The sequence below is a fragment of the Bradyrhizobium sp. T-1 genome (assembly GCF_053592855.1).
Genome location: NZ_CM132115.1, coordinates 4,613,082 through 4,665,883, shown reverse-complemented (window position 1 = coordinate 4,665,883; position 52,802 = coordinate 4,613,082). Strand labels below are relative to the sequence as shown.

62 protein-coding genes and 1 pseudogene (2 of these 63 cut by a window edge) are annotated in these 52,802 nt (G+C 63.9%); 38 read left to right on the top strand and 25 right to left on the bottom strand.

The features are described from left to right. A protein-coding gene (locus tag ACWAT4_RS22695; RefSeq protein WP_449728111.1) for an FIST N-terminal domain-containing protein crosses the window boundary here: on the top strand, positions 1-1,051 show its 3' portion. It extends 965 nt beyond the left edge of the window; 1,051 of the gene's 2,016 nt are visible here — the last part of the coding sequence; its start codon lies off the left edge, out of view; the stop codon is at positions 1,049-1,051. A 124-nt stretch (positions 1,052-1,175) separates the two neighbouring features. Next, complete coding sequence (locus tag ACWAT4_RS22690) at positions 1,176-1,379, top strand: hypothetical protein (protein ID WP_212299553.1); 204 nt, start codon at positions 1,176-1,178, stop codon at positions 1,377-1,379. 31 nt (positions 1,380-1,410) lie between these two features. Here ACWAT4_RS22690 and ACWAT4_RS22685 read toward each other — a convergent pair whose 3' ends face one another. Genes ACWAT4_RS22685 through ACWAT4_RS22675 form a run of 3 tightly spaced genes read right to left on the bottom strand, consistent with a single transcriptional unit; the run spans position 1,411 to position 3,995 of the window. Beyond that, the gene (locus ACWAT4_RS22685; RefSeq protein ID WP_212299554.1) at positions 1,411-2,523 is read right to left on the bottom strand and encodes an HD-GYP domain-containing protein; all 1,113 of its coding nucleotides are present in this window, start codon (positions 2,521-2,523) and stop codon (positions 1,411-1,413) included. Positions 2,524-2,580: 57 nt separating this feature from the next. Then, on the bottom strand, positions 2,581-2,892 hold the full coding sequence (locus ACWAT4_RS22680) for a PilZ domain-containing protein (protein ID WP_212299555.1): 312 nt from the start codon (positions 2,890-2,892) through the stop codon (positions 2,581-2,583). Then, on the bottom strand, positions 2,889-3,995 hold the full coding sequence (locus ACWAT4_RS22675) for a DUF2336 domain-containing protein (RefSeq protein WP_449728110.1): 1,107 nt from the start codon (positions 3,993-3,995) through the stop codon (positions 2,889-2,891). The genes ACWAT4_RS22680 and ACWAT4_RS22675 overlap by 4 nt, the downstream gene beginning before the upstream one ends. 300 nt (positions 3,996-4,295) lie before the next feature. Between ACWAT4_RS22675 and ACWAT4_RS22670 the strand changes: the two genes are divergently transcribed. The 3 genes from ACWAT4_RS22670 to ACWAT4_RS22660 all read left to right on the top strand — a co-directional run bounded on the left by ACWAT4_RS22670 (position 4,296) and on the right by ACWAT4_RS22660 (position 9,312). Continuing rightward, positions 4,296-5,243: an AraC family transcriptional regulator gene (locus tag ACWAT4_RS22670; protein ID WP_449728109.1), complete on the top strand. Its 948-nt coding sequence runs from the start codon at positions 4,296-4,298 to the stop codon at positions 5,241-5,243. A gap of 51 nt (positions 5,244-5,294) precedes the next feature. After that, a complete protein-coding gene (locus ACWAT4_RS22665) occupies positions 5,295-5,885 on the top strand; it encodes an NADPH-dependent FMN reductase (RefSeq protein WP_212428424.1) in 591 nt (196 codons plus the stop codon). 214 nt (positions 5,886-6,099) lie between these two features. Then, positions 6,100-9,312: an autotransporter outer membrane beta-barrel domain-containing protein gene (locus tag ACWAT4_RS22660; RefSeq protein ID WP_449728108.1), complete on the top strand. Its 3,213-nt coding sequence runs from the start codon at positions 6,100-6,102 to the stop codon at positions 9,310-9,312. A gap of 15 nt (positions 9,313-9,327) precedes the next feature. Here ACWAT4_RS22660 and ACWAT4_RS22655 read toward each other — a convergent pair whose 3' ends face one another. After that, positions 9,328-11,409, bottom strand: coding sequence for a methyl-accepting chemotaxis protein (locus tag ACWAT4_RS22655; protein ID WP_449728107.1), 2,082 nt, complete (start codon positions 11,407-11,409; stop codon positions 9,328-9,330). A gap of 108 nt (positions 11,410-11,517) precedes the next feature. Beyond that, positions 11,518-11,958: a DUF1810 domain-containing protein gene (locus tag ACWAT4_RS22650; protein WP_212428427.1), complete on the bottom strand. Its 441-nt coding sequence runs from the start codon at positions 11,956-11,958 to the stop codon at positions 11,518-11,520. A gap of 189 nt (positions 11,959-12,147) precedes the next feature. On the opposite strand from ACWAT4_RS22650, the gene ACWAT4_RS22645 reads away from it, so the two are divergent. The 3 genes from ACWAT4_RS22645 to ACWAT4_RS22635 all read left to right on the top strand — a co-directional run bounded on the left by ACWAT4_RS22645 (position 12,148) and on the right by ACWAT4_RS22635 (position 14,014). Further along, positions 12,148-13,101: a DUF2778 domain-containing protein gene (locus ACWAT4_RS22645; protein WP_249148806.1), complete on the top strand. Its 954-nt coding sequence runs from the start codon at positions 12,148-12,150 to the stop codon at positions 13,099-13,101. Between the two features lie 66 nt (positions 13,102-13,167). Continuing rightward, positions 13,168-13,425 (top strand): hypothetical protein, encoded by a 258-nt coding sequence (locus tag ACWAT4_RS22640; RefSeq protein ID WP_212299563.1) that lies wholly within the window; start codon positions 13,168-13,170, stop codon positions 13,423-13,425. A 91-nt stretch (positions 13,426-13,516) separates the two neighbouring features. Continuing rightward, positions 13,517-14,014, top strand: a complete 498-nt coding sequence (locus ACWAT4_RS22635) for an SMI1/KNR4 family protein (RefSeq protein ID WP_212428428.1) — start codon at positions 13,517-13,519, stop codon at positions 14,012-14,014. A 135-nt stretch (positions 14,015-14,149) separates the two neighbouring features. Here the strand turns inward: ACWAT4_RS22635 and ACWAT4_RS22630 are convergent, their stop codons facing one another. Beyond that, positions 14,150-16,000, bottom strand: coding sequence for a tannase/feruloyl esterase family alpha/beta hydrolase (locus ACWAT4_RS22630; RefSeq protein ID WP_212299565.1), 1,851 nt, complete (start codon positions 15,998-16,000; stop codon positions 14,150-14,152). Between the two features lie 465 nt (positions 16,001-16,465). Between ACWAT4_RS22630 and ACWAT4_RS22625 the strand changes: the two genes are divergently transcribed. From ACWAT4_RS22625 to ACWAT4_RS22600, 6 genes are all read left to right on the top strand, one after another. Then, the gene (locus ACWAT4_RS22625) at positions 16,466-17,023 is read left to right on the top strand and encodes a MarR family winged helix-turn-helix transcriptional regulator (RefSeq protein ID WP_449728106.1); all 558 of its coding nucleotides are present in this window, start codon (positions 16,466-16,468) and stop codon (positions 17,021-17,023) included. 165 nt (positions 17,024-17,188) lie between these two features. Then, positions 17,189-18,280: a TRAP transporter substrate-binding protein gene (locus tag ACWAT4_RS22620; RefSeq protein WP_449728105.1), complete on the top strand. Its 1,092-nt coding sequence runs from the start codon at positions 17,189-17,191 to the stop codon at positions 18,278-18,280. A gap of 242 nt (positions 18,281-18,522) precedes the next feature. After that, on the top strand, positions 18,523-19,221 hold the full coding sequence (gene minC, locus ACWAT4_RS22615) for a septum site-determining protein MinC (protein WP_212299568.1): 699 nt from the start codon (positions 18,523-18,525) through the stop codon (positions 19,219-19,221). A gap of 19 nt (positions 19,222-19,240) precedes the next feature. Further along, the gene (gene minD / locus ACWAT4_RS22610) at positions 19,241-20,056 is read left to right on the top strand and encodes a septum site-determining protein MinD (protein WP_200516394.1); all 816 of its coding nucleotides are present in this window, start codon (positions 19,241-19,243) and stop codon (positions 20,054-20,056) included. Beyond that, positions 20,053-20,334, top strand: a complete 282-nt coding sequence (gene minE / locus ACWAT4_RS22605; RefSeq protein ID WP_097660833.1) for a cell division topological specificity factor MinE — start codon at positions 20,053-20,055, stop codon at positions 20,332-20,334. Before minD ends, minE begins: the two co-directional genes overlap by 4 nt. A gap of 172 nt (positions 20,335-20,506) precedes the next feature. Beyond that, positions 20,507-20,692: a hypothetical protein gene (locus ACWAT4_RS22600; RefSeq protein WP_212299569.1), complete on the top strand. Its 186-nt coding sequence runs from the start codon at positions 20,507-20,509 to the stop codon at positions 20,690-20,692. Positions 20,693-20,773: 81 nt separating this feature from the next. Here ACWAT4_RS22600 and ACWAT4_RS22595 read toward each other — a convergent pair whose 3' ends face one another. Next, positions 20,774-21,022 carry a hypothetical protein gene (locus ACWAT4_RS22595; protein ID WP_212299570.1) on the bottom strand — a complete coding sequence of 83 codons (249 nt, stop codon included), beginning with the start codon at positions 21,020-21,022 and terminating at the stop codon, positions 20,774-20,776. A 102-nt stretch (positions 21,023-21,124) separates the two neighbouring features. Next, positions 21,125-21,517 carry a hypothetical protein gene (locus tag ACWAT4_RS22590; protein ID WP_212299571.1) on the bottom strand — a complete coding sequence of 131 codons (393 nt, stop codon included), beginning with the start codon at positions 21,515-21,517 and terminating at the stop codon, positions 21,125-21,127. 127 nt (positions 21,518-21,644) lie between these two features. Between ACWAT4_RS22590 and ACWAT4_RS22585 the strand changes: the two are divergent. Beyond that, positions 21,645-22,121, top strand: a pseudogene (locus ACWAT4_RS22585) (SDR family NAD(P)-dependent oxidoreductase); the annotation flags it as partial. Between the two features lie 92 nt (positions 22,122-22,213). Next, positions 22,214-22,429, top strand: a complete 216-nt coding sequence (locus ACWAT4_RS22580) for an SDR family oxidoreductase (RefSeq protein ID WP_349630140.1) — start codon at positions 22,214-22,216, stop codon at positions 22,427-22,429. Here ACWAT4_RS22580 and ACWAT4_RS22575 read toward each other — a convergent pair whose 3' ends face one another. Both ACWAT4_RS22575 and ACWAT4_RS22570 read right to left on the bottom strand, forming a co-directional pair. Further along, positions 22,430-22,660 (bottom strand): DUF6894 family protein, encoded by a 231-nt coding sequence (locus tag ACWAT4_RS22575; protein ID WP_027530842.1) that lies wholly within the window; start codon positions 22,658-22,660, stop codon positions 22,430-22,432. A 382-nt stretch (positions 22,661-23,042) separates the two neighbouring features. After that, the gene (locus ACWAT4_RS22570) at positions 23,043-24,080 is read right to left on the bottom strand and encodes a hypothetical protein (RefSeq protein ID WP_449728104.1); all 1,038 of its coding nucleotides are present in this window, start codon (positions 24,078-24,080) and stop codon (positions 23,043-23,045) included. Positions 24,081-24,420: 340 nt separating this feature from the next. On the opposite strand from ACWAT4_RS22570, the gene ACWAT4_RS22565 reads away from it, so the two are divergent. Together ACWAT4_RS22565 and ACWAT4_RS22560 are read left to right on the top strand one after the other, a co-directional pair. Continuing rightward, the gene (locus ACWAT4_RS22565) at positions 24,421-25,017 is read left to right on the top strand and encodes a L,D-transpeptidase (RefSeq protein ID WP_449728103.1); all 597 of its coding nucleotides are present in this window, start codon (positions 24,421-24,423) and stop codon (positions 25,015-25,017) included. 156 nt (positions 25,018-25,173) lie between these two features. Further along, a complete protein-coding gene (locus ACWAT4_RS22560) occupies positions 25,174-25,392 on the top strand; it encodes a hypothetical protein (protein ID WP_212299574.1) in 219 nt (72 codons plus the stop codon). Here ACWAT4_RS22560 and ACWAT4_RS22555 read toward each other — a convergent pair. Beyond that, positions 25,389-25,823 carry a COG4315 family predicted lipoprotein gene (locus ACWAT4_RS22555; RefSeq protein ID WP_449728102.1) on the bottom strand — a complete coding sequence of 145 codons (435 nt, stop codon included), beginning with the start codon at positions 25,821-25,823 and terminating at the stop codon, positions 25,389-25,391. The two genes, ACWAT4_RS22560 and ACWAT4_RS22555, sit on opposite strands and share 4 nt — an antisense overlap. A gap of 119 nt (positions 25,824-25,942) precedes the next feature. After that, positions 25,943-26,407: a MarR family winged helix-turn-helix transcriptional regulator gene (locus ACWAT4_RS22550; protein WP_449728101.1), complete on the bottom strand. Its 465-nt coding sequence runs from the start codon at positions 26,405-26,407 to the stop codon at positions 25,943-25,945. Between the two features lie 104 nt (positions 26,408-26,511). Here ACWAT4_RS22550 and ACWAT4_RS22545 point away from each other — a divergent pair, with 104 nt between their 5' ends. From ACWAT4_RS22545 to ACWAT4_RS22525, 5 genes are all read left to right on the top strand, one after another. After that, positions 26,512-28,452 carry an FAD-binding monooxygenase gene (locus ACWAT4_RS22545; protein WP_212428440.1) on the top strand — a complete coding sequence of 647 codons (1,941 nt, stop codon included), beginning with the start codon at positions 26,512-26,514 and terminating at the stop codon, positions 28,450-28,452. 122 nt (positions 28,453-28,574) lie between these two features. Then, a complete protein-coding gene (locus ACWAT4_RS22540; protein WP_449728100.1) occupies positions 28,575-29,549 on the top strand; it encodes an SH3 domain-containing protein in 975 nt (324 codons plus the stop codon). Between the two features lie 222 nt (positions 29,550-29,771). Beyond that, positions 29,772-29,999 (top strand): hypothetical protein, encoded by a 228-nt coding sequence (locus ACWAT4_RS22535; protein WP_246755538.1) that lies wholly within the window; start codon positions 29,772-29,774, stop codon positions 29,997-29,999. A 218-nt stretch (positions 30,000-30,217) separates the two neighbouring features. After that, entirely contained in the window at positions 30,218-30,424 is a 207-nt protein-coding gene (locus ACWAT4_RS22530) for a hypothetical protein (RefSeq protein WP_212299580.1), read from the top strand. Positions 30,425-30,449: 25 nt separating this feature from the next. After that, positions 30,450-30,827: a hypothetical protein gene (locus tag ACWAT4_RS22525; RefSeq protein ID WP_349629557.1), complete on the top strand. Its 378-nt coding sequence runs from the start codon at positions 30,450-30,452 to the stop codon at positions 30,825-30,827. Between the two features lie 12 nt (positions 30,828-30,839). On the opposite strand, the gene ACWAT4_RS22520 is transcribed toward ACWAT4_RS22525, so the two are convergent. The 3 genes from ACWAT4_RS22520 to ACWAT4_RS22510 all read right to left on the bottom strand — a co-directional run bounded on the left by ACWAT4_RS22520 (position 30,840) and on the right by ACWAT4_RS22510 (position 32,595). Then, a complete protein-coding gene (locus tag ACWAT4_RS22520) occupies positions 30,840-31,409 on the bottom strand; it encodes a TetR/AcrR family transcriptional regulator (RefSeq protein ID WP_449728099.1) in 570 nt (189 codons plus the stop codon). Beyond that, positions 31,409-31,753 carry a DMT family transporter gene (locus ACWAT4_RS22515; RefSeq protein ID WP_449728098.1) on the bottom strand — a complete coding sequence of 115 codons (345 nt, stop codon included), beginning with the start codon at positions 31,751-31,753 and terminating at the stop codon, positions 31,409-31,411. Before ACWAT4_RS22515 ends, ACWAT4_RS22520 begins: the two co-directional genes overlap by 1 nt. A 176-nt stretch (positions 31,754-31,929) precedes the next feature. After that, positions 31,930-32,595 carry an O-methyltransferase gene (locus ACWAT4_RS22510; protein ID WP_449728097.1) on the bottom strand — a complete coding sequence of 222 codons (666 nt, stop codon included), beginning with the start codon at positions 32,593-32,595 and terminating at the stop codon, positions 31,930-31,932. A gap of 98 nt (positions 32,596-32,693) precedes the next feature. Between ACWAT4_RS22510 and ACWAT4_RS22505 the strand changes: the two genes are divergently transcribed. The 3 genes from ACWAT4_RS22505 (at position 32,694) to pdxY (ending at position 34,951) form a co-directional block, all read left to right on the top strand. Continuing rightward, a complete protein-coding gene (locus ACWAT4_RS22505) occupies positions 32,694-33,338 on the top strand; it encodes a TetR family transcriptional regulator (protein WP_449728096.1) in 645 nt (214 codons plus the stop codon). A 110-nt stretch (positions 33,339-33,448) separates the two neighbouring features. Further along, the gene (locus ACWAT4_RS22500; RefSeq protein ID WP_449728095.1) at positions 33,449-34,090 is read left to right on the top strand and encodes an FMN-binding negative transcriptional regulator; all 642 of its coding nucleotides are present in this window, start codon (positions 33,449-33,451) and stop codon (positions 34,088-34,090) included. Positions 34,091-34,138: 48 nt separating this feature from the next. Then, positions 34,139-34,951, top strand: coding sequence for a pyridoxal kinase (gene pdxY, locus ACWAT4_RS22495; RefSeq protein WP_449728094.1), 813 nt, complete (start codon positions 34,139-34,141; stop codon positions 34,949-34,951). An 8-nt stretch (positions 34,952-34,959) separates the two neighbouring features. Here pdxY and ACWAT4_RS22490 read toward each other — a convergent pair whose 3' ends face one another. Further along, a complete protein-coding gene (locus tag ACWAT4_RS22490) occupies positions 34,960-36,303 on the bottom strand; it encodes a M15 family metallopeptidase domain-containing protein (RefSeq protein ID WP_449728093.1) in 1,344 nt (447 codons plus the stop codon). Positions 36,304-36,645: 342 nt separating this feature from the next. Between ACWAT4_RS22490 and ACWAT4_RS22485 the strand changes: the two genes are divergently transcribed. Beyond that, positions 36,646-36,894: a hypothetical protein gene (locus ACWAT4_RS22485; RefSeq protein WP_212299587.1), complete on the top strand. Its 249-nt coding sequence runs from the start codon at positions 36,646-36,648 to the stop codon at positions 36,892-36,894. A 49-nt stretch (positions 36,895-36,943) separates the two neighbouring features. On the opposite strand, the gene ACWAT4_RS22480 is transcribed toward ACWAT4_RS22485, so the two are convergent. Further along, entirely contained in the window at positions 36,944-37,174 is a 231-nt protein-coding gene (locus ACWAT4_RS22480; protein ID WP_449728092.1) for a hypothetical protein, read from the bottom strand. Here ACWAT4_RS22480 and ACWAT4_RS22475 point away from each other — a divergent pair. Beyond that, positions 37,173-37,319 (top strand): hypothetical protein, encoded by a 147-nt coding sequence (locus ACWAT4_RS22475; protein WP_212299588.1) that lies wholly within the window; start codon positions 37,173-37,175, stop codon positions 37,317-37,319. The two genes, ACWAT4_RS22480 and ACWAT4_RS22475, sit on opposite strands and share 2 nt — an antisense overlap. Positions 37,320-37,323: 4 nt before the next feature. Here the strand turns inward: ACWAT4_RS22475 and ACWAT4_RS22470 are convergent, their stop codons facing one another. Then, a complete protein-coding gene (locus ACWAT4_RS22470) occupies positions 37,324-37,905 on the bottom strand; it encodes a bifunctional transcriptional activator/DNA repair enzyme AdaA (RefSeq protein WP_249209746.1) in 582 nt (193 codons plus the stop codon). A 112-nt stretch (positions 37,906-38,017) separates the two neighbouring features. Between ACWAT4_RS22470 and ACWAT4_RS22465 the strand changes: the two genes are divergently transcribed. Further along, positions 38,018-38,479 carry a nuclear transport factor 2 family protein gene (locus ACWAT4_RS22465; RefSeq protein ID WP_212443626.1) on the top strand — a complete coding sequence of 154 codons (462 nt, stop codon included), beginning with the start codon at positions 38,018-38,020 and terminating at the stop codon, positions 38,477-38,479. Positions 38,480-38,682: 203 nt separating this feature from the next. Here the strand turns inward: ACWAT4_RS22465 and ACWAT4_RS22460 are convergent, their stop codons facing one another. Together ACWAT4_RS22460 and ACWAT4_RS22455 are read right to left on the bottom strand one after the other, a co-directional pair. Continuing rightward, positions 38,683-39,033, bottom strand: a complete 351-nt coding sequence (locus ACWAT4_RS22460; protein WP_212428451.1) for a zinc ribbon domain-containing protein YjdM — start codon at positions 39,031-39,033, stop codon at positions 38,683-38,685. Between the two features lie 39 nt (positions 39,034-39,072). Further along, positions 39,073-39,246: a hypothetical protein gene (locus ACWAT4_RS22455; protein ID WP_018644642.1), complete on the bottom strand. Its 174-nt coding sequence runs from the start codon at positions 39,244-39,246 to the stop codon at positions 39,073-39,075. 135 nt (positions 39,247-39,381) lie between these two features. Between ACWAT4_RS22455 and ACWAT4_RS22450 the strand changes: the two genes are divergently transcribed. Further along, positions 39,382-39,741 (top strand): c-type cytochrome, encoded by a 360-nt coding sequence (locus ACWAT4_RS22450; RefSeq protein ID WP_212299591.1) that lies wholly within the window; start codon positions 39,382-39,384, stop codon positions 39,739-39,741. 39 nt (positions 39,742-39,780) lie between these two features. On the opposite strand, the gene ACWAT4_RS22445 is transcribed toward ACWAT4_RS22450, so the two are convergent. Further along, complete coding sequence (locus tag ACWAT4_RS22445) at positions 39,781-40,617, bottom strand: PhzF family phenazine biosynthesis protein (protein ID WP_449728091.1); 837 nt, start codon at positions 40,615-40,617, stop codon at positions 39,781-39,783. 194 nt (positions 40,618-40,811) lie between these two features. Here ACWAT4_RS22445 and ACWAT4_RS22440 point away from each other — a divergent pair, with 194 nt between their 5' ends. Then, positions 40,812-41,636, top strand: coding sequence for an FkbM family methyltransferase (locus ACWAT4_RS22440; RefSeq protein WP_212299593.1), 825 nt, complete (start codon positions 40,812-40,814; stop codon positions 41,634-41,636). 254 nt (positions 41,637-41,890) lie between these two features. Here the strand turns inward: ACWAT4_RS22440 and ACWAT4_RS22435 are convergent, their stop codons facing one another. Further along, positions 41,891-42,745: an outer membrane protein gene (locus tag ACWAT4_RS22435; protein WP_212299594.1), complete on the bottom strand. Its 855-nt coding sequence runs from the start codon at positions 42,743-42,745 to the stop codon at positions 41,891-41,893. A gap of 637 nt (positions 42,746-43,382) precedes the next feature. On the opposite strand from ACWAT4_RS22435, the gene ACWAT4_RS22430 reads away from it, so the two are divergent. Together ACWAT4_RS22430 and ACWAT4_RS22425 are read left to right on the top strand one after the other, a co-directional pair. Further along, positions 43,383-43,664, top strand: a complete 282-nt coding sequence (locus ACWAT4_RS22430; RefSeq protein ID WP_449728090.1) for a hypothetical protein — start codon at positions 43,383-43,385, stop codon at positions 43,662-43,664. Positions 43,665-43,827: 163 nt separating this feature from the next. Beyond that, entirely contained in the window at positions 43,828-44,847 is a 1,020-nt protein-coding gene (locus tag ACWAT4_RS22425) for an acyl-CoA desaturase (protein ID WP_449728089.1), read from the top strand. A gap of 83 nt (positions 44,848-44,930) precedes the next feature. Here the strand turns inward: ACWAT4_RS22425 and ACWAT4_RS22420 are convergent, their stop codons facing one another. Then, entirely contained in the window at positions 44,931-45,725 is a 795-nt protein-coding gene (locus ACWAT4_RS22420) for a transglycosylase SLT domain-containing protein (protein WP_449728088.1), read from the bottom strand. Positions 45,726-45,873: 148 nt separating this feature from the next. Here ACWAT4_RS22420 and ACWAT4_RS22415 point away from each other — a divergent pair, with 148 nt between their 5' ends. The 3 genes from ACWAT4_RS22415 (at position 45,874) to ACWAT4_RS22405 (ending at position 47,612) form a co-directional block, all read left to right on the top strand. Beyond that, a complete protein-coding gene (locus tag ACWAT4_RS22415) occupies positions 45,874-46,056 on the top strand; it encodes a hypothetical protein (protein WP_449728087.1) in 183 nt (60 codons plus the stop codon). A gap of 318 nt (positions 46,057-46,374) precedes the next feature. Continuing rightward, positions 46,375-46,884: a GDSL-type esterase/lipase family protein gene (locus ACWAT4_RS22410; RefSeq protein WP_212299599.1), complete on the top strand. Its 510-nt coding sequence runs from the start codon at positions 46,375-46,377 to the stop codon at positions 46,882-46,884. Between the two features lie 266 nt (positions 46,885-47,150). Further along, positions 47,151-47,612: a hypothetical protein gene (locus ACWAT4_RS22405; protein ID WP_449728086.1), complete on the top strand. Its 462-nt coding sequence runs from the start codon at positions 47,151-47,153 to the stop codon at positions 47,610-47,612. Between the two features lie 122 nt (positions 47,613-47,734). Here ACWAT4_RS22405 and ACWAT4_RS22400 read toward each other — a convergent pair whose 3' ends face one another. Then, positions 47,735-48,250, bottom strand: a complete 516-nt coding sequence (locus ACWAT4_RS22400) for a ParB N-terminal domain-containing protein (protein ID WP_449728085.1) — start codon at positions 48,248-48,250, stop codon at positions 47,735-47,737. A 441-nt stretch (positions 48,251-48,691) separates the two neighbouring features. On the opposite strand from ACWAT4_RS22400, the gene ACWAT4_RS22395 reads away from it, so the two are divergent. Together ACWAT4_RS22395 and ACWAT4_RS22390 are read left to right on the top strand one after the other, a co-directional pair. Beyond that, positions 48,692-49,660, top strand: coding sequence for an IS110 family RNA-guided transposase (locus tag ACWAT4_RS22395; RefSeq protein WP_212303881.1), 969 nt, complete (start codon positions 48,692-48,694; stop codon positions 49,658-49,660). Between the two features lie 344 nt (positions 49,661-50,004). Continuing rightward, the gene (locus tag ACWAT4_RS22390; protein WP_449728084.1) at positions 50,005-50,619 is read left to right on the top strand and encodes a hypothetical protein; all 615 of its coding nucleotides are present in this window, start codon (positions 50,005-50,007) and stop codon (positions 50,617-50,619) included. A gap of 422 nt (positions 50,620-51,041) precedes the next feature. Here ACWAT4_RS22390 and ACWAT4_RS22385 read toward each other — a convergent pair whose 3' ends face one another. Then, on the bottom strand, positions 51,042-52,802 hold the end of the coding sequence (locus ACWAT4_RS22385) for a vitamin B12-dependent ribonucleotide reductase (protein WP_449728083.1). 2,007 nt of this gene lie beyond the right edge of the window; only the last 1,761 of its 3,768 coding nucleotides appear in the window; its start codon lies beyond the right edge, outside the window — the gene reads right to left on this strand; it ends in the stop codon at positions 51,042-51,044.

Sequence of the window (52,802 nt, the reverse complement as noted above, 5' to 3'; positions counted from 1 at the left end):
CGATCCGGCCAGCGGTGTCGTCTCCTTTTTCTGCGACGTCAATTCAGGCGACAGGCTGGAGCTGCTTGAGGCTACCGACTTCGTGGATCAGACGCGGCGCGATCTCGAATCCTTCCTGCGCGGCAAGCCCCCGGCGATCGGCGCGATTCTCAACGACTGCATCCTGCGCCGGCTGAACAACGAGACCCAGCTCCGTAACATGAGCAACATGTGGCCGATGCCGGTCGCAGGCTTTTCCACCTTCGGCGAACTATTCGGGATCAACATCAACCAGACCCTGACCGCGATCGTGTTCTTCGACGTCAGCGAAAAGCCGCTGGACGATCCGTTCATCGAGATGTTTCCGATCCACTACGCGCATTTCGTCGAATATTTCACGCGTACCCATCTCAATCGCATGGTGCTGCTGAACCGGATCAAGGACGGCATCGTCCAACGTCTGACGGAATATCTGAGCGCCAGCGCCACGTTGAGCGGAAAGGTCGAGGGCGCCCTGCAACAGACGGCTTCGATCAACACGATCGTGAAGGAGATTCGCTCGGTCATCCTGACCAGTGCGCAGTCGGCGGCGAAGGCGACCGACACCACGGCGCTGTCGCAGGAGTTCGCCGGCCTCAGTCAGGCGATGAACGGGCTACGGGATATCCTGAAGATCATCGATACGATCGCAGGCCAGACCAACCTGCTCGCGCTCAACGCGACCATCGAATCGGCGCGCGCCGGCGAGGCGGGACGGGGCTTCTCGGTGGTGGCAACTGAGGTGAAGAAGCTCGCGCAGGATACCAGAAGTAGTCTCACGCGGACCCACGCCTCGATCGGAGGCATGGAAACCTCCATCGAGTCGCTCGGAGCCAACATCAACGAGACCCGGGGCCAGTTGATCCAGACCCAGGACGGCTACAACAGCATCGTGACGCAGATCGAGGAGATGTTCAAGAATCTTCAGATGATCAACACCGTGTTGGCGGACCTCGAAGCCTTCGTCCGCGACCGCAATGGCGCATTGACCAGCGCCATGAACGACATCGAGACGCTCAAGCGGATCGGCTAGAGGGTAATACCGGACCGTTTTGCAAAATTCGGTGACGACGCTGCAGTTGGGTCTTGCAATCCTGTCGCGCTAGCAGGAACAATATGCCTCGCAAGAGGTTTGTTGCTGGCGCGAGGGAATTGACATGCGGCGGCTGGCTAGCCTGGTTCGATGGTTCTTCGGCCCGCGGATGCGGCGTCCGATCGATGATGATCCCAGCCTTCCGTTTACACCCGAAGAGTTCAGCAGGCTGATCCGCAGCGGTCGTCGCGAGGACATGAAGCTGCTCGCCGAAGGGCTGGCCTGTCGCTCGATACCGCGCCGCATCAAATACCGGGCCACGCACTAGGCTGGCTCGTGGCGTGAGTCCTGCCGCGTGCTCAGCGCGAGAGCGCGACCTCCTTAAAGGACGTGACGAGCGCCTTCTCCAGCTTTCCGGTCATCCCGCAGAGAATGTCATAGGCCTTGGCGCGCGGCATCGTCGGCTTGTAGTGCCGGTGCTCGATCAGCGCGGCGAATATGTCTGCGATCGTAAGAATGCGCACGATGTCGTTGATGCTCTCGCCAGCCAATGCATCGGGATACCCGCTGCCGTCGAGATATTCGTGGTGATGTCGGACGGCATCGAGGATCTCCGGTGAAATCCGGTCGTGGCCCTTCAGAAAGTCGTAGCCGGCGACGGGATGCGTCTCGACCAATGCGCGTTCCTCGGGATCGAGTCGGCCGGGCTTGTCGAGGATGGCGAGCGGGATCTGGGCCTTGCCGATGTCGTGGAACATGGCCGCCGTATAGAGGCGCTCCAGATCGGCTCGCCCGACGCCGAGGCTTAGGCCGAAGTCGATGGCGACGCCGGTCACCAGCAGGCAATGCTGATAGGTTCCCTCGTGATGGCGCCGCACCGTTGTGAGCCATTCCGACAGGCCATGCTGGGTGATGCGATCAGCGATCTGGCGGCCGGCTTCCCTGGTGCCATCGACATCGAGCGGCTGGCCGAGGGTGACGGATGTGAACATCGATGCAATCGCCGTTGCGGCGGTCTCGACGGCGTTGTCCGGCTGCGCCGGGCCGACCGACGCCGGCTCGGCTGGATCAGCCAGCGCCGCCAGCAGCCTGGTCTTGTTGATGGGGCCGGGGAGGACGAGCGTTGCGCCGAGCGCATAAGCTTGCGAGATGCTGACGTGGGTGGACTGCTCGACGAGAAAGATGCGCTTGGTGGCCTTTGCCAACCCGGCGGACCGCCTCTTGATGGCGGTGATGTTGTCGACGTCACGCAGCTCCGCGCGGATGACGATCGCGAAAGGCACTTGCGACAGCTTGGATGCCGCGTCGAGCCGTTCGCCCGCGACGGTGAAGCGCGGTTCAAGCAACGCGCAGATGCCCGACAGTTTAGCGGAGGAATCGGCCAGCACGTGCACGAAGCGGCGTTCCGATCGCGCGGATCGGATGCCGTCGTCACGTTTGACGGGGCCGCTGATGGATCTCGCGTTCCGCACGGCAGACCTGGGCTAATTGGAGTTGAGCAAGCTCGCTGATGCCTTGAGCCGAATGGCCTACTTGCTCTGCGCGGCGGCGTTCGCGGATTTCCTTTTGCCGTCCGCACTGATGAAGTGCACGCCGGCCGTGGTGCCGTCAATCCAGACCAGCTCGCAGCGCCGGTAGGCAAGACCCGTCGACGACAGCAACATGAAGAATTCCTTGGCCTGCAGAACGTCGAGAGTGCCTTCGACCTCGATCTTGGCGCCCGACTGCGAGACGTCGAGCAGGACGCAGCTGCGTCGCCAGGTACCGTCCGCGCCCATCAGGTTCACGGCCTGCTTGTGGTCCATCCGGACACGAAGCGCCTTCCGACCGTCCAACTTCATCGGCTCCCCCCCATTCTTGCGCCGCGATGCCCTGGATCGCTCTTGCCGGCGTTGGTTGCGATTTCTCCCCAGCGCACCGTCCACTGGCTGGTCGACAAGAGCAGCGTTTCGAAAATCAGCTGTGCGCGCTCGCGCTCGGCGAAGGAGAGCCGCGTGCCGCTGCGGTTGCTCAGGATCGCAAGCGTGGTCGTCCAGTTCAGGCGCGATGCCCGGCAGGCCATCACCAGGCCCTCGCAATCCTCGTCGATCATGACGTGCTCGACGATCTCGATCGGCGCCCCCGAGAGCACCGACAAGGCGGTGAACAGATTGGCGGTCTCGCCGCGGATGGCGAAGCGGTTCACCGTGGAATCGTTCAGCTTGCCAACGCGGTTGAGCGCCACGATCTCGGGTCTCGCATTCGCATAATCGGTCGAGGAGGGAAGCTTCTGCAGAGCCGGCGTCGCGTCCTGTGCGGGCGGAACGGAGGATGCGCTGGGCTTGGCCGGCACTGTCTTGCCTGACGGGGCAGAGAGCAACTTCCGCACGACCAGGTCGGGTATGCCGGGCCGGAGCACCAACGCCTTCGCAATCTCGCCGTCCTGGTCGGCCCCGGCGATCAGGGTGGCATACGCTGCCTCGGAGAACTTTGTCCCCGGGTTCTTGATCAGCGCAAGACAGATCTGGTCGCCGCGCTTGATCAGCGCCTCGGTCACATCAGGCTCGACGCAGTTGCGCGCCGCGATTGCGCGCTGATGCCGCTCGCTGCACGTGGTCGCGACCGTCACGAGATCGGTCGTGGAGAGTGCCTGCGATTTGAGCAGGACGGGACACGCCACGTCCGGGTCGTCGTGCATGGCAAGACGGCGCAATGTCTCGGGCGGGGCGACGGCAAGCGCGGCGAGCGCCGCGCCGAGCTGGACCAGGGCGCTGGCTGCCACCCGTTCCGTCAGGCGCAGCAAGACGCCGTCGACCGCGGCGGCAAGCAGTTCCTGGGGCCGGTCGCGGCTCGCCGTCAGCAGATTGACGATGCCGGAGAGAATGTGCGCGCAACGCTCCGGCGGGCACGCTGCGACCGCGTCTTCCAACTCGACGAGACTATCGGCAGGCGAATTTGCCATCATGGCAGGGGCCTGAACTGAAATAAATTTCGACTATCCAACGCTCCGCATTGCACCTCACAGTTGTTAATTTGGATTTTAAACCTTACAGATCTAGGTATTGGGGCACCATCCGCGCGACTGGAAACGATATCGAAATTTGGCAGGACACGATCCGTTTGCTTGTCCTTTGGATTGAACCTTCGCTCAACTGGTTGAGCGGGCGAGGACGATTCTTTCGGACTCACGGGGCATTCGAAAGGGGAAAATCGGACCGGTGTCGTGCCGGATGCGCGTCGCTTGGCGACGCCTTTTCATTTTGTCATGACCAACATTGATGATGCGCCGGCGTTGGCGCCAAAGATATTTCGTTTTGCAGACGTCGACGAGTTTCGGAACGCGATCCGCGGCCTCAATTTCGATTTCACGCCGCTAGTACGAACGATTGCGACCGAGCAGATCATTCTGCAATTGCCTGGCGGCGACGTGAACATGACGCGGACGTTTCCGCGCGTGGTGGATGCGCAGCTGGTCGCGGATTGCACGGCCATCGGCTTTGCGATGGACGACCTCGACGTGCCCATCCGCTTCAACGGCGCGCAGCGGGATCGCGCGGTCATCGTCATCGGCTCCAGCGGGGCGGCCTACAACACCATCGAGGAGGTACAGCGGCAGATCGCATCGGTCATGTTCCGGCCGGAGGTGAAGGATCGTGGCTGGCCCGAGACGAGCGCCAGCTTCAAGATATTCGAGACCAGTCCGTTGGCGCTGCACAGCCTGCGGAACGTGGTCAGTGAAGTGCTGGCGGCGGCGTCTGAGCCGATCGATCCCGCCGAGGTGCCGCTGAAGGCGGCGGCGATGAAGGAGTCCTTGCTCGGTGCGGTCGATGCCGCGTTCGCCAATGTCGTGCCCGCGCGCTGGACGCTGCGGCCGAACGATGAACGCCAGTTCAAGCTGTTCCGGGACATCCGCGCGCTTCTGGCCGACGATCTCGCCCAGCCGATCTACAGCGAGGAGATTGCGCGTAAGCTGGGGCTGTCCGTCCGCACCCTGCACGATGTCGTGCGCCGCTACCGCGGCATGAGCCTGCACCGCTATTTGCGGCTGCGCCGGCTCTGGCTGGTGCGCCGGCGGCTGCTCGCCGGCGCCGACAGCGTGAAGGCCGTCGCGCTGGCCTTCGGCTTCTGGCATCTCAGCGATTTCTCCCGAAGCTATCGCGACCAGTTCGGCGAGACGCCGTCGGAAACCCTGGAGCGCGGACGCAGGCGATAGCACGGCAAAGCGATTGGGGTCGACCTCCGGTTTCGTGCTAGTCTGCGGTCCATGAGCAACCGCATCCTCGTCCTCTACGGTTCCTACCGTTCCGACCGCATGGGCATCCGCCTTGCAAATTTCGTCATCGATCGTCTGCGCAGTCGCGGCGAGGACGTCGAGTTCATCGACGCCAAGGCGATCGGCCTGCCGATGCTCGACCGCATGTACAAGGAATATCCCGGCGGGACCGCGCCGGCGGCGCTGGAGAATCTGGCAGGTCAGATCCGCGGCGCCGACGGCTTTGTCTTCGTCACTGGCGAGTATAATTGGGGCATCCAGCCCGGCCTGAAGAACCTCACCGACCACTTCCTGGAGGAATGGTTCTGGCGGCCGGCCGCGATCGTGAGCTATTCGGCCGGCCGTCTGTCCGGCGCGCGCGCCTCGACCGCCTGGCATGGCACGCTGTCGGAAATGGGCATGGTGGTGATCTCGAGCACCATCGGCGTCGGTCCGATTGCGCAGACGCTATCGGCCGAAAGCGAGCCGGTCGGCGAGGGCGGCAAGGCCCTGGAACGCGCGTTCCCGCGCTTCGCCGATGATCTCAGCTGGTGGATCGAGGCGGCCAAGGCGCAGCGTGCGCGCAAGGCGCCGCCTTATTGAGATAATCGGGTCACGCCGGCTTAACGCCCGGCGGTCGCACGCGAGCGTGTTCGTCAAAGCACAGCCGCGGCATGGAAGTGACGGTTCAACCGAACGGTTGATGTGCAAGCGAATGCCGCTCGCTACGTATTCCAATGCGGATTTTGGTCCGCCAGCGCAGGCTCGGCTGGCGATTTTGGCGCGATGCGGGTCCACATGACATGCGGGACCCGACATGGCCGGCTCAAAGGTTGTCAACGACAGATCAAGCAAGCGCCGCATTGCCCTTCTGCTTGGGGGCACCGCGCTGGTCGCTGTCGCGACGTTCGGGCCGGCCGTTGCCGCCGACTCCACGTGGACAGGCACCGGCGGAGCGTCCTGGGGCGCGGGAGCAAACTGGGATACGAACCCAGCGGCGCCGACCACGGCTGACCGCGCGCTCTTGACCGGTGCGGGCGGTGGCAACCAGCCCACCGTGTTCGGCGGCAACAATTTCAGCGTTGGCGCCGGCGGCATGACAGGCGCAAACACCCTGACCATTCAGGCCGGCGGCACGCTCAACGTCGTGACGAGCGGCGGCCAGAGCGGGCTCTTCACCATGTCGGCCGGCACGTTGGCCGGCGGCGGCAATCTCAACGTCGATACGTTCACGATTGCGGGCGGCACGGCGACCGGGGTCACCATCACGGCGGGGACTGCGTTCAATCTGACAGGCGGTTCCGTCAGCGCCATACTTGCGGGAGCCGGCGCGCTCAATGCAAGCGGCGCGGTCACGCTCAGCGGGGTGAATAGCTATACCGGCGGGACGACGATTTCCGGCGGCCAGCTCACGCTTGGGAATGCTGGTGCGCTTGGCAACAGCTCGAATTCGCTCACCATGACTGGCGGCGTGCTCGATCTCGGCGGTTTCGTGGTGACGCAGAATGGCGGCCTGCTGCTCCAGGGCGGCACGGTTCAGGACGGTTCGCTCAATTCGTCGGCAAACTTTGCGCTCCAGAGCGGGACGGTGGACGCCTCACTCGCCGGCGCCAGCGCCGTCAGCAAGACGACGAGCGGTACGGTCATGCTCAACGCTGCGAACGGCTACACTGGCGGCACGACGATTTCCGGTGGCCAGCTCACGCTTGGGAATGCCGGCGCGCTTGGCAACAGCTCGAATTCGCTCACCATGACCGGCGGCGTGCTCGACCTCGGCGGTTTCGTGGTGACGCAGAATGGCGGCCTCCTGCTCCAGGGCGGCACGGTTCAGAACGGCACGCTCAGTTCGTCGGCAAGCTTTGCGCTCCAGAGCGGGACGGTGAACGCCTCGCTCTCCGGCGCCGGCGCGGTCAGCAAGACGACGAGCGGCACGGTCACGCTCACCGCCGCGAACGGCTACACCGGCGGCACGATGATCAGCGCTGGAGCAGTCAATGTACAGAACGGCGCGGCGCTCGGCAGTGGCGCAGTCGCGGTCGCCAGCGGCGCTGCGCTCGAGGTCCAGGGCGGCATCACGATCACCAACGCGCTGACGCTGAACGGAACGGGTGTGTCCGGCGGCGGTGCGCTACGCAACGTGTCCGGCGCGAACGCCTATGCGGGCGCAATCACGCTGGCGGCGAATACGCGCATGAATTCGGATGCCGGCACGCTCACCCTGAGCGGTGGCATCACCGGCGCCTTCGACCTGACGATTGGCGGGGCCGGCAATGGCGCCATCACGGGCACCATCGACGGCACCGTGACGTCGCTGACCAAGGACGGGACAGGGACCTTCACGCTCGCCGGCAACAATACCTATAGCGGTGCAACGGCCGTAAATGGCGGCACCCTCGCGGTGCAGGGTTCGCTCGCCTCGTCGGCGGTCGTGGTGAATGGCGGTGGGGTCCTGACGGGGACCGGCGTCGTCGGCGCCACGCAGATCAACGCAGGCGGTGCGCTTGCGGCGGGTGATGGCACGCCGGGCGCGTCGATGACGCTGTCGAGCCTCGCATTGCAAGCGGGCGCGCAGTATCTCGTATCGATCAATCCGACGACGTCGAGCTTTGCCAACGTGACAGGCAACGCGACGCTTGGCGGTGCAACTGTCGGCGCGACATTCGCGAGCGGCAGCTATGTCGAGAAGAGGTACACCATTCTCACTGCCGGCAGCATCACCGGCAGCTTCGATCCCACGACGGTGAGCACCAACCTGCCTTCGAACTTCAAGACGGTGCTGAGCTATGATGCGACCCACGCCTATCTCGATCTGTCGCTGGCTTTCGTCGCGCCTTCCGGCACTGGACTGTCCGTCAACCAGCAGAACGTCGCCAACGCAATCACCAACTATTTCGACACTAATGCAGCGATTCCGCTGGTGTTCGGCGGGCTGACCCCGGCCGGGCTGACGCAGCTCTCCGGCGAGATCGGCAGCGCGCCCCAGCAAGCGACATTCGACGCGATGGGGCAGTTCCTGGGCGTAATGACCGATCCGTTTATCGTTGGTCGAGGCGGTTTCGACGGCGGACCGAGTGCCTACGCCGGGGAGAACCTTGCCTTTGCCGCCACAGGGGCGGATCGCAGCAAGCGCGAACGCGATGCTTACGCCACAATGTACGCCAAGGCGCCGGTCGCGCCGTCCTTCGAGCAGCGCTGGAGTGTCTGGACGGCAGGTTTCGGCGGCTCGCAGAAGACCGATGGCAACACCATCATCGGCTCGAACAACACGACCAGCAATCTGTACGCCACCGCGGTCGGCGCGGACTACCGCATGTCGCGCGACACAATGGTCGGCTTCGCGCTTGCCGGCGGCGGCACCAGCTTCACGATCGCCGGCAATCTCGGCGGCGGCCGTTCTGACCTGTTTCAGGCCGGTGCTTACTTCCGGCACGCCATCGGACCAGCCTACGTCACCGGCGCACTCGCCTATGGCTGGCAGGACATCGTCACCGATCGCACCGTGACGGTCGCCGGCGCGGACCGCCTGCGCGCCGAGTTCAATGCCAACGTCTATTCCGGCCGCCTCGAAGGCGGCTACCGTGTCGTCGCGCAGGGCTTTGGTTGGACGCCTTACGCTGCCACGCAGTTCACCACCTTCGATCTGCCGGCTTATGCCGAGCAGGCGGTCGCTGGCAGCAACCAGTTCGCTCTGGCCTACAATTCGAAGAGTGTCACAGACACCCGCACCGAGCTGGGCTTGCTCGCCGACAAGGCGTTCGTCCAGACCGACGGCATCGTGAAGCTACGCAGTCGCGTGGCATGGGCGCACGACTTCAATCCCGACCGTGCTGCCGGCGCGACCTTCCAGACGTTGCCCGGCGCGAGCTTCGTGGTGAACGGCGCGTCCGTGGCGTCCGACTCCGCGCTTTTGACCGGCGCCATCGAAAAGGTCTGGCGGAGCGGCTGGTCGGCAGCAGGGACATTCGAGGGGGAATTCTCCAACGTCACGCGTTCCTACGCCGGCAAGGGCGTCGTGCGTTACGCGTGGTGAATCCCCATCTTCCGTCTACGCCGCCCTGACTTCACCAAGGAAGCGGTCGAACTGACCGGCGATGTCGCGCGACTGCGTCGAGAGCTGCTCGGCGGCGCCGAGCACCTCCTGGGCAGCCGCACCGGTATCGTCGGCAGCGCGCTGCACACCTGAGATGTTGGTGTTGACCTCCTGGGTGCCGCGGGCGGCCTCCTGGACGCTGCGGGCGATCTCCTTGGTCGCCGAGCCCTGTTGCTCGATGGCGGCCGCAATCGCGGTGCCGATCTGGTCGATCTCGGCGATCACGTCGGCGACGTTGCGGATCGCCGTCACGGTCTCGTCGCTCGCGGTCTGGATCGCCGTGATCTGCTCGGAGATCTCGGTGGTGGCCTTGGCGGTTTGGCCGGCCAGCGATTTCACCTCGGACGCAACCACGGCAAAGCCGCGGCCGGCGTCGCCGGCGCGGGCGGCTTCGATGGTCGCGTTCAGCGCGAGGAGGTTGGTCTGCTCGGCGATGCTCTGGATCAGGGTGACGACATCGCCGATCTTCTGGGCGCCCTCGGCGAGCGCGCGCGCGGTATCGCCGGTGCGGCGGGCGTTGTCGACGGCACGGGCCGCGATCTCGGTGCTCTGCGCGACCTGGCGGCCGATCTCGGCGATCGAAGAGGTCAGCTCTTCCGTGGCGCTGGCGACCGTCTGAACGTTGGTCGAGGTTTGCTCGGAGGCGGCGGCCACGACCGCGGCCTGGCTGTTGGTCTGCGCCGCCGTCGAGGTCATCGACTGCGCAGTGCTCTCCATGGTGGAGGACGCCTGCGACAGTCCGCCGACAAGCTGGCTGATCTTGGCTTCAAAGGCGCGGGTCAGCTCGTCGAGCGCCTGGGCGCGCCGCATCTTGCCGTCGTTCTCGACCTGCTTCTCGGCCGCGAGCCGGTCGGCCCGGATCATGTTGTCCTTGAAGACCTGGACGGCTGCGGCCATCGCCCCGATCTCGTCGGAGCGTTCGGCGCCGGGGATGTCCTCGGCAACGTTGCCGTCGGCGAGCCGCGACATCCGGGTCGTCAGGCCGACGATCGGGGCGCAGACGCGGCGGCGGACCATCACGATGAGGCCGACGCTGGCGATCAGGACGGCGAGGAGGCCGGCGAGTGCGATCGTGAAGCTGGTCCGCGCGGCGGTGGAAGCACCGGCGAGGATCTGCTCCGCATTGTCGTAGAAGGCGTCGCGGACACCGATGATCGCGCCGAGACCGACTTGCGATGCGGCGTAATAAGTATCGACGTCGTGCTCGTACTTGCCGGTGACCGCGCCGTCCTTGACGAGCTTCTGCTCGCGGCCGAAGCCTTCGACATAGACGGTGTTCATCGTCTCCAGAGCGGATGCGACGTTGGCGGGCGTGGTCGGGTTGCCGCGCAGCTCCTGGAGCGACATCACGATCTGGTCGTTACGGCCCTGGGTGCGGGCGATGTCGGCCTTCTCGGCGTCGTTCGCCACCTTCTTCGAACCGAGCAGATTCTTGTGCAGGCTGGCATTGAGGCCGCCGATGTCACGCAATGTCATCGCGATATTGGCATAGCTCGCCTGGCGATAGGCGTCGCCGTTGAGGATCGCCATGCGGCGGACCTGCTCGTTGAGCAGCGCGGTGACGGCGGCGTTGAGCACGGCATTGTCGGCGACGATCTTCCTCGCCGCGTCCTTGCGCGCCTCCGCAGGTCCCGCGATCGCCTTGTCCACGGCTTCGCGCAGCGCGGTGAATTTCGAATTGAGGCCGTCGATGTTGCTGCCGATGGTGGTGCCGTCGTCGAACGGGCCGGGCAAGTCCTTGCGTAGCGCGTTCATCCTGTCGCGGGCGCCGTCGGTCTGCTTGCGCAGCTTGTCGTGCTCGGAAAGCTGGGCCGGGTCGACGGTCGCAGGGCCATAGAGGATGTTGGTGGCAAAGCCTCGCTCAGGGTTGAGATAACGTGGGATGTCGCTGACGGCGCGGACGATCGCGAGCCGGCCCTGCGCCTCGGTGACGCGCTCGATCGTCTGGTACTTCGTCACGGCGACGTAGACGGCGAGACCGCCGCCGACGGTCGAGAGCGAGACGATGGCGGTGGTCAGCAGCGTACCGATTTTCATGGTCTGTCCGGCAATCGACGCAGGGAGAAAGATATTCTCCAAAAATAGGCGGCGCGTATTAATCGCCGGTTTACGCTGGTAGCGATGGTTGTCGCAGGCGCCTTTCGTTCACTCGGTCTTCCGGTCGAGAGCAGCCAGGATCTGCAGCGTTGCAGCATCGCGTTTGCCGGCGAAATACTTGGCCAGCGCCTCGTTGAAAACAGGCTCGTCGGAGACCGCGCCGAACAGCGTCATCGACGAGCGGAACTTGGAATCGTCAGGTGCGCCGAGGATCGCGTTGATGGTCCGGCCCTCGACGGCAAGCACGAGGCGGGTGCATTCGATCAGGCGCGGGCCGAGGACGGGGTGGGCAAGATAGGACTTGGCCTCCGCGTGCGAGCCGATCGCGTAACGCTGGGACATCGCGCTGAAGCCGAGGCCAGTGACCTGTGGGAAGACGAACCACATCCAGTGAGTCTGCTTCCGGCCCTTGGCCAGCTCCCCCAGGACGGCGTCAAAAACCGGGTCCTGGGCCCTGAGGAAGCGCTTTAGATAGAAAGGATCGGTCATTGGATACCTCCGGCGGACTTGCCGGCCGCGATTATGCCTAACTTTTGGCTCCCAATGTGCTAGCTGGTATAGAGTCTCCGGGTGGGGGTTGGGTCCCCCGGGGGTCGATTTGGGGATCTGATGGTTTCCGACCGCGCAAGCGCCGAGAGGCTGTTGTCGCGCCGCCGTGTTGGGCGAGCCGAGACAATACTGCTGTCTATGGCAGCCGTCGCGCTGGCGCTGGGCGCCGCCGCGTGGGTCGCGGATATCGGCAACTCGACCCCGCTGGTCACCGCCGCACTGCCACCGGCCAATTCCCCGTCGTTCGAAGACCGTTTCGCATCGCTGTCCGGTAACCCGCCGGCGCGCGATCTCGGCTTGCGGACGCTGGAGCGTTCTGCCCTGAATGCGGTCCAGCTCAAGCTTCGCGATGCCAAGGCGATGCTCGCCCAAAAGCTCCAGGGCGACGACTGGCGTTCGACCCTGACCGACAACGACCAGCCGGCGGCCGAAGAGCCCGCGAAGCCCTCGCAGCACGCCGACGCTGTTCCGATGCCGCGCTCGCGGCCGGTGCAGGCGTACTTCTCGGCGCAGATCGCCTCGAGCCAGGCCTTTGCCGACACCAATCCCAGGGTCGACAACCGCAACTTCTTCGAAAAGTTCACCGACAAGATCAAGCTCGCCTCGCTGACGCCCGACAGTGGCCTGTTCGGCAAGGCACCGGATCTGGCCGCGCTCGGCTACGATTCGCGGACGGCGGTCTATGACATCAAGGCCAAGGCGCTCTATCTGCCGAGCGGCGTCACCATCGAGGCTCATTCGGGCATGGGCGCGCTGATGGATGACCCCGACCATGTCGACCAGCGCATGGTCGGTGCGACACCGCCCGCAACCTACGACCTCAAGCCGCGCGAAAAGCTGTTCCACGGCGTGCGGGCGCTGCGCATGACGCCGACGGACGGCACCAGCGCGCTTGGACGTGTCGGCCTGCTCACCCACACCTACATGCTCGGGCCGCGCGGCGATTCCAACGGCTGCGTGTCGATCAAGGACTATGATCGCTTCCTCAAAGCCTACGACAATGGCGAGTTCAATCGCCTCGTTGTCGTGCCGAGCCTGAGCGGGGCGGCAACCGCCTCGCAGCGCGCCAGCACCGACTCTTGATAGTTGCTAGGTGCGGCTGGGTTGCCGTTTTCCCTTCGTTAAGCCGTTGTCGTCCAGAAGCAGCCCATGAGTGATCCAGCAAACTCCGAGACCCCGCTGCGTACGACGTTCAAGATCAAGCTGAACGGTGACACGCTGGCGATCGCGACCGTCGGCCAGGCCTATCAATTCCTCACCAACTTCAAATCGGTCGAGTGGATGGAATTCCGCTCGCTGCATGACGACGCCGTCCACGCGCTGGAAGGCGCCGCCGACAATGCCATGCTCGCGGTCCAGGCGACCAACGCGGTGCGCGCGTTGTTCGTGAGCGCGAAGCTGCTCTAAGCAAAGCAAACGTTCTTCTCCCGCCTCGAACCGGCTCCCACCTCGCCGCGACGAAGCCATGGCGCGGCGCACGCGCCGAGGAGAGGAATGCATGGACATCGCCAATTTCATCGCGGGCATCGACAGCACGAGCGCAGAACCGCCGAGCGAAGCCGCGTTGGCTTCGTTCGAAGGATCCATCGGCTGTCGCCTACCGGACGACTATCGCCGGTTCCTGCTGGGCTGCGCCGGCGGCTATTTCCAGGGCTCGGCCGAGTTCAACTGGCCGCAAGGTCATTGGGCCGGTGCGATCCAGGAGGTGCTGGGATTGCGGGGCGACGAATGCTCACTGGCACGGACACGAGCGACGCCGCAATGGCCGACCGTTGATGAGCTCCTGTGGATCATGAGCGATCACGGCGGCAATCCGATCTGCATGACGATCGACAAGGCGCATTTCGGCCGGATCTGGTTCATCGATCACGAGATCGCCGAATACGACAGGCAGTGGACGCTTGTAGAGGCGATGTCCGACAATTGGGGCTACGTCCTGCCGCTTACGCCGACATTCAGCGACTTTATCGCGGGCCTGTACGAGGAGGCCGCGTAAGCTCGCGCGGAGCGAGGCGTCCGCGTACGAGGTGTATTGAAGTATCGCGCTGTTGCCCACGAGGATAGAGCGTTTGTCTGGTCAAATCCGTGCCCCGGATGCGCTGCGTCCGGGGCACGGGAGCAATGAGCGGGCTTAGTGTCCGCCGCGTCCATCGTCATCGTCGTGGAAGTCGTGATCGCCGCCGTGGCCGAACCCGGGATCAACGCACGCAAAGTTTGCGGCGTCGCTGGTCAGGCCGCTGCCCTTGTATGTCGCGATCTGGGGATAGACGCAGAGCGGCCGCGTGCCTCCCGTCGGGAAGTTCTGGGCGATGCGCGGATCGAACAAGCCGCCGGTCGGGTAGGGCGAGGCGGTGTTGGTATTGGCCGCGACGATGCGTTCCGGTGCGATACCGTTTTCGACCCAGTCGGTGATCGCCTTGAGCTGGTTCGTCGCAAAGCTGGCGGTGGCTGCGCCGCCGCCGCAATGCGCCATGTTGGGCACCATGAACAGCCGCGCGAAATCGGTTGCATGATTGCCCATGCGCTGGTTCATCTTGCGATACCAGCGCGCGATCGCGGCGCCCGAAAAGATGCCGTCGTTGACCGAGGACGAGATGATCAGCTTGCCGCCGCGCGACCTGAACGGACGCAGATCGGTTGCGACCGCTGCCATGAAGTCCATCGAGCTTTCCGGATAGGCCGCCGTCTTCGTGAAGATCTTCGGCGCATCGGTGTCGAAGTTGAACTTGAACACGAAGGCTTCCTGGCCGTTCGGTCCGTTGACGGGAGTGACGACGGGCGGCGTCTGGAAGATCATCGGGATCGCGCCGGCGCCGAGCGTCAGATTGATCGCGGTGTTGACGCCAGGCACGGGGGCGGTGACGACGTTCCACAACTGCCAGCCCGCGCCGGGCGCAGTGGGTGGCGTCCAGATGCCGGCATCCCAGAACCAGTTCGAATAGAGCCGCTCGCCGTTTGAATTCACCGGCCCCGTATAGATCTTCTTGAGCGCATCCACTTGGCCGCTGGTGAGGCAAGTGCCACCGTGCGGCGTGCTGCCATGCGAGCCGGTGCCGCAGGTGTAGCTCGCGAGTGCCGGGTACACTTTCTTCGCCGTGCAGGCATGATAATTGTCGATGATGCCGTCGACGAGGCCATCCAGTGCATCGCAGGCGCTCAGGATCGCAGCCGATGCCACCTGAAGATCCTGCTGCGGGAACGTGTCGGGAATGAAAGGCTGCCCGTTGATGTCCTTGCTGGTTGAAAGCGTACCGAGCACCTGCTCGTTCCAGGCTTCCGCCAGGCCCGCCTGCGGCAGGTTGAAGCCGGGATTTTGCGAGATCACGCCGTCGAACAGCCAGGGCGATCGCTGTGACGCGACCATCGCGTCACGGCCGCCGTTCGAACAGCCCATGATGTAGGAATAGACGGTGTCGAGGCCGTAGAAATAGGAGATGATCTGCTTGGCGGTCGTCGCAGTCTTCTCGATGCCATTGTAGCCGTAATCCCGGCGTGCCTGGGCATCGATCGCGAAATGCGCGGAGCCGCCGGCATTGACGTCGTCGTCCTGATAGCCGCCGACCACATTGGCCGCGTTATCCTCGTGGCCGCCGTCATCGGCTGCGACCACCCAGCCTTGGCCGAGCTCGACGCCGGCCGCGCCTTGCGGGTCGGCATTGAGGCTGCCGTCGGTGCCGCCACCGCCCATCATCTCGAAGCGGCCATGCCAGGTGTTGGGCAGGTTGAGCGCAAAGCCGATGCCGTAGGTGAAGTGATCGGGATCCTGCGTGGAGACGCGCTTGTTGATGATGCCGATCACGTTGCAGTAGCCCGACTTCTGCGTCGCGCTCAGGATCTGCGTGTTCGGCAGCGTGAGGCCGGTGAGGGCAGTGCAGGACGAGCGCGGGGCCACCCCGCTCGGCGGCAGCCCGTGCGCGGTGGCCTGCGGGCCGAGCGACGCCCATGTGGCGATGATCGTCGAGGCGAGGAAAAGTCGTTTCATGTCATGCCCTCCCAGTTTCATCTTGGATGATTGAACGAAAGCGCCCGACGCGCCGCCGGTTGGCGTGACGTCGAGTGGTCAGAAAACTTTTCGAAAACGCTGCTGGGAGACACGCGCACGTGGGCGATGAGCCACGACGCAATTGCGGTTGCGCGCAAAACCATTCCGCCGCGATGCGCCGTGGCATGCGGATCGGCGCCCACCCCTGATGACGGCACGAACGTTCGCTCCCCTTGAACCCGCTCATGATACGGCAGGCCTTCACGATCCTTAGGCGAGCGATGTTGCCGTGTCAACATGACGCATCGCGCGATATTGCCGTGCAACCTGTCGTGGAAGCTGTAGGCGGCAAGGCCGCGTATGCGCCCGGCTTCTCGATCCGGCCTCGCTGCGTTAGACTCGCTGTCCGAATCCTCGAGCCCCAGCCGGATGCACCTCTGCCGGCTTTGCGAAAGATGCGCGTCGATGCAGTCAGGCAAGGCACGGGCGGGAAAACGGATCGCCGCCAAACAACCGCGGCGAGCGGCCGGCGTGCCAAAGCTGTCGCGACCGGCGCCGCATGCCGTGTCCGGCACGAAGCCGAGCCGGGCAAAGCCGCTTGCCCTTGGCGATCTCTCGCAGCTGTTGGGCTACTCCCTCCGCCGGGCGCAGCTCTGGATCTTCAGGGAGTTCAGCCGGCAACTGGCGGCCTTCGAGATCAGTCCGGCGCAATTTTCCGTGCTCTGCGTCATCGATGCCAATCCTGGCGTCAATCAGCTCGCCGTCGCACAACTTCTGTCGATCGAACGGGCCGGGCTTGGCAGGCTGGTGGATCATCTGGAAGGTCGCGGCCTAGTGCGGCGCACGGCGTCAGCGATCAATCGCCGCTATTACGTGCTCTATCTGACCGAGACCGGTACGGCGCTCCTGGATCGGCTAAAGCCGGCGGCCGCCGCAAGCGACGAGGCACTTGCGGCCAAGATCGGGTCGCGCGCGTACAAGGAATTGCAGCGGGCGCTCTCGATCTTTGTCGGAGACGCCTGAGCGATCCGGAGGCCATGCCGCTACGACTTGGTTTGGCCAGCCGCCCCTCCTTTATCATGGCTTGAACTGCGTGGCCGGAACAGGCAAACGGTCCGCGAAGATCGTGGCTTGGATCAGTTGATCTGGCCGCTCGTTTCAAGCTGACCTCAAGGGAGAGACCCCATCATGAAACGCCGTACATTCCTCAAGGGCGGCGCGGTCGCCGGCGCGACGACGCTGGTTGCGGCCCCTGCGATCGCGCAGAGCGCGCCCGAGATCAAATGGCGCCTGACCTCGAGCTTCCCGAAGTCGCTCGACACCATTTACGGCACGGCGCAGACCTTTGCGAAATATGTTGCAGAGGCCACCGACAACAAATTCCAGATCCAGACCTTTGCCGCCGGCGAGCTGGTCCCGGGCCTGCAGGCGCTCGATGCCGTCAGCGTCGCCTCGGTCGAGATGGCGCAGACGCCGCTCTATTTCTACATCGGCAAGGAGCCGGCGCTCGCCTATGCCACCGGCGCGCCGTTCGGCATGAACCATCGTCATCAGGAATCCTGGTGGTACTTTGGTGGTGGTGCCGACCTCGCTAACGAGGCGCTCAAGCCGTTCAAGGCGCACGCGATCCTCTGCGGCAATTCCGGTACCCAGATGGGCGGTTGGTTTCGCAAGGAGATCAAGACCGTCGACGATCTCAAGGGCCTCAAATTCCGCATCGCCGGCATGGGCGGCCATGTGCTGGCGCGGCTCGGCATCGTGCCGCAGCAGCTTGCCGGCGGTGACGTCTATGCGGCGCTGGAGAAGGGCTCGATCGATGCCGCCGAATTCGTCGGTCCCTACGACGACGAGAAGCTCGGCTTCCAGAAGGTCGCAAAATACTACTACTTCCCCGGCTGGTGGGAGGGCGGCGCCATGCTGCACATGATCGTCAATGACGAGAAGTGGGCGAGCCTGCCGAAGCAGTATCAGGCGATCGTCAACCAGGCGGCCTCTGCAGCCGGCGCCTGGATGCTCGAGAAGTACGACAGCGTGAATCCGGCGGCGCTGAAGCGGTTGATCGCCAACGGCGCCGAGCTGAAGGCATTCCCGCAGCCAGTGATGGAAGCCTGCTACAACGCGACCCAGGAGCATCTGAGCGAGCTCGCGGCCAAGAGCGAGCTGTTCAAGCGAACCAAGGAAAGCCACGACGCGTATATGAAGGAGCTGCTGTTCTACACGCAGATCGCGGAGAATTTTTACGACAGCTATCTGCTGAGCAAGATGCGCAACAGGACATGATGATGAGGAGGGCGCGACACTGCGATCGCGCCGCGCTATCGTAGGGCGCGCAACGGCGCATAGCGCCGTGCCCACCACTTCTTGATGGTGGGCACGCTAGCGCTTTGCCCACGGGTTCGGAGCATATAGCCCGAGCGTCCGCCCCCACCGCGATCCACGTAACCCCACGGAGAAATTAACCGGCCATTAACCATATCGGCGGCATCGTTAACCATTCAATAACAGGGAACGAGTCGGCCGCCATGGAGGCCCTAGCAAAACCTCAACGCCAAATGGTGCGCCTGCGCGGGCGCTCCTATGTGGCCTTCGTCTTCGTGCCCACGGTTCCGATCCAGGACTGGCTCGCCGAAATCGACGCCACCATCGCCCGCTCGCCGGGCTTCTTTGCCGGCCGGCCCGTGGTGATCGACCTGTCCTCGGTCGATCTCAGCCAGGCAGGAATCGGCCACCTGCTCACCAGCCTGCAGGACCGCAACATCCGCGTGCTCGGCATCGAGGGCGTAGAGGAGGCGCGGCTGACGCCCTCAATGCCGCCGCTGCTCTCGGGCGGGCGCAGCTGCGTGATCGAGCCGACTGCGCCCAGGAAACCCGAGGCCAAGGTCGAGACCAAGCCGACCTCGCTGCTGCTCGAGAGCCCGGTGCGCTCGGGCCAGACCGTGATCTTTCCTGAAGGCGACGTCACCATTCTGGGCTCGGTCGGCTCCGGCGCCGAGGTCGTGGCCGGCGGGTCCATCCACATCTACGGCGCGCTCCGCGGCCGCGCCATGGCGGGCGTGAACGGTCACACGAGCGCGCGCATCTATTGCCAGAAGATCGAGGCCGAACTGCTTGCAATCGATGGATTTTATCAGACCGCCGACGACATCGACAGCGCCTTGCGCGGCCGGCCCGCTCAGGCCTGGCTGCAGGGCAACACCATGCGAATTACCGCGCTGAACTGACCAGAAGGAGATATTTGAGATGGCCAAGGTACTGGTCGTAACGTCAGGCAAGGGCGGCGTCGGCAAGACGACGACGACCGCCGCATTGGGGGCTGCGCTTGCACAACGCGGCGACAAGGTCGTCGTCGTCGATTTCGACGTTGGCTTGCGCAACCTCGACCTCGTGATGGGCGCCGAACGCCGCGTCGTGTTCGACCTCATCAACGTGGTGCAGGGCGTGGCCAAGCTGCCGCAGGCCCTGATCAAGGACAAGCGGCTGGAGAACCTCTGGCTGCTGCCAGCCTCCCAGACCCGCGACAAGGACGCGCTGACCGAAGAGGGCGTCGGCAAGGTGATCGCCGACCTGCGCAGCCGGTTCGACTGGGTGATCTGCGACAGCCCAGCGGGCATCGAGCGCGGCGCTTCCATGGCGATGCGCTTTGCGGATGAAGCGGTGATCGTCACCAACCCCGAAGTCTCCTCGGTGCGCGATTCCGACCGCATCATCGGCATGCTCGATTCCAAGACCGTGCGGGCCGAGAAGGGCGAGCGGGTCGAGAAGCACATTCTCATCACCCGCTACGATCCCTCACGCGCCGCGCGCGGCGAGATGCTGACCATCGACGACATCCTCGAAATTCTCGCAACGCCGCTGCTCGGCATCATCCCGGAGAGCCAGGACGTGCTCCGCGCCTCCAACGTCGGCACGCCCGTGACGCTGTCGAACGCCGAAGGCGCACCCGCGCGGGCCTATATCGACGCGGCGCGACGGCTGTGCGGCGACACCGTGCCGATGCAGGTGCCGACCGAGCGCAAGGGCTTCATGGATCGTTTGCTGCGACGGAGGGCTGCATGAGCATGGGTCTGCTCCGGCTTCTCCGCGGCAACAAGGCGTCCGCACCCGTCGCTCGCGAACGGCTGCAGATCCTGCTGGCCCATGAACGCGGAATGCGCGGCCAGCCCGATCTGCTCGGTGTGCTGCGTGAGGAAATTCTCGCGGTCGTCTCCAAGCACGTCATGCTGGATCCGACCAAGGTGATCGTCCGGCTCGAGCGCGGCGACGAGGTCTCGACCCTGGAGGTCGATATCGAGGTGCCCAACGATTTCGAGCGCAAGAAGGTGGCGGTCGCGTAGGGGACGCGGCCGACGAGGTCCCGTTTGGGGTGGGTGAGAAGGCGGTTCGCTGGGCACAGCGGGCCGCCTTTTGCGTGTTGAGATAAGTGCCACGGAACGAGGCGAGGGGCTCAATCGTTGTGAGACACCTGCGGGAGCGATGCGCCGTGGGTCATCAAACCGGAGAGCGCCCATGATGTCCGAGGTCCAGGTTCATACTGTCGCCCGGCAGATGCTGGAAAAGCATGGTTTCGCTGCAATTGCGAAGGCGGCCGAGCAGGCCCAGGCCTGCGAGGGCCGCGGCGAGGCGGATGAGGCGAAGGAATGGCGCCACATCGAGGATGCCATGAAGATCATCCGCGGCCCGCATCAGAGCTGATGGGCCAGCCTGCCAGCGCTTCGACGCCTTGGTGAGGATCTGAATGCTGCCGCGAGCCGGCCGGGTTCCGCCCAGTTGGGCCTAATGCTCGCCCTGTTCGCCGCCCTGGGTCATCGGCCTATGCTGGGTCTGCGGCTGAGCGCGCTCGCCGGTCTCCTTGCAGGGGAGCTGCTCCCACGATCCGTCCGCCGCCTGTTGATAGGCGCTGCAAGATGATGAGATCGCCTTGTCCTCGCCCTTCTGGGCATCGGAATTTTTCGCCAGCGCTGGCGCTACCAGCACGGCGCTCGCTGCCAGCAAGCCGGCGAGGACGAGATGGGTGATCCGCATGGGGGTCTCCAGATTGAAAACGCCTGCATGCTCGCCACGAATGTGACGATTATGGGCCGGGACGGCAGTTCCGTCCCGGCATTCTTAACGGCTCGGAAGGTCCTAGCCGCCCTTGCTGCGGATCAGGCCAGCGAGGCTGGTCTTCTGCTTTTCGCACCAATTGCTCATGCCGAGCCGACGCTGGTCGAGATCGGTCGTCTGGGTCGCGACCGCGACCTCCGCCATGATGTCGTCGGCCTGCTTCTCGCCCATCTTGCCGCCGGTGTGCATCCAGGCAATGGCCTTACGCACCTGCTCGGTGGTGCCGTCGGGAAGCTGCATCTGCTGCGCCTTCTGCACCAGATCCTGGTAGGCGACGTCCGTGTTCGGGCATTCGACCTTGGCGGCAAAGGCCTGCAAGACCATCGTCACATAGGTCGAGCGCGTATGGTCGTCGGCCGCTTGGGCGGGAGCGGCGATCAGCAACAGGCCTGCCATCAGCAAGGGGTAGCGCATCCTTAAGGTCCTCCTCGTTTTTGGGAGGCTAGCGTCCTGCGAGCGGCTCTGCAATGGCTGCAGGGGTCGATTGTCGCTCATTCGCGGGGTGCGTTAGATTGAGCCGTCCCTGGTCCCGGAGAGCGACATGAGCCTGTTCAGCACGCCGTTCGATCGCGAACGTGACAGAGCGCTCGTCACCGGTGCGGGCAATGGGATCGGCCGCGCCATCGCGCTGGGCCTGGTCGGCGAGGGCGTGCGGACGCTGTTTGCCGATGTGAGTGCCGAGAGGGTGAAGGCCGCCGTCGGTGCGAGTGAGAGGCCTGATCTGGCGCTGCCCTGGGTCGGCGATCTCGCGAGACCGGACGCGTGTGACGAGTTGCTTGCAACTGCCGACGCCGCGCTGGGCCAAGTGTCGCATTTCGTGCACAGCGCCTCGCCGCCTCGACGCGAGGCCGATCACGCGCTCGCCGTCGATCGCGGGACCTGGCAACAGATGCACGCGGTCAATCTCGATGCTGGCTTTCATCTGGCGCGCGAGCTCGCAAAGCGCCTGATCGCAGCGAAGCGGCCCGGCTCGTTCCTGTTTCTCACCTCGCTACATGCGGGCACGCCGCGCAACCTGCCGCATTATTCGACGGCGAAGGCGGGGATGGCGATGCTGGTGAAGGGCTCGCGAAGAGCTTTGGTCGTCACGACATCCGCGTCAATGCGCTGGTGCCGGGCGCTATCGCGGCGGGCGGATTTGTCGCGGATGCTTCTCTGGCGAAACACATTCCGCTCGGGCGTCTCGGCGAGGCCAACGACCTCGTGCCTGTCGCGCTCACCGTGCTGTCGAACAAGCTTTCGGGTTACGTCACCGGAGCAGCCTTCGTCGTCGACGGCGGATTGTCGCTGACGAACTGGTTCGACGCGCCTGAGCTCGAAGTGTAACTAGCGCCGCCAGGCCGGTACGGGATCGAGCGGCGTGCGATAGACCTCGTTGTGATCGCGATCGGTCACGCGCACGGCGCAACCCTTGCGCTGCAGCTCCGGCTTCACCTGCGACAGTTCGGTCGCCAGCTGAACGGCGCGATCGGAAGCGACCTCGATATCCTCGAGGATGATTCCGCCCTGGTTCTTGAACTCTTCACCAACCACGAGATCGAAGGAATAATAAGGCATCCGAATTCCCCGGTGTGACGACCCAAATTCTCAAAGCGAAGACTTCAACGTAAGTCTTCAAAACATGCTGGATCGTACCACTGAGTCGACATCTATCCGATGAACGAACCGCGCAATCTCTGTGCTTATGGCGCAGAAATGATGTGCAACGTTCGAGGGCCTTAAGATTTTATTAAATATGTTGGCGTGATCATGAGGCATGGAATTGCAGTAGAACCGGGCTCCGGGAACCGGCAGCTGCAAGAGAAGGCCGGCGGCATAGATCCCGACGGCCTTTTCTCTTTGCACTCAGCTCTTCATCACCGTAGTTGCACGGACTCAACGCATCGCAGCGAGTCGGACAGCTTGCATTGACGTTTGATGCTGGTCTCTCGACGCAGCTCTAATGGACCGGCATTGGCGGACGCACGACGGGGCCGTCATCATCGGCAACGGCTTGCGTCGTCACGACAGGCGGTGCCGCCGGCGACGGGACCGCGGCAGCCTGTGAAGGCGGCGGTGGAGGCGCGAGCGGCGGCGAATAAGCCGGCATGTAAGTGTGCGACACGACCGGCTTCGGTTTGCGAGCCGGTGGCGGCATCGGAGCCGGCGCTCGCGGCGGCAGCGCCGACAAACGTGCGCGCGGATCGACCGGCTTGATCTCGGCCACTGGCTTTGGTGCCGGCGGCTTCGCCATCTCACGGACCATCTGCTCCTGACCAGCCTTCAACTCGGCGATGTTTGCCTTGAGCTGCTCGATCTGCTGCGACATCGCGGCGATGTCGCGTGTCATTGCTTCCACCGATGGTGTGGCATCGGCGGCTTGCGCGGCGGCAGGCGCAGGTGCGGCTGCGGCCGCGACAACCGGTGCTGCGGGCGGCGCCGCAGTTTGGTCAGCGGTCTGATCTTGTTCGACGGGCGGCGCGGCTTGCGCGGCTGCGACCGGCGCGGTCTGCGACGTCGAGGGCAGCAGCGATGCCAGGGCCGGTGTCCACTCGGCGAGCATCTGCGTCGCCGTGTCACCGTGCTTCTCCCAGGCGATGGTGGCAGCGGCGCTGCCACCCGCAAACAAGAACGTCACGAACGCACCGCGCAGCCATCTTCTGGCAGCCGATCGCTTCGGTCGGCTGTGACCATCATTCGTCGTCACGCGCACGGCGGTGTCGACCGAGGGCGTTGCCGCTTGCGGCGCCGCGACCGCCACGGCGGGAGGCTCCGAGACCGGAATGAATTTCGGCTCCACACCATGCCGGGTCTCCGGCAAAAACTTCGGCTCCGGGCGGGCCGTGAACTCTGGTGCAAGCGTTGGCGCATCGCTGCTCGCGCGCGAAGCCCGCACCACGTCGGGCGAAATCTGGATCGCGTCGTGCGGATCGTTGTCCTTGACCGTGTCCTTCACGATCTCATCGACGATTTGCCGACTGTTCAGCGTCGCGAGCATCGCAGCTCCTCTGAAGCGTTGGTCGTCCGCATTAGCGCGAGCCGATCGGTTGAATGGCCCATCCCAGTCTGATGCGGTTGGCCCGATGGCGCACGAGTCCAGCCGGGTTTGACCAAAGCAAGGCGAGGCGATGGAGAGACTGCGACGGTCTTCCGCCGTTTGTGGTGTTGGAACCGGATCTTCCGAACACGGGCACGTGTTCCGCGCTGCCTTGTTTTCAGCACGATTTGGGCAGCATCTCGCTGTGCTGGGGGCGCTGCTATCCGCTATTGGGGGGCCGGCGGTGCCAAGATCTCTACTCGTTTTGTTCGTCCTTGCTTCGCTGCCGCTCGGCGGCTGCATGCAGACGACGCTTTCGCCATCGACGGATGCGAGCATGACGGCGCGCGACCGCCAGTTGCTTGCGCACACGCCTTACGCCCAGGCGAATGTGCCTGAGCAATATCTCCGCCACATCGTCGATTATCCGCGTAAGGAGCAGCCGGGTACCATCCTGGTCGATACCGATGCGCGCTACCTCTACTATGTGCTGCCCGACGGTAAGGCGATCCGCTATGGCGTCGCCGTCGGCGAGGAGGCGATGGCCTTCTCGGGCGTTGCGCGCGTCGGCCGTCTGGCGGAATGGCCGGACTGGGTGCCGACGGCAGACATCCAGGCGCGGCTCGGGCCCTATCCGGCGCGCGTGCCGGGTGGGCCCGCTAATCCGTTGGGCGCCCGCGGCATCTATCTCTTTGTCGGCAACAAGGACACGCTCTACCGCATCCATGGCACCAACCAGCCGGAATATATCGGGCAGGCAATCTCCTCGGGCTGCATCCGGATGCGCAATGAGGACGTGATCGATCTGTTCGACCGGGTGAAGCTCAATGCGACCGTCGTGGTGCTGCCGCCCGGACAGAGCGCTCAGATCGATACCGGGCCCAGCTGGCGCGGGTGAGACAACTGATCTGACCCGTCACGTCAGTCGCATCACTGAACCTTGAATGGCAGGCCGTGTCGATCGATGCCAAGCGGCCGCCAAAGGTGAATTGCTTCACAGGCGCCTCGCGTCGTTTGGGCTATGTCTCAGTGGCTCGTTGCCATTGGAGGCATCATGCAAAATTTCATTGATCAATTGAACGAGGACGACCGTCGCGTCGTGCGCAAGTGGCGTTTGGCCACGCTCGGTCTGTACGGATCGATTTTGGCCGGTGTGGTGCTGTACGCAGCGCTGCACTGGACGCCCGAGGTGAATTACGCCTCGGTCGATTCCGCAGCTCATGCCAAGCTCGCGGGTACGTCGAGTGGCGGCCGCGCGCCGTTTGCGCCTTAATTGTCAGGCCGGGCGATGCGCCATTGCAGCGTCGTGGCGTTGCCATTGGCATCGCCCGGCGCCTTGTCGGCCGGTGACGTGTAGAGCGGACGATAACGGTACGCCCACATCTTGCTGCCGTCTTCACGGTTGATCACGGTGAAGTCGCCGATGGCCTTGGCCTCGGCTGTTGCGGCGAGCGGCACCCAGCTTTCGGCACACTTGCCGTTGCAGTTCGACGTCTTGCCGGTGGTGTCGCGCTCGTAAGTGTAGAGCGTCATCCCCTTGAGGTCGACGAGCTTGGGACCTTGCTTGGTCAGGACCACCTTCGCAGGCGCGGCGGTCGCCTCGGGCTTCGGCGGAGGAGGGGCATCGCCGCCGCCATGGCCGTTTGCGAGCGCATGGCCGGCGGACAGGGCGATGACTGCGGTCGCAATGACGAACCTGAACATCCGAAACTCCAAGCCGGCAAAGTTAATCGCGCGTTAAGCGCAGAATTGGGGCCACGATAGCAGCCGAAGGTTAGCTCCTGGTTTCGCGGCACTGCGACAAATACGGACACCTGGAACTGCTACGTCTGCGCATTGCGCAACGGCGCGCGACTGAGCTCGTTGCCGGCCGCAATGGCCTTGCGCAGAAGGCGCATCAGCTCCTCGCCTTCCTTTGGACTGAGACCGCGCAGCATGAGGCGCTGGGCGGCTTCGACGGCCGGTGTGATCTTGCGCAGCGTTCGGCGACCCTCGTCGGTGATCTCGAGTTCGCGCGCACGTCGGTCGCGGGGACTGGCACGTCGCTCGGCGAGGCCCTTCTGCACGAGGCGATCGACAACGCCGGTGATGGTGGTGCGGTCATAGGCGATCAATCCTGCGAGCGTCACCTGGTCGAGGCCCGGATTGACCTTGATGGTCGCGAGCGCGGCGTATTGCACCGGCGTGAGATCAAATCCGGCTTCGCCGACCTCGGCGAGGAAGACAGCGACCGCGATCTGCTGGAACCGGCGCGCCAGATGGCCGGGCATGTCGTTGTTGTCTTTCACCGAAGTCTCCTCGAGGGCAGGGACGGCGCGGATGATTGACAAGTATACTGATAGTCAGCATACTGAGCAATATCCAAACAGAACGTTTCCCGGGAGAGGTGCTCATGCAATTCCATCTCAACGGATTTCAGCCGGGCGATCCTGAGATCGCTGATCCCGCCGAGCGCGTTCAGCCCCCGGGCGCAGCGGGCGCCGTGCCTGCGGAGGTCGATGTTCTCATCGTCGGCTGCGGCCCGGCGGGCCTGACGCTCGCTGCTCAGCTGGCACAATTTCCTGATATCAAGACCTGCATCGTCGAGCAGAAGCCGGGCCGTCTGCTGGTCGGGCAGGCCGACGGTATCGCCTGCCGCACCATGGAGATGTTCCATGCCTGCGGCTTCAGCGAGCGCGTGCTGAAAGAAGCCTATTGGGTCAACGAGACGATGTTCTGGAAGCCGGACGAGCGGGCACCGGAGAAGATCGTTCGGAGCGGCCGGGTGCAGGACGTCGAGGACGGGCTGTCGGAATTCCCGCATGTCATTCTCAACCAGGCGCGCATCCATGACGGATTTCTCGACGTCATGCGCAAATCACCGGCCAAGCTTGAGCCCCATTACGGAAGGCGCCTGCTCGACCTCCAGGTCGATCCGGCCGCAGGGCCCACCGATCATGTCGTGACCGTGCGCCTCGAACGTGTCGATGCCGCCGATGAGGGTAAGGTCGAGACCGTCAAGGCGCGTTACGTCGTCGGTTGCGACGGCGCGCGCAGCACGGTGCGCAAGTCGATCGGCCGTGAGCTGCATGGCGATTCCGCCAATCACGCCTGGGGCGTGATGGATGTGCTGGCGATCACCGATTTTCCTGATATCCGCTTCAAGGCCCTGATCCAGTCGGCGAAGGACGGCAGCCTTCTCATCATTCCGCGCGAAGGCGGCTATATGGTCCGCCTTTACGTCGAACTGGCAAAGCTCGAAATCGGCGAGCGGGTTGCCAATCGTAATATCACCGCCGAAGACGTGATCGCGAAAGCGCAGCGGATTCTGAAGCCGCATACGCTGGAAGTGAAGGAGATCGCGTGGTGGTCGGTCTACGAGATCGGCCAGCGCCTGACCGACAAGTTCGACGATGTGCCGGAAGTCGAGATCGACACGCGCCTGCCGCGCATCTTCATCGCCGGCGATGCCTGCCACACCCACAGCCCGAAGGCGGGGCAGGGCATGAACGTCTCGATGCAGGATGCCTTCAATCTCGGCTGGAAGCTTGCTGCCGTGCTGCGCAAGCAGTCCGCGCCGAGCCTGCTGCATTCCTATTCGGCCGAGCGACAGGCGGTGGCGAAAGAGCTGATCGATTTTGATCGCGAATGGGCCGGCATTCTCGCTTCCGCAGCCAAGGTCGGCGGCGCCGATGCGGCGAAGACACAGGACTATTTTGTCCGGCACGGACGCTACACGGCGGGTACGGCGACGCACTACACGCCGTCGATCCTCACTGGCGCCGCTTCGCATCAGCATCTCGCGCAAGGCCTCGTTATCGGCAAGCGCTTCCACTCGGCGCCCGTGATCCGGCTCGGCGACGCAAAGCCGGTGCATCTTGGCCACGCGGCGCAAGCGGACGGCCGCTTCCGCGTCTATGCATTCTCCGGCGCGGAAAATCCGACCGCGGCTGGCTCCGCCATTCGCGCATTGTGTCATTTCCTCACCGAGGCCGAGGAATCGCCGGTGAAACGATACACGCCCGAACATGCCGACATCGATGCCGTGATCGATCTGCGCGCAGTGTTTCAGCAGGACCATCGCGAACTCGCCATCGAGGCGATGCCCAAGCTGCTGCTGCCGCGCAAAGGCCGCTACGGACTGGTGGACTACGAAAAGATGTTCTGTCCGGACCTCAAGAGCGGACACGACGTTTTCACGATGCGCGGTATCGATCGGCGGGTTGGCTGCATCGTCGTGGTGCGGCCGGACCAATACGTTGCGCAGGTGCTGCCGCTCAATGACTTCGCTGGGCTTGCCGCCTATTTCGACGGCTTCATGTTGCAGGTGAACCGAAGCGCGCCGCGCCGATGAATGGCGGATGAATATTGAACTGCGCACACGGCGTGCGTCTCAATCTTTTGGCTGATGCGACCTTTGCGAGCGGAACGCTTCATTCCTCTCGCGCGTTCCGCCTCTCAGAGGAGGACTTCGCCATGAGGCTCAGAACCGCTTTAATTGCAGCACTGTTGCTCGCCCCGACGGCCGCGTTGGCTGCGCCGGGTATCGTCACCGTCTCGACCGGTCTGCGCGCCGGCCCCGGTGCGGGCTTTCCCCTGGTCGATCGCATTCCCGAGGGCGCCCGCGTCAACATCCACGGTTGCCTGCGCGGCAATGTCTGGTGTGACGTGAGCTTCTCCGACGACCGCGGCTGGGTGTCGTCGCAGTATCTCGAATATCTCTACCGCAATCACTACGTCTATCTGCCCGATTATGCCGACGAGGTCGACTTGCCCGTCGTTCCCTTCGTGCTGAGCTCGTACTGGTCGAGCTACTATGCGGGACGCCCCTGGTATCAGCGCCATGCCTATTGGAATAACTACTGGACCTCGCATGAACGTTTCGCGACGCGGATGACGATCGATCCGTACGCCGCTCGGATCGGCCGCGCGGCGACACATGATGCCGCGGTCGCTCTGGGACGCGAAGGCATGCGCGGAAAGGGTAATGTCAACGGCGCCGCTGCGATCTCCGGGCGTGATGCTGCGACGGCACGGCGTGACGCTGCCATCACGAAGCGCGACGTTGCCGTGACGGCCGATCGGGCCGGCGCCGGGCGAAGCGAGCGCATCTCGCATGAGCGGGCCGCTATTCAGGCGCGCAATCCCCGTGACGCCCAGGCACGGATGATGCACGAACCAGCCGCCGCTCGGGCCGCGGCGCGTCCGCAGCCGATGGCGCGTGCACATGAAGCGCCACGTGTGTCCGCTGGGCCCGCTGCTCGACCTGCCATGCCGCACATGGCTCAGCCGAACATCAGCCATGGTGCGCCGATGAATGCGCACGCGCAGATGCCGGCGCCGCGCGCGGCTGCGCCAGCGATGCCGCATCCGGGTGGTGGCGGTGGTGCTCCGCACATCAATGCCGCTCCGCACGGCGGTGGCCCCGGCGGCGGTCACGAGAAACACTAGCATTTGCCAACGAAAGCCCGGCCGCCGCGCCGGGCTTTTTGTTGGGCTGGCGCGGGTTCCGTGCGCATACAATTTAAGAAAGTTCTTCGCGGGCAGATTTCATCGATCGTAACATGTGTACTCAAAGCTGTAAGCATCCACTCGGGGCAGCGGGGCTACGGGAGGATGAAGATGAGACAGAACCAAGCGGAGACGCGTCGCCAAAATGTCGCGAAGCGGTCGATGACCAAAGAGGCCAAGCAGCTGGCCGGCCTGATTGCCGGCCTGCGCAAATCCCTTGACGGCATCCACAAGGAGCGGGCGAGCACAAAGCTCACCGGCGCCGAGATGGGTATGCTCGACGAGCGTCGCAATAATTTGTTGCTTACCATTGCTGCACTGGACGACCGTCTATCGGCCGTGCAGGGCCTGATTGATCTCGGCCGGCCACATGTGATCCGCGTCCACTGAGCGGATGCCGGACGCTATCGGTTCTATCGCGGCGGCGATAGGCCGGAGCCCGGCTGACGGCTCTGCACCTCCGCGTCCGCGGGCGGGGCGGCGACCCAGCTCCCGACAAGCAGAATCGCATTCAAGATGCGGCACGGCGCGCAATGCACCGTGAAGGGCACCAAATTGCCATGCTCCCGGCGAATTGCCGCCAAAGCCCGCTGCCACGACGAGGACGGGTGCGGGGCAACGCAAGGGGATGGGCATTGGCCTATAAAATGGTCGCAGAACGCGACAATGAGAAGTACAGTTTTGCCCGCGAGAGCCGCTTGCTCATCGTGGCGAAGGCAAAAGTTTGGGCGAGCGAAGGATGGCAGGTCGTCATCACTGATCAGGATGGCAAGGCCTACGCGCCGCCGGAGTTCGATCAGTTGCTGGCGGCGTGATCGCAGGACGGGCTAGGGGACGACAGTGAGATCGCTATTTCGACCGGGGCGCGGGGTCATCGCGCCTCTGGTGATTCTTGGGACCATTGCTGCGGCAGGCGTTGTGCTGACGGCGCCGCTTGCGTCCGCGCAAAATCTCGACGCTGGCAAATCGCCCGAAAAACTCTTCGCGGATGGCTGCGCGGCCTGCCATCGCAGCCCGCGGGGGCTCGCGAAGGGGCGCTATAGCCTGACGCTGTCCTGGTTCCTTCAGGACCATTATTCGGCCGGCCCCGACACCGCCAAGGCGCTCGCTGCCTATCTGGTGTCGGTCGATACGCCGCCTCCCGGTGCCCCGGCAAAATCTGGCGCTAAATCATCCAGAGCCAGGCCGAGGCCGCCCAAGCCGGCGCAAGGCCAGTAGTCCGGATCTCGGCTACCCGCGCCGATAGGTCTGCGCGATCAGCCGGTCATGCATGGCGCGCAGATCGGCATTCATGCGGGTTTGTCCTGTCGTGACGAAGGACAGCCAGGCGCCGTCGGCGGCGAGACGCACGATCTGGAGTTCCGGCGTCGCATCGGTGGCGCGGTGGCGTTTCAGTCGCGTCTTCATCCAGTCGTTCCAGAGCTTGCGCAGCGAGGGATCGGTGACGACCACCATGCTCAGTGCCGCCCAGGGGGTGGCGAAGCCGAAGGCTTTGCCGGTGAACACCGCATTCACATAAGCGCGCGTAAAACTGCCGCGCGGCTTCGGATCCGCTTCGATGGCCGCGTCGATCTCGGCGTCGACGCGGGCGAGCAGATCCGCGAACAGGCCTTCGATCAGTGCCTGCTTGCTCCCGAAATGATGAAACAGCCCGCCCTTGGTGACGCCGGCCGCCGCGGCGACGGCTTGAACCGTAACGCCGGAGACGCCGTGGTCCATGGCGATCGCAGCCGCGCGATCGAGCAGGGCGCGCCGCACCTGCTCGGGCTGCTTGGAGCGGGTGTAAGCGCTCACGGGCATCAATGCGCCGTCGTCTGCGAGAACAGGTTGATGACCACGACCCCTGAGACGATCAGTCCGATTCCGACGAAGGCTGCGGCGTCCAGCATCTGGCGGAACAGCACGAAGGAAACGGTGGCGGTCAGGATGATGCCGACGCCGCCCCAGATCGCATAGGCGACGCTCAAGAGAATGACCCGGATTGCGACCGACAGCGCGTAGAACGAGGCAACATAGAACAGCACCATCGCCAGCGTCGACCAGGGCCGGGTGAATTGCGCAGACTGCTGCAGGAAAGCGGACGCCGTCACCTCGAAAACGATGGCGAGGGCTAGCGCGGCGTAGGAGGTAAAAGCGGACGTCATGGCGATCCCGAGCATGGCGCGCGCGAAAGATACCGCACGGTAGGTATGTTTAGCACGCGCAAGTGCTTTTTGCCGGGAACGGGTATCACGTCTGAGTGACGAGCCTGCGACACAGAGCCGCCGCGCGAGGAAGTGCGCGGCGGCTCTAGGATTGTCGCGGGCTGCTCGATGCTGCTTTAATTGATCCGCACGGAGAGTTCGACGTCGTCGGCGAAGGGCGTTGACATGTAGCCGCTGCCGGGCCTGCGGACCCGGGCCAGATAGTCGGGGCTGTCGTCGGCGTTGTCGGCAACGATGATTGCACCTGGCCTCAAACCGTTTTCGACCAGATCGAGGATCTCCGGGTAGAGCGCCTTGGCTCCGTCCAGCAACACGAGATCGATCTGATCGGGCAGGTCGACGCTCAGCGTCTTCAACGCATCGCCTTCGCGGATGTCGACCAGATCAATCAGCCCGCCGTCCCTGAGGTTCTCTCGCGCGCGTGCCGCCTTGGAGGGCTCGAACTCGCTGGTGATGAGGCGGCCGCCGCCATTGTCTCGTAAGCCTGCGGCCAGGTGCAGCGTCGAAATGCCGAACGATGTGCCGAACTCGATGATCGCCTTCGCGCGCGAGCAGCGCGCCAGCATGTAGAGTAGACTGCCCGTCTCGCGCGAGACAGCGAGCGGTGCGTCCTTCAGGCGTGCATAGAGATCGCGGTAATCGGTCTTGCTCTGCATCATCCGGGCTCGGTCGGCGTCGGTCACATCGGCGAGGGCGGCTCGCGTCGCGCCGCGTGCTGCTTCGTCCTCGTCGAACAGGCGATCCAGCAGCGGCGCAAGCGAGGTGATGGTTGGGTTGGTCATTCGATGTCTCCAGTGTTCGCGGCAAAGCGCGTGCTTGCGTACGGATTGAAATACGACTAATTCGTCGCGTTTCCTATTCGCATTCCCCTGGGCGCACCATGGCCGATCGTCGAAGTCATTCAGTTTCCTCACGAAAACAGCCGCAACAGGCCCGCTCCAACGAGCTGGTGGCTGCCATTCTGGACGCTGCTGTTCAGGTCCTGGCGAAGGAAGGAGCACAGCGTTTCACCACCGCGCGCGTGGCGGAGCGGGCTGGAGTGAGCGTCGGGTCGCTCTATCAATATTTTCCGAACAAGGCGGCGATCCTGTTCCGCCTGCAGAGCGACGAGTGGCGGAGCACAAGCGAGCTCTTGCGCGAAATTCTCGCGGACCGGATGAAGCCGCCACCGGCGCGGCTGCGCGCGCTCGTCCACGCCTTCATCCGCTCCGAATGCGAGGAGGCCGCGATCCGCGGCGCGCTCAGCGATGCCGCACCGCTCTATCGTGATGCGCCCGAGGCGCAGGAGGCGCGGGCGGCCGGCGAGGGCATCGTCGCAGCCTTCATGCGCGAGGCGCTGCCGAAAGCCTCTGACACGACGCGCGAGCTCGCCGGGGAGCTGATCAAGACGACGTTGGCCGAGGTGGGAAAACGCTTCTCGGAGACGCCCCACAGCGATGCGGAGATCATCCGTCACGCCGATGGGCTCGCCGACATGTTCTGTGCCTATCTCGAGGAGCTTGCACGACGCGGGCGTCATTCCTGACATCTGGATTTGCGGCCCAATATCGTTTCGGAATCGTGGAACGATGGGATAGCCTTGCACCGCCCACCGCCCACCGCCCACCGCCCACCGCCCAGCTCAAGCGTCGCGCCATGCATGTCCTTCGCCCCCAATTCCGCATCGAGGAGCAGCGCGCACTGGAATTTGCGGGCCGACGTGGCTTCGGTGTGATCGTGGCGACGGATGCGAACGGCCCGTGCGCCTCGCACGTGCCGTTCGTGCTCGATCGGCGCGATGGGCGTACCATCGTGCAGATCCATCTCACGGCAAATAATCCGCTGGTCGAGCTTGCCGACGGCGTCAGGCGCTTTCTGCTGATCGTCGCCGGCGACGATGCCTACATCTCCAACGATTGGTATTCGTCGTCCGACAACGTCTCGACCTGGCTGTACGAGGCCGTGCATCTGTCGGGTGTGGCGCATCTGCGCGCGCAAGACGACAACCGCGGCCATGGCGACGCGCTGCTGGCGGTCGCCGAGGCGCGGCTGCCGAAGCAGCCGTGGGCTCTCGCGCAGATGGAGCCGGGCAAGCGCGAGAGCATGCTGGCCGCGATCCGCGTCGTCGATCTCGTGGTCGATCAGGTCGAGGGGCAGGCCAAGCTCAATCAGCACAAGAGCGACGCCGACCATGTCGCGATCGCCGGTCGATTGGCGCGGTCGGAGGAGAGCGGGCACCGGCGGCTGGCGCGGACGATGCGGGCGCTGCGGCCGGGGCTTGACTACGACATTTCGTGATCAGGACGGCGCTTGCACCGCGGCGCGATTGCTTTTACGGACCTCTGCATGCTCGTCATCTCCATTCAAAGCCAGGTGGTCCACGGCCATGTCGGCAACAGCGCGGCCGCCTACGCCATGCAGGCGGAGGGCGTCAACGTCGCCGCCGTGCCCACGACGCTGCTGTCGAACCATCCGCGCTACCCGACCTTGCGCGGGCGAGTGCTCGACGCTGAGCTTGTCGCCGATCTGCTGCGGGGTGTCGAGGAGCGGGACCTCGTCGATGAAGCGGCCGTGCTCGTTACCGGCTATCTCGGTTCGCCCGGAAATGCGGGCGTCATCGCCGATTTCGTCGAGCGCGCGCTGTCGCGCAATTCGAAGCTCGTCTATCTCTGCGATCCCGTGATCGGCGACGACGGCCGCGTCTATGTCGCCGACGGTATTCTGGATGTGGTGCGGCACCGGCTGTTGCCGGCCGCTCGTCTGATCACGCCGAACCAGTTCGAGCTCGAGCTGCTCTCCGGCGTCAAGATCACGGACGCGGACGGCCTGCGCGCCGCGACGGATGCGATGGCGGCGCAACACCGGATCGACGTCGTCGCCACTGGCTGCACGCTCGTCGACACGCCAGCGGGGCAGGTGGAGACGATCCTGTGTGCTCACGGGCAATTGTCGCGCTTTGCAACGCCGCGGCTGCCGATCCGCCCCTATGGCACCGGCGATCTTCTCACTGCTCTAATCGCGGCGCACCTCGCCAAGGGCAGCGAGATCGAGGCGGCGGTGCGGCTTGCGGTCGAGACCATTTTTGCCGTGCTCGTTCGCACCGAGCAGGCAGGATCGGCCGAGATGCGTCTCGTGCCGTTGCCGGTGTCAGGCACCTAAGATCAAGGTTAGGTCGTCCGCTTTCCGGCGGATTGCGCCGACTTCTGCGGTTTTGCCGAGCTCTTTTGCTCGCGTGCGGCTTGCGTCTTTGATGACTTGGATGACTTGGCGCTGGCCACAATGCGCGCCTTCTTTGGTTTGGCGTTGGCGGCCTCCTTGCGGTCGGTCGCGCCGCTACGCTTCGAGATATATTCCTGGCCGTCGATCGGACCGACATGCGGTGGATCGCGGTCGAGATAGGGCCGACCGATGCCGAGGGCCTTGCCGTTGGCATCGACCCATTTCCACAGCACTTCGGTCGAGGCCCAGCGCTGCGCGCGGTTGTTGCCCTGAGTGCTGACGATATCGGCGGCCATGCCGTGACCGTAGCCGCCGCGAAGACTGCCGCCGTGATAGGAGCGGTTGGAGGCTGCCTTCAGGCCGCTCGCGATCTCCTGGCGATAATCGTCACGGAATGCGCTGGTGATTCCGGGCGAGAGACCAGCGGCTTCCGCCGCGAGCAGCATGCGAAACAACTTCTGCTTGAAGCTCTTGTCCATGCCGCCAATGACATAATCCATCAACGCCATGTTGGCGTGCGCAGCTGCTTTCGGATCTTTCCAGGCAAAATCTTCGTCGACGAGCTTCGTGAAGCTGCGCATCACCGTGACAGTTTTGCCTCTACGCTTGACGGCGACGGCGCGGCGGTCCTCAACCTTGATCGAGTCTTCCTTCGGTGTGCGCTGATAGAGCGTCCAGAGATAACGGTCGATGCAGGCATCCATGACGAAGCATTCGTCGAGCACGGCTACGGTGTCGGCGGGCGGCGATGCCTTGCTTTCGGCGACGGGCCAGCGGGCTATCGCGGCGGGTGACAACGCCTCCGAAGGCATGACGTCGCCGGGATCGGCGGACGCGAGCTTGACGGTGGGCTCCGGCGCGGACTCGGCCTCGGTTGGAGCCTCAGCTCTAGTCTCAGCCTTGGCCTCGCTAGCGACAGGCTCGGGCTCAGGCGCGACCTGAGGTGCCGGCGACGCCGCCGGCACGATTTCGGTCGGATCGGCCGAGGCGAGTTGAACGGCGGGGACGGGCGTCTCGGCCGCTGGCGCTTCGACCAGCACGACGCTCGGAGTCACAGCCGCGGCGGCGGCGATGTCGGCAGTCAGTGCGATGCCATCGTCAATTGTCGCTGCACGCGGGATGTCGGCAAGCTCGAGGCGGGTGAGATCTTTCGCGCGGGAGACGGTGGCTGCATTGGCGCCGCTGTTCTCGATCAAGGCCGGGGCATAAGCAGAGAGGGAGAGCGCCAACCAACCGGCCATCACGGCCGAGGGGCACGAGACCGCCACCAGAAGAGACCGCCGATCATTCATGATCCCTGCCTCCAAGGTTCGTGAGCGAACCAGATTGCACAGCCAAGCACGCGGCGCGTCAATTGTTCGGAGGACGGTGTGGCGGTGCAATGGCGCAAATCCCCCCGAACGGGCTTTTCAAGCCAGTGTTGCCCAAATGCAACTTTGGTTCCCTCCGCTTCCAGTAGCGGGATAAACATGATGACTGGCTGAACAAGCTATGGGGCGAACGATTCGTCCAAGGCCTTGGGCGCATTAAACATATTGCCATGCATGGGGCGCGATATTGCGTTGCAGCGATGCATGTCGCGATGCAGCAAATCAGGCTTACATAGGCTCCGAACTTCTCTTTGGAGCATCACCATGAACAAGAAGACTCTGTCGATCGCAGCCGCTGTCCTCGCTATTGCGGGCACGACTGCCACCTTCGCCGCCGAGCTGCCGGCCTATGAGGCCAACGGCATTCCGGCCTCGCCGATGCAGGTCCGCGTGCTCGGCGCCGCCCATGTCGAGCAGCAGGTGACGGCCCCCGCCACCAGCGTGACGGCGCTCCAGGCCAGCGTCCTGGCGCCGCGCAAGGTGAAGACTGCGACCGTGGGCTCTGCCCGCTAAGCCGCTGTCGCGCCGAGCCGATGGCTCGGTGCCGGGGCTTTTCACGACGTCATGGCCGGGCTTCGTCCCGGCCATTTTTTTTGGCGCAGTCCCCCGTGTCGCGGGCGTTGATGCGCGGGCTGAGAATCTTCTCGCAGAAAAAGTTCTCGTAACGCGCGACTTGTGTACCGCGGTTCAAGACGAGTGTGATCTCCTTAATAGTTGTTTCGCAGATCGCGGCGCTTGATGCGGGCGCCGCATATTGGCGGCCAAGAATCGTTTTCATAATGGAGACCGTCATGCCCGTTGCGCAAAAAGCCGTTGTTGTCACCACTTCGCCGCGTGAATTCATCGTGCGGCATCTCGCATCGTTCGCAGCCGCCGCGCTGTTCGTGTTCGTGCTGAGCCTGACCTATGGGCTCGATCTCAGCCCCGGCTTCTTCTGAGCGATCACGTTCTGCGCACCGCGCGCAGGCTCGATGGCGAACGGCCATAGAGCTCGGCGAAGGCGGCGTTGAAGCGGCGCAGGCTGCCGAAGCCGGACTGGAATGCAATGTCCGTCATGCTGTGATCGCCGGCATCGAGCAGGCGCTTGGCGCGCTGGACGCGAAGCGTTCTGGCAAGCTGCTGTGGTGTTGCGCCGACATGGCGCTCGAACAGCCGTGCGAGATGACGTGATGAGATGCCGAGCCGCGCTGCGAGCGTCACCACGCTATCCTCGTCGAGCGCACCCGCATTGATGAGCTTCACCGCGCGCGCGACCGTCGAGCGCGTCCCGTTCCAGGCCGGGCAGAACGGCGCGGTCTCGGGCCGGCAACGCAAGCAAGGCCGGAACCCGGCAGCCTCGGCTGCGGCCGCCGTCGGATAATAGGCGACGTTGCGCGTCAGCGGATGCTTGGCCGGGCAGACCGGACGGCAATAGATCCCCGTCGTCTTCACCGCGGTGAAGAAGCGGCCGTCATAGCGGGGATCGCGGCGCAGCCGCGCGGCGTTGCAGGTCTCGAAGCTCAGCATCGGCGGATGATAGCGCATGCCGGTGCGGGTGGAAGAGCCGCGGGATGACCGAGTCCGATTGTGGCGAGCCGCAACACACGTCCCGGCCTAGAACGCCACCCTCACGCCGACACAAACGAGGGAGCGCATCGTGACCAGCCCGAAGGACGTCGTACTCAACGCCTGGAAAACCTTTTCGTCACGCGATGCTGATCGCATTGCGGCGCTGTTCACGGAGGACGCCGAGTGGATCGCGCCGAAAGGCAACGCCACGGCGGTCGCGCTCGACCACACCGACCACATGGTCGGCGCCAAGCAGATCGCGCGCTTCATCGCGCAGGAGATGCACCGGATGTTCTCCGGAATCGATGTCGCCTTTCGCGGCGTCTACGCCGACGGCGATGTCGTGATCGTGGAAGAGCGGATGCGCGCGACGCTCGCCGGCGGCAAGGCTTACGAGAACGACTATTGCTTCGTGTTCACGCTGGCCGGCGACCGCATCCGCGAGGTGAGGGAATACATGGACACGCGCAAGGGATGGCGCTTGGTGTTCGGCGAGGAGGCACCTCGCGCAGCGGCAGAGCTCGAGCGTGCCGAGGTCCGGCGCTCGTGAAGGCCTCACAGCAGAGGCCTGCGCCCGGCAGATCAACGAAATCGCGAAAACAACCCCATGCACAGTAGAAGCGCCGACGTCTGGATTTCGGCGATACCGAATATGGGTTGACCCGTCGGGCAAAACAGGCGCATGATGCCATGATGGACGGTTGCGCGGGGAATCGGCGCGCACCTCGTCCGGCGATCCGCGTCCGCGCAGGCTCACGCCTTCTTCACGAACTCCGACTTCAGGTTCATGGCGCCGATGCCGTCGATCTTGCAGGCGATGTTGTGGCCGTCGGTTGCGTCCTGGAGACGGATGTTGCGGACCTTGGTGCCGCCTTTGACGACCGAGGACGAGCCCTTGACCCTGAGGTCCTTCATCACGATGACGCTGTCGCCGTCAGCGAGCGGATTGCCATGGGCATCGCGCACGCCGGCCTCCTGCGGAGCTGGCGCGGCCGCATCACCCGCAGCGCTCCATTCATGGGCGCATTCCGGGCAGACCCAGAGGTCGCGATCCTGATAGGCGTGCTCCGATTGGCAGTTCGGGCATTTGGTGGCGTCGGTCATGATGGGTCTCGAAGCTGGAGAGTGGACATTGGCGGGCCGTCAGCGAAACAACGCGACGAAGATCACGTAGAGCCAGCCCAGGATCCCGTGGATGATCGCCCACAGGATCGAGTGGTTGTTGGTATAGGAGATCGCGATGGCGAGCGCCGAGCCGAAGCCGACGCCGTATTTCGCGCCCTCGACGCGGACGCCGTAATAGCGATTGCCGTTCATGGTCATCCTTCCCGGAAGATAGCGCTGCACCTCTTCCTATGCGCATCGCGCCGGCCACTTGACGCAGATCAATTGTCCGCCGCGCGCGCGGACCTACGCTTATCAAGTCACCGCAGCAAAGGCGAGGTCAGAGCGATGTCGCGCAGCGTTCGAGTTTACATCGGGCTCGCCGTCCTGATCGCGTTGTCGGTGCTGTTTCTCTTCAGCGTGGTCCATACCGCTGCCGGTGCATCCGGGCTGTCGCCACGCAAGGTCTCGGAAGGACATCGCCTCGCGCAGGCCTGGTGTCAACAGTGCCACGCCATCGAGCCGCACATGGCCGGGTTCTTCGACCTGGCCCCGAGCTTCCAGGCCGTCGCCGACCGCAACGGCACCACCGCGCTCTCTCTCAAGGTATTCTGGAGAACCAGCCACCAGAACATGCCGAACCTCGTGATCGCGCCCGATCAGGCCGATGCGCTCTCGGACTATATCCTGAGCCTGAGAGGCAATTGACGGCGCCCCAGTCGGCCCCAGTCGTCAGGGGTTTTCGCATCAACTTTCCATGAAGCGCGCCGTGCCCGAGACCCGGATCGAGCTGCCTTTGGCCGCGCCGATCTCGGCGCGGATCAGCGAGCGCGCGCCCATGTCTTCGCCCTGGACGATGTCGACGGCGCCGCCATGCGGCCAGCCGATGTCGCGCAAGTAGCCGGCGAATGCGGCGGCGGCCGCGCCCGTGGCGGGGTCCTCGACCACGCCGCCGGCGGCAAAGGCATTACGCACATGGAACAGGCGCGGCGTCTGTGCCGTCACCAGCGCGATCGTGACCAGACCTGCTTGCTCCATCAGGGCGCGTCCGCGGTCGAAATCATAGGCCATGCGCGCGAGCGCATCGCGCGATTGCAGGGCGAGGAGAACGTGGTCGGCCCCGCCGTGAATGCTGGCCGGCGGCAGCTTTGGGTCGAGATCGGAGCCTGCATAGCCGAACAGATCCAGCAACGCTTCCCGCAGCGACGCATCGAGCGGCGCGCTGCGCGTCGGCGGCGACTGCAGCGCGGCTGCGATGGTGCTGCCGTTACGCTGTCCCGACACGGAAATGGCTGAAGCGTTCAGGTGCAGCTCAAAACTCCGATCGCCGAAGCGGTGCGCGAGCGCGGCGCCGAGCGCAATGGTGGCGTGGCCGCAGAACGGCACCTCCATCGCAGGCGAGAAATAGCGGACGCGCCAGGCCTCGCCCTCGGGCGCGGCAAAGGCGGTCTCGGAAAAGCCGACCTCGGCCGCGATCGCCCGCATCGCCGCGGCCCCGGGCAGGGCCTCGCCGATCCAGACGCCGGCGGGATTGCCGCCGCTGTTGCCGTCGGAGAAGGCCGCGATACGGAGGAGGGTGGTCATGGGATGATCCTTGGTGGCGGCCGGCGTTACGACGGCTGCGCAGGATGGGTAGAGCGACAGCGAAACCCACCAAGAGGTCGTCGTGGGATGATGGGTTTCGCTGTCGCTCTACCCATCCTGCAGGGCGGGGGCAAGCCTCGCATAAGCGCCCACTGCGATAACGGCATCCACTCAAGGTGCGAGGAGATTCTGCAATGCCGATCGCGGGGCAAAAGCTGGCCTTTGTCATGACGTCGTCCAGCCATGGCACGATGATCGTCAACCGGTTCGACTATCGCATGGTCAGCCCCGACCGCGGCTATGGCGTCGGCTATCAGATCCTGGAGGCCGCCGCGTTCGATCCCGGCGAGGTCAAGATCGCGCTCGAATTGCTGGCCTTGCGCCGCAAGCACCACGGCGATGGTGTCATCGCCCTCGATTGCGGCGCCAATATCGGCGTGCACACGATCGAATGGGCCTCCGCGATGACGGGCTGGGGCTCGGTGATCGCGATCGAGGCGCAGGAGCGGATCTATTATGCGCTGGCCGGCAACATCGCCATCAACAACTGCTTCAATGCGCTCGCGGTGCATGCGGCTGTGTCCTCGGAGTCCGGCACGATGGCGGTGCCCAATCCGAATTACTTCACGCCGTCGAGCTTCGGCAGCCTTGAGCTGCGCCCGCGCCCGAGCAACGAATTCATCGGCCAGCCGATCGACTACACCGAGAACACCGTCATCGTGCGCAAGATGACGCTGGATGAGCTCAATCTGCCGCGGGTCGATTTCATCAAGATCGACATCGAGGGCATGGAGATGGAGGCCCTGGCCGGTGCGCAGGCGACGATCAAGGCGTATCGCCCGATCCTGCTGATCGAGAAGATCAAGACGGATCTCCGGCAGCTCGAGCAATGGCTGGTGGACAACGGCTACCAGCTGATGGCGCTCGGCATCAACATCCTCGCCATCCATCAGAGCGATGTGTGCCTGAAGGAGATCAACCCGCCGCAAGGCGCCGGCCGGCAGCCGCACGCGGCTTAAGGCGAAGGTCTCGTAAGGTGGGCGAAGCGACTTGTCCGCCGTAGCTCGAAGAGCGAAGGCGGAAAGCGTGCCCACGCATTTGTTGCGATCGAGAGAGATCGTGGAATGGCGCGATCGCCCTTGCCGACGCTACGGCGTGGGGATCGATACAGCGTACACACACGTCGAAGCGCGTCGGCGAAACCTGCCGTCGCGAAATGATGGGTTTCGCGAGGGCTCAACAGGACCCCTCGCTATAACCAGCAAAATGCGGCTCAATATTTTGCGACGAGCGGCGCGCCGCCGAACTTGTAGTTGACGGTCAGGCGGGCCGTATCGACGACGAAACGCTGGCCCTGCGTGATCGTCGTGGTGGGAAAGGTCCCGAGCTGATCGACGGCTGTGACCGATGAGCGCCCAAGGTCGACGTGGAGATATTCGAGGCCAACGTTCCAGTTCCCGAAGGCCTTCGACAAGCCGGCGCCCGCGCTCCAGCCAACCCGCGTTTCGGCCGCGGTCCCCGCGAAGCTCACGCCGCCGCAACCGGCACCTCCCGGCGTACACGCAAAGCCGATGCTGCTCTCGGTGCGGCCATAGGCAAGGCCGCCGGTGCCGTAGAACAGCCAGTCGTTCACTGCGTAGCCGAGTTTGCCGCGCAGCGTACCGAACCAGTTGATCTTTGCGGAGAGGCTTTCATCGACATTGGCGCCGGTGGTCGCAAACGGTGTCGTCACCAGTCGGCTCGCGTGAAAATCCGCGGCTTGAATATCTGCAACGCCGCCGAGCACCCAGGTACCAAACTGCTTGTCGTAGCCGAGCTGAAGTCCGCCGAAAACGCCGTTCGGATTAAGGTTGGGGAACAGATTACCGCTGGCCAAGCCGGGAAGGCCGGTCGACAAAAACGACCCGATGTTTCCAGCATTGCCGGGATTGACGAAACTGAGGCGGGGATCGGTGTTCTCGCCCCAGCCATAGCCGACATTGCCGCCGACATAGAACCCGGTCCAATCGTACACGGCTGCCACCATGGGAGGCGCCTTGACATAGGGGCGGGCCGCAAGATCTGCCGCCTGGGCGCTGGAGAGGCCGAGAACTGCAATCGCTGTAGCGAGGCACAGGGTGTTCTTCATGATATTCCTCAATCAAATCGACGAACCATCGTTCAAATGTACTACAGGTTGTTGCCGGAGTATGTTGCGTGAAGAGCACACCCTCACTGGAATTGGGCTCCGAGCGACGACGTGTCGTGTGGGGACTAGTCTGGATGCAGCGCTAGCGTCATCCGCGCTCGAACCTGCGGCGCTAATGCCGGAGCGAGCTTCGCTCTCCGAAGCTGGTGGGATCGTCCCGCTGCATAGCCGGCCGCTTCATTCGCAGATGATGCGCTGATGCTTTCGCTTGGGCGATTTCAGTGCGATCGATCGCTGCGCGATGTGGGCGGACCAAGTGTTCGTCTTCACACGCCGCCAAACCTTACTTCTGCACCACTGTCCGGGTGCCGGATGGCGCCGGGGCGGGCTCCCAGGGAGCGGGGAGAATGACGCGGACCGGGCGGGCCTCGTCTGTCGCATCGGTCGTGCCCGCGGCAATCCTCGCGGGCTGGTCCTGTGCGCTCTCGGCGGCTGCCGCACTGCCCGCAGGTCAAATCAGATTGTCGCCATCCTCCGTTGGCAAAGAGAACGGCCGACCGCCAAAAAGTTCAGAAGGTGAATTGGCTTGCGTTGCCGTGCATCCTTGAGCACTCTTCGAGAAAAGGAGACCCAACGCATGAAAATCAAGACTGTCGCCTGTGCGCTCGGAACGGCTCTTATGTTGTGTAGCCTTGGAACATCAGGTGCCGAAGCCCGGACGCGAAAGGCTGTCGTCGTTCGTGCGCCACAAGAGAGGCTCATCGTCACGGCGCCCGTGCTCAGGCCGACGCCGTGGGATTACAATGTCGTGCCCCGTTACCGTTATCGCCCTGAAGACGACCGCGTCGACGCTTACGGCCCGCCGCTGGTGCCGTCCTATGTTCGTTATGAAGGGTGGCGCTGGCCGTATTGGTGGTGAAGGCCGCCCAGCCTGTAGCCGGGATCGAGCCAACGGGTCGGCGCTTGACGCCACCCGATGACAGGCATGGACACACCGCGCTTCCACGGGTTGCTCAAGATGACCGGCCTCTGTACCCTCTACGTTGCAGAAGCGCTGGTTTTCCATCCATGGATTGGCCGACATGACCGTAGTTGAGGGCGTGGTTCCGGAGCAGGGTGCCGACCGGAAAATGCCGCCAAAGATGCCGCCCGGCGTGCTGGTCGACGGCCCCGTGGTCGATGCAAAATTTCGCGATTCCTACATCTCGTTCGCCCTGATGATCGGCGGCTCGATCGGCGCGCTGATCTGGGTCTTCACGTATGGCATCGGCCGGGTGGAGATTTCCGTGTTCGCCGGCATGTTCATGCTGACCACGATGGGCATCGGCTTCATGCATCGCTACTTCGTGCACCGCAGCTACCGCTGCGGCCCGGTGATGCGGACGATCCTCGCTGCGATCGCGACGATGGCGGTGCAGGGCTCGATCCTAAAATGGGTGAGCAACCATCGTCGGCACCATCTTCATTCCGACAAGCCCGGCGACGTTCACAGCCCTTATTATGACGGCTTCGGCAACAGCATTGAAAGCTTCGCCAAGGGGATGGGGCATGCGCAAGGCGGCTGGGTGTGGGACCTCGCCACCACCGATGCCGAATACTACGCCAGGGATATCCTGGCCGACCCGATCGCGATGTTCTTCACGCGGACGCGCTGGTACTGGTACGCGCTGTCGGCGCTGATCATTCCCGCCGCCATCGGTTACGCCTTCGGCGGTATGCGGACCATGATCGGCTGCGTGCTGTTCTCCGGCCTGTTCCGTAGCTACCTCATGACCATGGCGACCTCGCTGGTCAACTCGGTCTGCCACAGCGACGGCCGCTGGGGCTACCGCCGCTTCGATCTCGATGACGGCACCACCAACGAGCTGGTCACCACCATCCTCACCTTCGGCGAAGGCCTGCACAACAACCACCACCGCTTTCCGCGCGACGCCTATCTCTCGCATGCCTGGTACGAGATCGACATCAACGGGCTGATCATTCTGGGCCTCGGGAAGCTCGGGCTGGTGACCGACATCTTCATGGCCGGAAGCCAGACCGCTCGCGCGCGGGGGACGGACGGCGGAAAACGTCCAGTGCCGGATCCGGAAGCGACGGTCTGACGGGGGCCCTTAGCCCTGATGGAGCCACCGGGTCGGCGCCTGGCGCCGTCCGATGACAGGCTCAGCGCGATCCGGGCGACGCGCTAACCTTTGTCGTCCGCCGCAAGCCGCAAAAACTGCCGCTTCATCGCGTTGACCCTGGCGACATAGCTTGCGACGAGATGATCGCCGCAGCGTTCGGCGGCGACCATCTGAAACTTGCGGCGCGCATAGGCCGTTGCGGGACCTGCGCCGCAGAGATGGATGAAGGCAGCCAGATCCTGCTTCTGCTGCGCGGTGGCCTTCACATCGCCGGCGAGGTTGAGAACCAGCGCCACGTTGCGGTCCAGATACACCGATGCCAGCTCGATGGCGTGGCTCGGGATCGCGCGGCTGTAGAGACCCGTGAAGCCGCAGCCGGTCTCCGTCACCGCGTTGCCGCGGATACAGAACCGCGTGGCCTCGCTGAGGGCCGGATCGGTCATCTGGAAAAGCCCGACGGCGCTGGAGGCGGGACGGTAGATCGCGAAGGGATTGAAACTCCACCGCCAGCGCCAATAGGTGCGCGCCACCGGATTGCCGGAACTCTCGACCTGCGCAAGCGCTGCCAGCAATTCGGGCGTGATCGTTCCGGTGGAATAGGCGCGGAAGAGAGCGCCGTATTGGCGCCAGTTCTCGGCCGGCTCCTTGTCGAGGCTGTTGCCGACGAAGACGAACAGCTCGGTCGGCTTGCGGATGACGTGATAGGCGATGTTCAGAAGCGCGACGGCTGCAAGCAGGATCGTCGCGAGGCTCGCGATCCGTACCAGGCGCGGTGTGCGCGCGAATGTCTTTCGCGTCCACCGCGCGGCACGCCGGAGGCTGCGAAGGCGAGGGAGGCGGCTGCGTCGTCCTGGCATTGCGCTTGCGCTGTCACCGTCATTCAAGTCCGTTCGAGATCCTCTGCGCCGGTGATTCAAATCACGGACGCTGAATCGCCGTGGCTGCACGCTGAACGGAGGGATCGAACATCGATCCCGTTTCTAGCCAATGGAGCACGAGATGAATATGCGGAAAGACGACATCAGCAACGCGCAGACGACGGTTGAACTGACACCTGTCGAACTGGATGAGGTCAGCGGCGGGGAGAAGGGGAGCGATGTTCAGATCAACTACCTCAATTGGGTCAAACAGATCTATTCACCATGGGCGGGTTTGCGCTTTGGTGAGGGCCGGATTCTCATCTGCTAGACCGGAAATCTTGTCAGCGCTGAAGCGATCTCGCCGACAACAGGAGTGAGCGCGAGCAGGATGGGTTAGAGCGACTTGTCCGCCCTGGCTCGAAGAGCGAAAGCGGAAGCGAGGCCCATCAGCGATCGTCATGGAAGGATGGGTTTCGCATTGGCCTAACCCATCCTGGCAGCCTCCGGCGGGCAGGGTAGTGAATTTCGCGCGCGATCTCCGCGATGGAGATTGCCAAACGCCGGGGGATCGCGAACATTGGCGGATCTCGGCGGGGTATTCATTCGGCCCCGAACGAAGCGATTTGAGCAATGATTGGAGCCGGTCATGACACGTTCGAGCTTTCGAATTTTCGCCCTTGCCGTTGCCGCCATCGTCATTGCCGCGGTCAATCCTGCGTCCGCGCAGATCGTGGCGCTCGGCCATAGCGCGGTCCACGGCAACGTCGCCGAATCCGAGATGTGGCCGGCCGTGCTGGAGGGATTGCTGCGCGCCAGGGGGACTCAGGTTCATATCGCCAATGCCGGCGTGTGGGGTGAGACCACCGAGGCGACACTTGCGCGTACGCCGAGCGCCGTTCCGGCCGGGACGAGGCTCGTCATCCTCTGCGACAACCCGGCCAATGACGTCAGGCACAACATGTCGCCGATCAAGGCGATGGAGAACATCGCGGCCATCAAGAGCCAGTTGAAGGCACGTGGCATCCGGGTGGTCGACGTCTGGGGGACCTACATGTCGGTTTGGCGGCAACCGGGCAGCGTTGGTCCCGACGGGCGTCATCTGAGCGTCGAGGGCAACAAGAAGATGGCGGCGGCGGTGGTCGGCATGGTGAGGTAGGCGGGCTTTTCGGATGCGGCCGATCAGGCAGCAGCGAGCAGGATGGGTTGAGCGACGCGAAACCCATCAATAGTCGTCGCGACATGATGGGTTTCGCAAGGGCTCAACCCATCCTACAGGCTGTCACCGTCGTTTGGTGGCCTGGGGCCAGGGCGCCGGGAGATGGCTTTGCGCGATCATCATCGATCGCAGGGATGAATGTCCCGGATTGAACCGAATTGGAACCGCAACAGACAAAGGGAGGTTTGAGGCTCAGGGAGGTCTGAATGTTTGCCCGCTTGGTTCTTTTTGCCGCCGCCGTCGTTTTGATGATGTCCAACCCGGCCCATGCGCAGTCGACGAGATATGGGACCTACTATGACGAGACCATCGTCATCGACTGCCCCTCCGGGCCCGGCTGCGCCGCCGTGTTCTCGCAATTGCCTTCGGACAAGCTCACACTGGTCCACCACGTCTCCTGCAACATCATCTCCTATGCGCCGACCCGCATGGCGACCTTGCGGATTTCCACCACCGCCAGCGCCGCCAACGCGATGACGCGGGTGATGCCCATGCAGCTCGGCCCCACCGTGGCTTCGAATGGCACCTATACGACGAACATCAATTTGAACACGGATTACCTGGTCGGCCCATCGCGCTTCCCGTTCGTGGACGTCACCGACACCCAGGCCGGCGACATTCTCATGCAATGCACGCTGGAGGGGCAGCTGATCGATCCGATCCAGTGAGCGGAAGGGTCAGCGAGTAGGAAGGGTTGAGCGAAAGCGAAACCCATCAATAGCCGTCACGACACGATGGGTTCCGCAAGGGCTCAACCCTACGGGCTGTCACCGCCATCTGGAGCCGGCAATCAATAGCGGCCGCCGCTGCCCTTCTGCTGCGTGATCCAGTCCGACAATGTTTTCGGTGCCGGTTTCGCAGTCCGGCCCATTGATGCCTTCGAATGGTCGCGCACGCCTTTCGTCGGACGGATGCGCGGCGCTTCCGTTGCGCTGACGCCCTTCAAAGCAGAAGTCGCTGCCTCTGCGGCTTCCTTCTCCAGACGCAACTGCTTCAATCGCGCCATCTTGATGCGCTCTGCCTCGACTTCGGGCCGTTCGGCGAGCTGCGGCTTGTGCTGAGCAAGCTCGGCCGGGACCAGGACGCCGAGGATGGTTGTCTCGCCGAGCGCCTTGCAGGCCTCTAGCCGATGCAATCCCTCGACCAGAACGAGGCGGTCTCCGTCGAGCCGAACGGAAATGGGCGCCTGCTGTCCGATCTCCATAATACTTTCCGCGACCTCTGCGACGGTCTCGGGCTTGATGGCCTTCTTCTGCTTCGTTGGAACGAAGATCTTCTCGATCGGGAAGCTTTCCGGTTTGGGCATAACTCTAACTCCGCTTCTACCGGGCCCGCCGGAACCCATGCCGGGGAGGTGGGAGTTTAGGAGGGAAGGGCGCAGCCGCAAAGGCAATTTCGACGGCGGGGTGTTGATGAGCATTGAAGCCGGAACCGATCTGCGATTGCGGCGACTGCGCGTAGTGCGTAGTGCGTAGCGTAGCGAAACCCATCAAGTCGTGGTGGCATGATGGGTTTCGCAAGGGCTCAACCCATCCTTGTATTAGCCCGATCGCTTATATTGAGGGCCGTTCCGTGAGGAATGGCCCAGCCCGGGAGGCCGCCCGAACTGGGCCGCCGTTCGATCGGATCGGTACCCACCGAAGCCTTGAGGGCTGTCTGACGTAGCGAGATCGCGATCGGCACTTCATCGGGACCCGAATGGTTGAACGAACTTAAGGTTCGCATCACAAGGGAGGGATCGACGAAGATGGCCAAGTCTACCACGATCTGTGCCGGGATCGATACCGGCAAACGGAAGCTTGATGTGGCGATCGAGGGTTGCCGCGAGCCGTTGCAAGTGAAGAACACGTCGGAAGGTCACGCGGCTTTGTTGGCGTGGCTGCGACAGCATCGCGTCAAACGCATCGGCATCGAGGCGAGTGGCGGTTACGAACAGCCTGTCGTCGCCGAACTGCGGCGCAAGCGGTTTGTGGTTGTGGTGTTTCAGCCGGCTCAGGTCCGGGCCTATGGCAAATTCCACTTGCAGCGTGCCAAGAACGATAGGATCGATGCCGCTCTTATTGCCGCCTGCACCGCAGCGGTGCGCAAGATCCATGCTGCGCCCGATCCGCGGTTACTGCGGTTCGCCGAGCAGCTGACCATGATCGATCAGATCGGCGAGGATATCGCGCGCCTCAAGAACAGGATCGAAAGCTGCCGCAATGTGACGATTAACAAGATCTGGCACGAGGATATCGCTCGCCTGGAGCAACGCGAGAAGGCCGCACTCAAGGCCCTGGTCACCTCGATCCGCAAGCACCCTGATCTTGCCAAGCGGCTCGCGCTGATCAACAGCGTCGACGGCATCGGGCTGCCGACTGCCGTTGCCATCCTGGTGCGTCTGCCTGAGATCGGCCGGATCACGCGGGAGCAAGCCGTCGCTCTCGCCGGCCTTGCGCCCTATGACGACGACAGCGGCGACCAGGTCGGAGTGCGGCATATCGAGGGCGGACGAAAGCGGCTGCGTCGCGCCCTTTATACCGCCTCACTGGCTGCATCGTTTCGATGGAACCCGCAGCTCATCCAGCTCTACCAACGCCTGACCGCAGCCGGAAAGGAGCACAAGCGCGCGCTCGTTGCCTGCGCCAGGAAGATGCTCATCTTCGCCAACACAGTGGTGGCTCGCGGCACGCCATGGTGCGGCGAACCGCCGGTGAGATCATTCCCTGTTTCTTAGTTCGACCGGGACGTGTTTCTTCGTCCCGACCTACGGTCCCTCACGACGCCGCGCGCAGCGTCCGTCAAGGATGGCCGTCGCTCGCCCGCACCTCACCTGATCTGCCGCCAGGCCACGCCTTGACGGATGCGAGCACGGCGTCATCATGGCAGGCGCCGACGATCCGAAAGGCAAAACACAGCCGCCAGTTAATGGTTGCTACGGGCTAGATACGTAAATGTATCCTACAAGAGCAGTTTAAAGTTGTCCGCTTCTGGCCCTTCGCTTCCGTTAGGGCGTTGCGGCGAGATGTCGGGGGTCGGCCGTAAAGGCGAAGCTCCCCACCTCTGGTCAAAACGGCGCTGATGACCCAAAGCGGACTCGCCGGGATTAATGTGGTAGAAGGCTTCCTCAGTCCAATTTGGTCCGGCGGATTAGCGCTAACTTTTGAAATGCATAAACTCCGCAACATTTTCATCTGTCTCGCAGCATTGGCAATCGTTACTCCAGTCCCGCTCGCAAGAGCAGCCGATACGCCGCTTGCGTACTTCGTGGACCGCCCACCGCATGATTTTTCAAAATCTGCGCGGCACGTGCCGACCGAGCGTATTACGGTAGCCAAGGTGCGCGCCATGTCGTCACCAGCGTATCTTTTGCTCCCTGATCAGGGTGGGCGGCCGCCCAAGGAAAAGCCGCGAGATCCTTGGGGCGTCACGCTGCAAGTGCTCGATGTCGTTCTTGGCAAGCGGCCAAACGAGGAACGTGTAAGCGTGTCGTATGGTGGAGGCGACTTCATTCACACTTACATTGTTGGTCCCGGGACACCTCGACAGCTAGCGCAGGAATATTATGTCGCAATGTACGAAGACGCCTTCGGCTTTCATCTTATCGAGCTTCCAATAAGCTTAAATGTATATGTTGAGTGGAAGCGGGAAATCGCTGAGTACCAACACAATCGGCTTAAGTCGCCGCCCAAGTAGAACCAGACTCCAAAACTCTATGTGAACGTTCCACTTGCTTCGTGGAAGTCGCATGAACCGCAAAGTCGCCTAAGCGTCGGCCACCGCAACTGACTCAAAGTCCGCTTCTGGCCCGTGGCTGACCTCAGTCCAGAGCGCGGCGATGTCCGCTCTCCGAGAGATGATCCGACTAAGGGCATGCTGTCTTCGGAGGCCAGCCTTTGACCTAGTGGAGATCCTATCGCGATCCTTGGATGACGGATCATTGAGTTAAAGCGGATAAAGGTCCGGTAGAAACGAAAACCCCGCCGTCGCCGGCGGGGTTTTGTTTGTCTCGGACTAGGGGACCTACTTTGCCCGGATTAGGGACCAACTTATAGGGGACCAACTATGCCCGTCGCTGCAGTCTACTAACAACACAACACGCGCGGCGATCTACCGCCTTACGAACACCCCGTCGTGCTGCCGCAAGTATCGCACTTCATGCAGGTGCCGTTCCGCACCAGCGTGAAGTTGCCGCACTCGCTGCACATCTCGCCCTCGTAGCCCTTGGCTTTGGCTTCCGCGCGGCGCTCGGCCTTGCTGGGGGCGGCGACGGTGGCGGCGCTGCCGGCTTTGCTCCATTGGAGGGCCTCGAGCTTCTCCGTGGGGGAGAGGTCGTGGCTGGCTTCCTGCTTCAGGGCGACGGCGCCTTCGATGGCATCGCCGGCGCGGGCCGAGGTGCCGTGGGCGGCGAGGGCGGTGACCTTGCTGCCGCCAGACGGCGCGCTGTCGTTGCCTTGGGCGACCGCGGCGCTGCCGCCGCGCATCACGACGAGATTGTCGGTGCGGGAGCGAGTGAGGCCGCGCGACACCAGCTTGGTCGCGTGGTTGGGCTCGTCCGGCTCCTTGCCTTCTTCCACGCCCTTGCCGAGCGCGTCGAAATTCGACTCGGTCGGATCGACGTGGGCGAGATCGAAGCGCGACATGTAGCTCACCGCGAGCTCGCGGAAGACGTAGTCGAGGATCGAGGTCGCGTACTTGATGCTGTCGTTGCCCTGCACGGGGCCCGCCGGCTCGAAGCGGGTGAAGGTGAAGGCGTCGACATATTCGTCGAGCGGCACGCCGTACTGGAGGCCCAGCGACACGGCGATGGCGAAGTTGTTGATGAAGGAGCGGAGTGCGGCGCCTTCCTTGTGCATGTCGATGAAGATCTCGCCGAGACGGCCGTCGTCATATTCGCCGGTACGGAGATAGACCTTGTGGCCGCCGACGACCGCCTTCTGGGTGTAGCCCTTGCGGCGATCCGGCATCTTCTCGCGCTCGCGCATCACGATGATGCGCTCGACCAGCTTCTCGACGATCTTCTCCGAGACCTGGGTCGCACGTGCGGCCATCGGCTTCTCGTAGAGCGTCTCGACCGCATCGTCCTCGTCCTCGTCATCGCTGATGAGCTGCGAGTTGAGCGGCTGGCTGAGCTTGGAGCCGTCGCGATAGAGCGCGTTGGCCTTGAGCGCCAATTTCCACGACAGCATGTAGGCGGACTTGCAGTCCTCCACCGTGGCGTCGTTCGGCATGTTGATGGTCTTGGAGATCGCACCCGAGATGAAGGGCTGGGCCGCTGCCATCATGCGGATGTGGCTCTCGACCGACAGATAACGCTTGCCGATCTTGCCGCAGGGATTGGCGCAGTCGAACACCGAATAGTGTTCCGCCTTCAGATGCGGGGCACCTTCCACCGTCATCGCGCCGCAGATGTGGACGTTGGCCGCCTCGATCTCGCGCTTGGTGAAGCCGACGGCCTGGAGCAGGTCGAAGCCGGGGGCGGCGATCGCTTCGGCGCCGATGCCGAGCTGGTCGCGGATGAAATCCTCGCCGAAGGTCCACTTGTTGAAGGCGAACTTGATGTCGAAGGCGGTCGGCAGCGCCTTTTCGACCTTGGCGATGGCTTCGTCGGTGAAGCCTTTGGCCTTCAGCGTCGAGGCGTTGATGCCGGGCGCGTTGGAGAGCGAACCGTGGCCGACGGCATAGGCCTCGATCTCCGCGATCTCGCTCTCGCGATAGCCGAGCGCGCGGAGCGCTGCGGGCACCGCACGGTTGATGATCTTGAAGTAGCCGCCGCCGGCCAGCTTCTTGAACTTCACCAGCGCGAAGTCCGGCTCGATGCCGGTGGTGTCGCAATCCATCACGAGGCCGATCGTGCCCGTGGGCGCGATGACCGTGGT

What these genes read in the sequence shown, in the direction of transcription:
- ACWAT4_RS22600 (WP_212299569.1), top strand. Translation starts at nt 20,507, where the DNA reads ATGATGTCCGAGGTCCAGGTTCATACTGTCGCCCGGCAGATGCTGGAA.
- ACWAT4_RS22415 (WP_449728087.1), top strand. Translation starts at nt 45,874, where the DNA reads ATGCGGAAAGACGACATCAGCAACGCGCAGACGACGGTTGAACTGACA.
- ACWAT4_RS22650 (WP_212428427.1), bottom strand. Translation starts at nt 11,958, where the DNA reads ATGACCGATCCTTTCTATCTAAAGCGCTTCCTCAGGGCCCAGGACCCG.
- ACWAT4_RS22565 (WP_449728103.1), top strand. Translation starts at nt 24,421, where the DNA reads ATGCAGACGACGCTTTCGCCATCGACGGATGCGAGCATGACGGCGCGC.
- ACWAT4_RS22420 (WP_449728088.1), bottom strand. Translation starts at nt 45,725, where the DNA reads ATGCCAGGACGACGCAGCCGCCTCCCTCGCCTTCGCAGCCTCCGGCGT.
- ACWAT4_RS22590 (WP_212299571.1), bottom strand. Translation starts at nt 21,517, where the DNA reads ATGCGCTACCCCTTGCTGATGGCAGGCCTGTTGCTGATCGCCGCTCCC.
- ACWAT4_RS22460 (WP_212428451.1), bottom strand. Translation starts at nt 39,033, where the DNA reads ATGACCGACGCCACCAAATGCCCGAACTGCCAATCGGAGCACGCCTAT.
- ACWAT4_RS22425 (WP_449728089.1), top strand. Translation starts at nt 43,828, where the DNA reads ATGACCGTAGTTGAGGGCGTGGTTCCGGAGCAGGGTGCCGACCGGAAA.
- ACWAT4_RS22555 (WP_449728102.1), bottom strand. Translation starts at nt 25,823, where the DNA reads ATGTTCAGGTTCGTCATTGCGACCGCAGTCATCGCCCTGTCCGCCGGC.
- ACWAT4_RS22635 (WP_212428428.1), top strand. Translation starts at nt 13,517, where the DNA reads ATGGACATCGCCAATTTCATCGCGGGCATCGACAGCACGAGCGCAGAA.
- ACWAT4_RS22660 (WP_449728108.1), top strand. Translation starts at nt 6,100, where the DNA reads ATGGCCGGCTCAAAGGTTGTCAACGACAGATCAAGCAAGCGCCGCATT.
- ACWAT4_RS22630 (WP_212299565.1), bottom strand. Translation starts at nt 16,000, where the DNA reads ATGAAACGACTTTTCCTCGCCTCGACGATCATCGCCACATGGGCGTCG.
- ACWAT4_RS22535 (WP_246755538.1), top strand. Translation starts at nt 29,772, where the DNA reads ATGACCAAAGAGGCCAAGCAGCTGGCCGGCCTGATTGCCGGCCTGCGC.
- ACWAT4_RS22500 (WP_449728095.1), top strand. Translation starts at nt 33,449, where the DNA reads ATGCATGTCCTTCGCCCCCAATTCCGCATCGAGGAGCAGCGCGCACTG.
- ACWAT4_RS22625 (WP_449728106.1), top strand. Translation starts at nt 16,466, where the DNA reads ATGCAGTCAGGCAAGGCACGGGCGGGAAAACGGATCGCCGCCAAACAA.
- ACWAT4_RS22390 (WP_449728084.1), top strand. Translation starts at nt 50,005, where the DNA reads ATGACCCAAAGCGGACTCGCCGGGATTAATGTGGTAGAAGGCTTCCTC.
- ACWAT4_RS22410 (WP_212299599.1), top strand. Translation starts at nt 46,375, where the DNA reads ATGACACGTTCGAGCTTTCGAATTTTCGCCCTTGCCGTTGCCGCCATC.
- ACWAT4_RS22400 (WP_449728085.1), bottom strand. Translation starts at nt 48,250, where the DNA reads ATGCCCAAACCGGAAAGCTTCCCGATCGAGAAGATCTTCGTTCCAACG.
- ACWAT4_RS22560 (WP_212299574.1), top strand. Translation starts at nt 25,174, where the DNA reads ATGCAAAATTTCATTGATCAATTGAACGAGGACGACCGTCGCGTCGTG.
- pdxY (WP_449728094.1), top strand. Translation starts at nt 34,139, where the DNA reads ATGCTCGTCATCTCCATTCAAAGCCAGGTGGTCCACGGCCATGTCGGC.
- ACWAT4_RS22640 (WP_212299563.1), top strand. Translation starts at nt 13,168, where the DNA reads ATGAGTGATCCAGCAAACTCCGAGACCCCGCTGCGTACGACGTTCAAG.
- minC (WP_212299568.1), top strand. Translation starts at nt 18,523, where the DNA reads ATGGAGGCCCTAGCAAAACCTCAACGCCAAATGGTGCGCCTGCGCGGG.
- minE (WP_097660833.1), top strand. Translation starts at nt 20,053, where the DNA reads ATGAGCATGGGTCTGCTCCGGCTTCTCCGCGGCAACAAGGCGTCCGCA.
- ACWAT4_RS22510 (WP_449728097.1), bottom strand. Translation starts at nt 32,595, where the DNA reads ATGACCAACCCAACCATCACCTCGCTTGCGCCGCTGCTGGATCGCCTG.
- ACWAT4_RS22545 (WP_212428440.1), top strand. Translation starts at nt 26,512, where the DNA reads ATGCAATTCCATCTCAACGGATTTCAGCCGGGCGATCCTGAGATCGCT.
- ACWAT4_RS22655 (WP_449728107.1), bottom strand. Translation starts at nt 11,409, where the DNA reads ATGAAAATCGGTACGCTGCTGACCACCGCCATCGTCTCGCTCTCGACC.
- ACWAT4_RS22515 (WP_449728098.1), bottom strand. Translation starts at nt 31,753, where the DNA reads ATGACGTCCGCTTTTACCTCCTACGCCGCGCTAGCCCTCGCCATCGTT.
- ACWAT4_RS22450 (WP_212299591.1), top strand. Translation starts at nt 39,382, where the DNA reads ATGTCGCGCAGCGTTCGAGTTTACATCGGGCTCGCCGTCCTGATCGCG.
- ACWAT4_RS22395 (WP_212303881.1), top strand. Translation starts at nt 48,692, where the DNA reads ATGGCCAAGTCTACCACGATCTGTGCCGGGATCGATACCGGCAAACGG.
- ACWAT4_RS22670 (WP_449728109.1), top strand. Translation starts at nt 4,296, where the DNA reads ATGACCAACATTGATGATGCGCCGGCGTTGGCGCCAAAGATATTTCGT.
- ACWAT4_RS22540 (WP_449728100.1), top strand. Translation starts at nt 28,575, where the DNA reads ATGAGGCTCAGAACCGCTTTAATTGCAGCACTGTTGCTCGCCCCGACG.
- ACWAT4_RS22440 (WP_212299593.1), top strand. Translation starts at nt 40,812, where the DNA reads ATGCCGATCGCGGGGCAAAAGCTGGCCTTTGTCATGACGTCGTCCAGC.
- ACWAT4_RS22595 (WP_212299570.1), bottom strand. Translation starts at nt 21,022, where the DNA reads ATGCGGATCACCCATCTCGTCCTCGCCGGCTTGCTGGCAGCGAGCGCC.
- ACWAT4_RS22480 (WP_449728092.1), bottom strand. Translation starts at nt 37,174, where the DNA reads ATGACGGTCTCCATTATGAAAACGATTCTTGGCCGCCAATATGCGGCG.
- ACWAT4_RS22520 (WP_449728099.1), bottom strand. Translation starts at nt 31,409, where the DNA reads ATGCCCGTGAGCGCTTACACCCGCTCCAAGCAGCCCGAGCAGGTGCGG.
- ACWAT4_RS22690 (WP_212299553.1), top strand. Translation starts at nt 1,176, where the DNA reads ATGCGGCGGCTGGCTAGCCTGGTTCGATGGTTCTTCGGCCCGCGGATG.
- ACWAT4_RS22405 (WP_449728086.1), top strand. Translation starts at nt 47,151, where the DNA reads ATGTTTGCCCGCTTGGTTCTTTTTGCCGCCGCCGTCGTTTTGATGATG.
- ACWAT4_RS22620 (WP_449728105.1), top strand. Translation starts at nt 17,189, where the DNA reads ATGAAACGCCGTACATTCCTCAAGGGCGGCGCGGTCGCCGGCGCGACG.
- ACWAT4_RS22675 (WP_449728110.1), bottom strand. Translation starts at nt 3,995, where the DNA reads ATGATGGCAAATTCGCCTGCCGATAGTCTCGTCGAGTTGGAAGACGCG.
- minD (WP_200516394.1), top strand. Translation starts at nt 19,241, where the DNA reads ATGGCCAAGGTACTGGTCGTAACGTCAGGCAAGGGCGGCGTCGGCAAG.
- ACWAT4_RS22485 (WP_212299587.1), top strand. Translation starts at nt 36,646, where the DNA reads ATGAACAAGAAGACTCTGTCGATCGCAGCCGCTGTCCTCGCTATTGCG.
- ACWAT4_RS22430 (WP_449728090.1), top strand. Translation starts at nt 43,383, where the DNA reads ATGAAAATCAAGACTGTCGCCTGTGCGCTCGGAACGGCTCTTATGTTG.
- ACWAT4_RS22680 (WP_212299555.1), bottom strand. Translation starts at nt 2,892, where the DNA reads ATGAAGTTGGACGGTCGGAAGGCGCTTCGTGTCCGGATGGACCACAAG.
- ACWAT4_RS22575 (WP_027530842.1), bottom strand. Translation starts at nt 22,660, where the DNA reads ATGCCTTATTATTCCTTCGATCTCGTGGTTGGTGAAGAGTTCAAGAAC.
- ACWAT4_RS22470 (WP_249209746.1), bottom strand. Translation starts at nt 37,905, where the DNA reads ATGCGCTATCATCCGCCGATGCTGAGCTTCGAGACCTGCAACGCCGCG.
- ACWAT4_RS22445 (WP_449728091.1), bottom strand. Translation starts at nt 40,617, where the DNA reads ATGACCACCCTCCTCCGTATCGCGGCCTTCTCCGACGGCAACAGCGGC.
- ACWAT4_RS22455 (WP_018644642.1), bottom strand. Translation starts at nt 39,246, where the DNA reads ATGAACGGCAATCGCTATTACGGCGTCCGCGTCGAGGGCGCGAAATAC.
- ACWAT4_RS22435 (WP_212299594.1), bottom strand. Translation starts at nt 42,745, where the DNA reads ATGAAGAACACCCTGTGCCTCGCTACAGCGATTGCAGTTCTCGGCCTC.
- ACWAT4_RS22475 (WP_212299588.1), top strand. Translation starts at nt 37,173, where the DNA reads ATGCCCGTTGCGCAAAAAGCCGTTGTTGTCACCACTTCGCCGCGTGAA.
- ACWAT4_RS22665 (WP_212428424.1), top strand. Translation starts at nt 5,295, where the DNA reads ATGAGCAACCGCATCCTCGTCCTCTACGGTTCCTACCGTTCCGACCGC.
- ACWAT4_RS22490 (WP_449728093.1), bottom strand. Translation starts at nt 36,303, where the DNA reads ATGAATGATCGGCGGTCTCTTCTGGTGGCGGTCTCGTGCCCCTCGGCC.
- ACWAT4_RS22505 (WP_449728096.1), top strand. Translation starts at nt 32,694, where the DNA reads ATGGCCGATCGTCGAAGTCATTCAGTTTCCTCACGAAAACAGCCGCAA.
- ACWAT4_RS22570 (WP_449728104.1), bottom strand. Translation starts at nt 24,080, where the DNA reads ATGCTCGCGACGCTGAACAGTCGGCAAATCGTCGATGAGATCGTGAAG.